Raw genomic sequence first — 57367 nt, 5'->3', positions numbered from 1 at the left:
GAAGGTGTTCCTGGCCGTCCCCGCAGGCGGTCCTCGCACGACGATCGCGGGCACGCGCGACGCGGCGTGGATCGTCGGCACACCCGGCACGCTCTGCCACACCGTGGCGATGAGGGTCTGCCAGGCGGCCGGTTTCACCGCTCGGGTGCGCCACCACGCCGACGACTTCACCGCCGTGCTCGCGCTCGTCGCCGCGGGCCAGGGCGTCGCGCTGGTCCCGGAACTCGGTGCGACGCACCCGCCGGCGGACGTCCGGCTGGTCCCGCTCGACGTCCACCGCCGCACCCGCATCGCCTACCGCCGTGGCGCGGCCGACCACCCCGTGATCGCCGCGTGCGTCACCGCGCTGGAGTCCTCGGTCGAGCGGAAGGGGTGGGGCGCACCGAGGTGAGCCCCACCCCGTCACGTCACGGGTTGACGATCTCGATCTCGCGGTCGTCGCGCACCTGTCCCGAGCCGTTGCTGATCACGGCGGTGGCGAAGGCCGTGCCCGCCCGGAACGCGTGCTGGTTCGCGTGCACCGTGAGGTCGAGCGTCTGGAGCCCACCGGTGCAGGTGAACTGCGTGTACCCGCTGCCGGAGGCGATGCCCGGGCCGACCCGCTGGGTGATCTGGACGTTGACGTAGTTGGACCAGCCGGCCGGGCAGGCGACCAGGACCTCGACGCCGAGGGCCGCACCGCGGGCGAGCCGCTCGGCCGGTGACTGCACGCGGACGCCCGACTGGGACGGCGACTGGGCGCTCACGTCGGCGCTGGACGGCAGCACGGACGCGAAGATCGCGCCCGCGACCACGGCCAGCACCGCGGCGGCCTTGGCCGGGCGCACGCTCCGGATGGATGAGATCTTCATGTGTTCTCCTCTGCGGTGGGGACTGACTCCGCGACCGTGGCGGCGGCGGGTTCGGGTGCGGGTGGCGACGCCAGGCCGACGAGCAGCCCGGCGGTCACCACGATCACGGGCAGGTGCCACAGGAAGTCGAACCCGCTGTGCACGAGCAGCACGACCAGCGCGGCGGCGGCACCGGCCCACAGCGACCCCGCGCGACCACGCCGGACGGCCACTGCCACCGCGACCAGGACCAGCAGCACCAGGCCGAGGCCGATCGCGCCGAGTTCGACCAGGACCTGCAAGTACTCGTTGTGCACGTACCGCATGACGCGGTGCTCGCCGGTGGGCGCGGTGAACACGAACCAGCCGCGGCCCGGTCCCACCCCGGCCAGTGGCCGGGCGGCGACCTGCTCCAGCGCCGCACCCGTGGCGCCCGTGCGGTCCGGCGAACTGGTCGAGATCCGGCCTTCCAGCAGCCTGCCGACGTCGAGCACGAGGAGCGGCACGAGGACGGTGACGGCGAACGCGATCAGCCGGAACACCGGCTTCACCCGGTGCAGCACCAGCGTGACCGCGAGGCCGACCACGAGCCCGGCGACCGCGAGCACCGGCTGCGCCGGTTCGGCGGTCGGGAACGACGGCGCCAGCGTGCCCAGGGCGATCAGCGCGCCGACCACGGGTGGACCGGCTTGCCTCAGGGTGCGGCGGACGCCGTTGAGCACGGACAACGCCACCAGGCCCACGAGCAGCGCCAGCAGACCGGCCCGGCTCAGCGTCGCGCCCAGCCCGACCAGCAGCGCGTATGACGCGCCTGCGTGCGGCAGCGAGCCCTGGTGCAGGGCCAAGGCCAGCGCGGCGAGCGCGGCGAGCAGCGCGGCGGCGGCGTTCGGGTAGGTGAGGGTGGACGCGGCGCGGGCCAGGCCGTCGGCGACCACCGACCACGACGGGATGCGCCACACCACGGCCGCCCAGCCGGTCAGCGCGACCAGCACGCCCACGCCGACCAGCGCGGACGCGGCCAGTTCACGTTGCCGGGCGTCCGCACGCCGTGCCGCGAACGCCGTCGCGGCCAGGCAGCCGATGGCCGCGACCGTGGGCAGCGACTCGGCGACCGCGCCGTCCAGGGCGGCGCGCAGGACCGCCCACGCGGCGAGCGCGGCGCACGTCACCGACAGCGGTTCGAGAGCGGGCCGGTCGCGCAGTGCCAGGACCAGGGCCGCGGCGACGAGCACGCCGGCCAAGAGGCGTCCGGGCAGGTAGTAGCCGCCTTGGGCGACGACGGCGGCGGCGATCGCGGCGAGCAGCAACAGCACGGCGTGCGGGAGCGCGACCCCGTCCCGTGGCACGACGCGGTCCAGCGAAGTTCCCCCCATGCAGGCCTCCCCAAGCCTCCCCCCGCCGAGCGGGGGTGCGCGGAGCCTAACCGCGGACGACGCGGTGGCGGGCGGGAATGGTGATGTTGCCGATCCGGCGCGGGTGGTCGTGGCGGACGGGTTGGGGCAGGCTGGCCGCATGGAGTACACCCAGTTGGGCCGTTCCGGCCTGTCCGTGTCCCGCCTGTGCCTCGGCACGATGAACTTCGGCCCGGAGACGTCGGAGGCCGACAGCCACGCGATCATGGACCGCGCCCACGAGCACGGCGTCAACTTCTTCGACACCGCCGACGTCTACGGGTGGCAGCGGGGCGAGGGCATCACCGAGAACATCATCGGCCGGTGGTTCGCCCAGGGCGGCGGGCGGCGGGAGAAGACCGTGCTCGCCACCAAGCTGTACGGCGACATGGGCGACTGGCCGAACGAGAAGCGGCTGTCCGCCCTGCACATCCGGCGGGCCGCGGACGCGTCGCTGCGGCGGTTGCGGACCGACTACATCGACCTGTACCAGATGCACCACGTGGACCGGGCCACGCCGTGGGACGAGGTCTGGGAAGCCTTCACCGTGCTGCGGCAGCAGGGGAAGGTGATCTACTTCGGGTCGTCCAACTTCGCCGGGTGGCACCTCGCGCAGGCGCAGGAGGCGGCCCGCCAACGCCACTTCCTCGGGCTGGTCAGCGAGCAGTCGATCTACAACCTGGTGAACCGGTTCGTGGAGCTGGAGGTGCTGCCCGCGGCGCGGCACTACGGCATCGGCGTGATCCCGTGGTCACCGCTGGGCGGTGGGTTGCTGGGCGGCGTGCTGCGCAAGCAGCGCGAGGGCGGCGGGTCGCGCGGCACGAACGAGCGCAGCCTGGCGGCGCTGGAGAAGCACCGTGAGGCGATCGAGGCGTACGAGAAGCTGTCGGCCGACCTGGGCGAGGACCCGGCCAACCTGGGCCTGGCGTGGCTGCTGCACCAGGAGGGCGTGACGGCGCCGATCATCGGCCCACGCACCGCGGAGCAGTTGGACGGATCACTGCGCGCCACCGAGATCAAGCTGGACACCGACACCCTGGCCAAGCTGGACGACCTCTTCCCCGCACCCGGCCCGAACGGCCCCAAGCCCGCACCGGAGGCCTACGCCTGGTAGGCGGAGGGGCGGGCCGTGGTCGGTGATGGCCGCGGCCCGCCTTGGTGCGTCAGGCGCCGACGTTGGCCGCCACGCCCTCGTAGGCGTAGCCCGAGTTGATGGCCGAGCTCACCTCGGCCGGGTTGGTCATCAGCACGTGGTCGCCGTTGCCCGGGTGGCGCAGCCGGTGGAACTGCACGCCCACTCCGGAATTGGGCGGGTAGACGTAAGCGCCGACCCCTTCGTAGGTGTAGCCCTGGGTGGTGGTCGCGGAGACGACTTCATCCCAGCTGACGGTGTGGTAGCGGTCGCGCCGTTGCGGGCTGTAGATCCGGTAGAAAGGAATCAGACCGGCCTGCGGTGAACTCGACACGAATGCGTCGAACCCGCTGTAGCTGTAACCCTTGCTCTGCGCGTTGATGACCTCGCTCTGGCTGGTCGTGTTGTAGTTGTCGCCGGTGCTCGGGCTGTACAGCCGGTAGAAGGCCTCGTTCAGCGAGGCGGTGGTGGTCACGGTGGCGGTGGCGGTCGGCGTGACCGTGGCGACCGCGGCCACGGCGACCAGGGCGGCGATGACGGCCCGGGACACCAGGGCGCGCCCGGTGACCAAGCGATGCGATAACACGCAATTCCTCCGGGGGATCAGGCGAACGGAAACACCGGAACGGGACGACCGCAATTGGCGGAATTCGTCGTCCGGCCCGTTTTCGGGTATGCCAAGAATCGTTCGTGCCCGCACCGCCTGCCATCCTCCGTTCGGAGGTGCCCGGCGGGTGTGGAGTTACCCGGAGGGAATAACTCGACTGTCCGGCGTATCGAACTGGGATGAGCGTTGTACGCGGGGCCGTGCGACGCCCGCCGCGCGCGCCGGGAACACTTCGGGCGTCCGCACGGCGACGTCCGACGCGCCCGGTCCGGCGCCCGCGTCAGTCCTCGAAGTCCTCGTCGTCACGTGCCAGGTAGGTGGCCAGCCGCTCGACGGCCGTCTCGAAGTCCGGGTTGAGGTCCACGAACGCCCGGAGCTTGTCGGCCAGCCAGGCGAACGTCACCTCCTCCTCACCCCGCCGGCTCTCCAGCTCCTCGATGCCACGATCGGTGAAGTACACGGGCCTTTCCTCCAACGAAACGGCCGAGCCGCCGAAACCCCGGGAGGTCTCGACGGCTCGGCGCGAACCAACGGGTGTTACTCGAACGCCTTCGCGATCAGCTCGCGCTGCTCGACCTCGTGCACCTTGGACGACCCCGCCGACGGCGCGGCCATCGGGCGGCGCGACACGCGCTTGACCGAGAACCGCTCGGGCAGCAGCTCCGGCAGCGCCAGCCCGAAGAACGGCCACGCGCCCTGGTTCGCGGGCTCCTCCTGGACCCAGCGGACCTCGGTGGCGTTCGGGTAGCGGTCCAGGGCGGCGGTCAGCTTGCGCGCCGGCACCGGGTACAGCTGCTCGACCCGCACGACCGCGACGTCCTTGTCGCCGCGCTTCTCCTGCTCGGCCAGCAGCTCGTAGTAGATCTTGCCGCTGCACAGCAGGACCTTGCGCACCGCGCTCGGGTCGACGCCGGTCGGGTCGTCGATCACCGACTGGAACTTGTCCTCCACGAACGCCTCGACCGGGCTGACCGCGGCCTTCAGGCGGAGCATGGACTTCGGCGTGAACACCACCAGCGGCCGGTTCACGCCGTCCAGCGCGTGCCGGCGCAGCAGGTGGAAGTAGTTCGCCGGCGTGGACGGCACCGCGATCGTCATCGAGCCCTCCGCGCACAGCTGGAGGAACCGCTCGATCCGGCCGGACGTGTGGTCCGGGCCCTGGCCCTCGTGGCCGTGCGGCAGCAGCAGCACGACATCGGACACCTGGCCCCACTTCGCCTCACCGGACGAGATGAACTCGTCGATGATCGGCTGCGCGCCGTTGACGAAGTCGCCGAACTGCGCCTCCCACAGCACCAGCGCGTCGGGGTTGGCCACCGAGTACCCGTACTCGAAGCCCAGCGCCGCGAACTCCGACAGCACCGAGTCGTACACCATGAACTTGCCCTGGTTCTCGGCCAGGTTCTGCAGCGGGGTGTACTCCTCGGATTTCTTGCGGTCCACCAGCGTGGCGTGCCGCTGCACGAACGTGCCGCGCCGCGAGTCCTGGCCGGCCAGGCGGACCGTGCGGCCCTCGAGCACCAGCGACCCGAACGCCAGCAGCTCGGCGAACGCCCAGTCGATGCCGCCCTCGCGGGCCATCTTGGCGCGGCGCTCCAGCACCGGCTTGACCCGCGGGTGCGGGGTGAAGCCCTCGGGCAGGTCCACGTGCGCGTCGGCGATCTTCTCGATCACCGAGCGGTCGACGCCGGTGGGCAGCTTGGTCGGGACCTGCTGCTCCTGCTCGATCGACGGCGAGGTCTTGATCGGGTGCTTCTCCAGCTCCCTGACCTCGTTGAACACGTGCTCCAGCTGCGAGGAGAAGTCCTGCAGCGCCTTCTCGGCCTCTTCGACGGAGATGTCGCCGCGGCCGATCAGGGACTCGGTGTAGGTCTTGCGCACCGAGCGCTTGGTGTCGATCACGTCGTACATCGCCGGCTGCGTCATCGAGGGGTCGTCGCCCTCGTTGTGGCCGCGGCGGCGGTAGCAGACCATGTCGATCACGACGTCCTTGTTGAACGCCTGCCGGTAGTCCACCGCGAGCTTGGCGACCCAGTAGCAGGCCTCCGGGTCGTCGCCGTTGACGTGGAACACCGGCGCGCCGATCATCTTCGCCACGTCGGTCGAGTACTTCGACGAGCGCGAGTGCTCGGGCGCGGTGGTGAAGCCGACCTGGTTGTTCACGACCACGTGGACCGTGCCGCCGGTGCGGTAGCCGCGCACGAGCGCCAGGTTCAGCGTCTCGGCGACCACGCCCTGGCCCGCGAACGCCGCGTCGCCGTGCAGCGCGACCGGCAGCACGGTGAAGCCCTCGCCGCCCTTGTCGAGCATGTCCTGCTTGGCCCGGACGATGCCCTCCAGCACCGGGTCCACGGCCTCCAGGTGCGACGGGTTCGCGGTCAGCGACACCTTGGTCTCGCCGTCGCCGAACATCCGGAAGTACTTGCCCTCGGCGCCCAGGTGGTACTTCACGTCACCGGAGCCGTGCGCCTGGCCGGGGTCGAGGTTGCCCTCGAACTCGCGGAAGATCTGCGAGATCGGCTTGCCGACGATGTTCGCCAGCACGTTCAGCCGGCCGCGGTGCGGCATGCCGATGACGACCTCGTCGATCTCGTGCTCGGCGGCCTTGTCCAGCACGGCGTCCAGCAGCGGGATGACCGTCTCGCCGCCTTCGAGCGAGAACCGCTTCTGGCCGACGTACTTGGTCTGCAGGAACGTCTCGAACGCCTCGGCGGCGTTGAGCTTGGACAGGATGTACTTCTGCACGGTGGCCGGCGGCTTCTCGTGCGGCACCTCGACGCGCTCCTGGATCCAGAGGCGCTCCTCCGGGTCGAGGATGTGCATGTACTCGACGCCGACCGTGCGGCAGTACGAGTTGCGCAGCACGCCCAGGATGTCGCGCAGCCTCATCCGCTCCTGGCCCGCGAACCCGCCGACCGGGAACTCCCGGTCCAGGTCCCACAGGGTCAGGCCGTGCGACAGGACGTCGAGGTCCTGGTGGCTGCGCTGGCGGTAGTTCAGCGGGTCCGTGTCGGCCATCAGGTGGCCGCGGGTGCGGAACGCGTCGATCAGCTCGATCACCCGGGCGGTCTTGTCGACCGCGCCCTCGGGGATGTCGGCGACCCAGCGGATCGGCTCGTACGGCAGCCGCAGCGACGTGAAGACGTCGTCGTAGAAGCCGTCCTCGCCCAGCAGCAGCTGGTGGATGCGGCGCAGGAACTCACCCGACTCCGCGCCCTGGATGACGCGGTGGTCGTAGGTGGAGGTCAGCGTGATGACCTTGCTGACGCCCATGTCGGTCAGGGCCTGCTCGCTGGTGCCCTGGAAGTGCGCCGGGTACTCCATCGCGCCGACGCCGATGATCGTGCCCTGGCCCGCCTGCAGCCGCGGCACCGAGTGGTTGGTGCCGATGGTGCCGGGGTTGGTCAGCGAGATGGTGGTGCCGGAGAAGTCCTCGGCGGTCAGCGAGCCCGTCCGCGCCTTGCGGATCAGGTCCTCGTAGGCCTGCCAGAACTGCGTGAACGTCATGTTCTCGCAGCCCTTGATCGAGGCCACGACCAGCGTGCGGGCGCCGTCCTTGCCGGGCAGGTCGATCGCCAGGCCGAAGTTCACGTGCTCGGGCGTGACCACGAACGGCTTGCCGTCGACCTCGGCGAAGTGCCGGTTCATGTTCGGGTACGCCTTGAGCGCCCGCACCACCGCGTACCCGATCAGGTGGGTGAAGGAGACCTTCCCACCGCGGGTGCGCTTGAGGTGGTTGTTGATCACGATGCGGTTGTCGGCCAGCAGCTTGGCGGGCACGGCGCGCACGCTCGTCGCGGTCGGAACGGTGAGCGAGAGCTCCATGTTCTTCGCGATGGCGGCGGCGGCGCCGCGCAGCTGCTTCTGCTCCTCGCCCTGGGCGGGCTTCACCGGCGCGGCCTTGGCGGCCAGGGCGGGCGCGGGCTTGGCCGCGGGCTTCTGGGCCGGTGCCGGCTGGCTCTTCGGCTGCTGCGTCGGTGTCGGCGCGGGCGTCGCCGGCGCGGCCTGCGCGGACGCGGGTGCGGCGGTCGGCGCGGACTGGGCCGGAGCGGTCTTGGTGGCGGTCGTGGTGCCGTTCTCCGCGGCCGTCGCCGCCCCGTTGCCCGACCGCTGCGTCGACTTGTAGTCGGCGAAGAAGTCGTGCCAGGCCGGGTCTACCGACGACGGGTCGGCGAGGAACTGCTCGTACATCTCTTCGACCAGCCACTCATTGGGGCCGAACTGAGAAGCAGGACTGCTGCTGGACACGGCTGGCGCTCGCCTCTATCCATCTCGCTCTTGGTAATGACTCACTCATGGTCAGGCTAGTCCCCCGTCCGGTGCAGTTCACACACAGGAGGGGCAGCGCACCGAGTGTTCTCTCACAGAATCGGTCAGGGCATCGGGTCGTGTTATGGGTGCTTGAGCATCACTTGAGGTTATGCCCGTCACACGTCCGGTGGTGCTTCGACTCGGAGTAGTTGTGCGCACGGTGGCGGTCAGTGGGTTGTGAGGTGTTCAGCAGGCTGAACGGTGGCGCGCGCTGGCTGTCTGACCTGCGTGTTCAACTTTCTGGTTGACATAGCGGGGTGGGCTTCGTACTGTGTGTTCAACCGAGAGGTTGAGTAAGGAGATGGCGGTGGACGACCAGTTGTCGCGGGTCTTCTCGGCCCTGGCCGACCCGATCCGGCGCGACATGGTGGCGCGGCTGGCGGTGGGCGACGCGACGGTGAACGAGTTGGCCGAGCCGTACTCCGTGACCGTGCAGGCCGTGTCGAAGCACCTCAAGGTGCTGGAGGACGCCGGGCTCGTCAGCCGCAGCAAGCAGGCGCAGCGGCGGCCCGTCCACCTCGAGGCGGAGGTGTTCGACCTGATGACGAAGTGGATCGAGCGCTACCGGCAGGAGGCGGAGCAGCGCTACCAGCGGCTGGACGCCGTGCTCGCCGAGATGGCACAGCAGACCGAAGAGACCCGAGTCGAAGGAGAAGCATCATGACCACGACCACGCACCCCCAGACCACGATCAGCGCCGACCCGGCCTTGCCGACCATCCACATCACCCGCGAGTTCAACGCTCCGGTGGACGCCGTGTTCCACGCCCACGTCGACCCGGACCTCGTGTCGAAGTGGCTGGGCCCGCGGTCGGTGACCATGCGGGTGGACCGGTGGGACGCGACGACCGGCGGTGCCTACCGGTACGTGCACGCCCGCGGTGACGAGGAGTACCGGTTCTACGGCTCGTTCCACGAGGTGCGCGCCGGCGAGCGGATCGTGCAGACGTTCACCTACGAGGGGTTCCCGGACGGGGTGGCCCTGGAGACGCTGACGTTCGAGGACCTCGGCGGCGGGCGGACGCGGCTGCACATCGTGAGCGTGTTCGAGACGACCGAGGGCCGGGACGCCGCGATGGCCAGCGGCATGGAGACCGGTGTGGTCGAGGGCTACGAGCAGCTCGACGACCTGCTCGCCGAGGCCTGAGCGCCAGCTCCTCGCCCCGCAGACCGTCACCGGCTGCGGGGCTGCCCCCTGCTTTACGACCTCGCGCGCCCGGTCAGTGGGTGGACGTCAGCTCCGTCGCGTCCGGTGCGACGTCCGTGCCGTGGGCCCAGAGCCGGGCGTAGTGGCCGTTCGACGCGACCAGCTCGGCGTGCGTGCCCTGCTCGACGATCCGGCCCTCGGACAGCACCACGATCCGGTCCGCCCGCGCCGCCGTGGCCAGCCGGTGGGCCACCACGAACGTGGTCCTCGCGCCGGCCAGGTGGTCGCTCGCGGCCAGCACCGCCGCCTCCGTCGCCGGGTCCAGGGCCGCGGTGGCCTCGTCCAGCAGCAGGATCGTCGGCTGGACCAGCTCGGCACGGGCCAGCGCGACGAGCTGCCGCTGCCCGGCGGACAGCCCCTGGCCGCGCTCGCCGACCTGCTGGTGGAATGCGTTGGGCAGGGACGCCACCACGGGCAGGGCGCCCACGGCGCGGACCGCCGCCTCGATCTCGGCACGGGTGGCGTCCGGCTTGCCGTAGGAGACGTTCTCCGCGATGTCGCCGCCGAACAGGTGCGCTTCCTGCGGCACGATCCCCAGCCGTTGGCGCAGCGCCGACAGGTCGTAGTCGCGCAGGTCGACCCCGTCGATCAGCACCGCGCCACCGGTGGCGTCGTAGAACCGCGCCACGAGCTTGACCAGCGTGGACTTGCCCGCGCCGGTCGCGCCGACCAGGGCGACGGTCTCGCCGGGCGCGACGCGCAGGGAGATGCCCTCCACGGCCGGCCTCGTGGTGCCCTGGTAGGCGAAGGTCACGTCGCGCAGCTCCACCTCGCCGCGGAGCTCGGTCACCGGCACCGGGTCCTCGGCCGGCGGCACGGTCGTCGGCGTGCGCAGCAGGTCGCTGATGCGCCTCAGACCGACCCTGGCCTGCTGGTAGCCGTCGAACACGCCGGACAGCTGGTACAGCGGCGAGAAGAACAGGCCCAGGTAGAGGACGAACGCCAGCAGCACGCCGGGCGACAGGGAGCCGTCCGCCACCCGGTACGCGCCGACCACCAGGATCCCGGCCTGGGCCACGCCCGAGAGCAGGGACAGGAACGGGAAGTAGGTGGCGATGTACCGCTGCGCCCGGATCCGGGACCGGCGGTAGGCGTCGCTGCGCTCGGCGAACGCCTCGGCCGACCGCGCCTCCCGCGTGTACGCCTGCGACACGCGCAGGCCCGACACGTTCTCCTGGAGGTCGGCGTTGACCGCGCTGACGCGTTCCCGCGCCTCCGCGTACGCCGCCGACGACAGGCGCTGGAAGATCACCGTGGCGATCAGCAGGATCGGCAGGACGCTCAACGCCACCAGGGCCAGCCCGGGGTCGGTGACGACCAGCGCGACCGCGATGCCGACCACCGTCAGCACGCTGATCACGAACGTGGTCAGGCCCGTCTGCAGGAAGCTGGACAGGGCGTCCACGTCGGTGGTCATCCGGGTCATGATCCGGCCGGCCATCTCGCGCTCGTAGTAGTCCAGCCCCAGTCGTTGCAGGTGGGCGTAGCTGCGCACGCGCAGCAGGTAGAGCAGGCGCTCGCCGACCCGGGACGTCACCACCGTGCCCACCGCCGAGGACGTCCAGCCCAGCAGCACCAGGGTGAAGCTGATCGCCACCGCGGTCCAGAGCCAGCCGACCTGACCGCCCACCACGCCCCGGTCGATGCCCAGCCGCACCAGGTTCGGCGAGGCCACGGCCAGGGCCGTGTCGACCAGCAGCAGGCAGGCCACGCCCAGCATCGCCCAGCGGACCGGGCGGAGCAGGGTGCGCAGGCGGAAGCCGGGGTCGGGTGCGCGAGGGTCCTCGCCGTGCAGGACCGGCACGTCCAGGGCGGGCGGCAGGGCGTGCACGCGCGCCATCAGGTCCGGCGTCGGCGGTGTGCCGCCCAGCAGCGCGGACGTGCCGCCGCCGCCGCGGGACGGCTTGGCCGCGCCCACCGCCCGGTTCGCCGCGCGCACGGCCAGGTCGTCGTCGGCGTCGTCGGGCTCGGGCCACAGGTCGGGGGTCGTGCCGTCCGGGCCCGGTTCCAGCCGCGCGTCGGCACGCGGGTCGACCTGTTCGATCGCCTCACCGGGACCGGCGAGCAGCTCGCGGTAGAGGCGGCAGCGCCCGTGCAGCTCGGCGTGGGTGCCGATGTCGACCAGCCGGCCCGCGTCCAGCACGGCGATGCGGTCGGCCAGCGCCAACGACGACCGCCGGTGCGCGATCAGCAGGGTGGTGCGCTCGGCGGTCACGGCGGCCAGCGTGCGGTGGATCGCGGCCTCGGTCGCGTTGTCCACCGCCGACGTGGCGTCGTCCAGGACCAGCACGCGCGGGTCGGAGAGCAGGGCGCGGGCGAGGGCCACGCGCTGGCGCTGGCCGCCGGACAGCGTCAGGCCGCGCTCGCCCACGACGGTGTCGTAGCCGTTGGGCAGCGCCTCGATGAACTCGTGCGCCTCGGCCGCCCGCGCCGCGGCCAGGACCTGCTCGTCGGAGGCGTCCGGCAGGCCGTAGGCGATGTTCGCGCGGACCGTGTCGGAGAAGAGGAAGGCCTCCTCGAACACGGTGCCGACGGTCTGCCGCAAGGACGACAGGCGCAGGTCGCGGACGTCCACACTGCCCACCGTCACCGCGCCCTCGTGCACGTCGTAGAACCGGGGCAGCAGGAGCGACACGGTCGACTTGCCCGAGCCGGCCGTGCCGACGATCGCCAGCGTCTCGCCCGGCTCGACGCGCAGCGACACCCCGGACAGCACCGGCTCGCTGCGCGTGTACCCGAACGTCACGTCCCGCAGCTCCACCGCGACCGGACCGGCGGGCACGTCCCGGTCGCCGTCCACGACGGTCGGCTGCGAGTCGATCAGCTCGTACACCCGCTCCACGCCCGCGCGGGCCAGCTGGGCGGTCACCATCAGGCTCGCCAGCAGGCGGGTCGGGCCGACCAGGGTGGCCACGTAGGTCGCGAACGCCAGGAACGTGCCCAGCGTCACCTCGCCGCGCAGCGCGAGCCAGCCGCCCAGCGCCAGCACCGCCACCTGGCCCAGGTACGGCAGCGAGTTCAACGTCGCGGACGGGCGGGCGGTCAGCCGGGCGGCGCGCATCCGTTCGGCGAACAGCAGCCCGGCCCGCGACTCCAGCCGGGACACCTCACGCGCCTCCTGGCCGAAGCCCTTGACCACGCGCACGCCGGTCACGGTCTCCTCGACCTGCTGCGCCACGTCCGCCGCGCGCTGCTGGGCCGACCACGTCGCCGGGAACAGCGTCAGCCTGCTGCGGGCCGCGACCACGCCGACCGCGGGCACGATCACCAGCGCGATCACGGTCAGCAGCGGCGACAGCCAGAACATCGCCACGATCGCCGCCACCGCGAACACGACCGTGCCGAACGCCAGGGGCGTCATCGACAGCAGGCTGTTGACCAGCTGCAGGTCGGTGATCGAGCGGGACACCACCTGGCCGGTGCGCAGCGCGTCCTGCTTCGGCCCGTCCAGCCGCTGCACCGCGCCGAACACGGCTTGGCGCAGGTCGTGCTGCACGTCGACGGCCAGCCGCCCGCCGAGGTACCGGCGCACGAACGCGGTGCCGAAGGTCAGCAGCTCCAGGCCGACCAGGACGATCGCCAGCCAGGCCAGGCGGTCGGTGCGGCCGACCATCGCGTCGTCCACCGCGACCTTGATCAGCAACGGGCCGACTGCCTGCAACCCGACGCCCACGACGGCGGCGAGCACCGACAGCACCACGAGCGCGCGGTGCTGCCAGCACGCCCTGGCGAGCCTGCGGATCCAGCCGTCGGGAGGAGTCACGAGGTCCAACATAGGTCGGACCACCGACAGCGTTCACGGCCGCTGCCCCGCCGAGGGCGGCCCGGTGGGCCGGAAATCAGCCGTTCGTGCCGATCCCACGACGACCGGTCGTGTGACGAAGGCCGCCCCGAACCTTCGGGACGGCCTTCGTCAGTCGGACGAGATCAGGCGATCAGGTGATGTCCTTGCGCTGGGTGGCGGCCCAGCCGCCGAGGAAGAACAACGCCGTCCAGACCAGGAAGATCAACCCGCTCAGCCACCAGTCGAACGCGCCCAGCGCGCCCGCGATGGCCCGCAGCACCTCCACCATCTCGTCCGGCACGACGCCCGCGTTCGCCAGGAACAGCGACGACGCCACCGAGCCGGTCAGCCCGTTCACCGCGCCGTTGGGCAGGAAGCCGATGATCTCCGGCACGCCCTGCGACGACAGCACCAGCTGCAGGCCGTTCTCCACGATCAGCATGTAGAGCAGCAGCACCACGGTGGTGCCGACGACGCTGGTCATCAGCGCGCCGACACCGACGCCGAACATGGTCATCAGGATCGACGACAGGATGCCGACACCGGCCAGCGCGAGCCACCCGCCCGCGTCCGGCAGCGAGCCGGAGTTCGAGGTCAGCGCGATGCCGATGCTCACCGACGCCACGATCGCGACGCCGAAGATCGCACCCCACAGGACGTAGACGACCATCTTGGCGCCCAGCGCGGAGACCCGGTTCGGGGCGGTCAGGAACGTGGTGGTGATCGTCTTGCGGTTGATCTCGTTCGCGATCGCCAGGCCGCCGAAGATCATCGGGAAGATCGTGGCCACGTTGATGCTTCGGGCGATGCCGAACACCGACATCTGCCACTGCGACGGGTCCACGTTGAGCAGCGTGGCCAGTTCCTCGGCGTCGCTGCTGCCCATGAAGTCGGAGACGGTCTTGAAGATCGCGCCGGTGCCCAGCGCCCAGCCGAACGCGAGCAGCACGGTCGGGATCATCAGGCCCCACCACAGGCCCGTGGTGGTGGTCTTGCGGAACTCGGCCTTGATCAGGTTGCCCATCACGCACCGCCCCCGAGGCCGCCCTGGCCGTGTTGCCGACCGTATGGATTGTCCTGCTGCGGCTGCTGCGGCGAGCCGTGCGGGTTGTCCTGCTGCGGCTGGCCGTAGGGGTTGTCCTGCGGCGGCTGCGGTGCCAACGGGTAACCGTGCGGCTGCTGCTGGTAGCCCTGCGGTGGTTGTTGGTACTGCTCGTAGCCCGGTGGCGGCTGCTGGTAGCCGGACGGGGGAGTCTGGTACTGCTGCGGCTGCTGCTGGTAGCCCGGCGGCGGCGCCTGGAACTGCTGGTAGCCGGGCTGCGGCTGCTGGTACGCGACCGGTGCCGCGTACTGGCTCTGCCCCGGTGCCGCGTACTGGCCGTTGGTGAGCTGGAAGAACAGCCGCTCCAGGTCGACCTTCTCCTCCTGCAGGCCGTAGATCGACACGCCCGCCTTCAACGCGGTGTCGGCGACCTCCTTGGCCTCCACGCCGCTGACCGCGATGCGGCCGTCCGGCACCTGCTCGATCCCGGTGATCCCGTCCTCGCGCAGCGCCGCGACCAGCGCGCCGACGTCCGAGGGCTGCACCAGCACGCGGGCCTGCTGCTGGTCGCGCAGCTGGTCGAGCGACCCGTAGTACATGGTCTGGCCGCGGCTGATGATCACCACCTGGTCGACGGTCTGCTCGACCTCGGCCAACAGGTGGCTGGAGATCAGCACGGTCCGCCCGCTGCGCGCGTAGGACTGCAGGAACGTCCGCAGCCACGCGATGCCCTCCGGGTCCAGCCCGTTGGCCGGTTCGTCGAGCACCAGGATCTGCGGGTCGCCCAGCAGCGCGGTGGCCAGGGCCAGCCGCTGCTTCATGCCCAGCGAGAACCCGCCCGCCTTGCGGTCGCCCGCCGCGCCGAGCCCGACGAGCTGGAGCACCTGGTCGGCCCGCGAGTCCGGCACGCCGATCGCGGCGGCGTAGACCCGCAGGTGGTTGCGGGCGGTGCGCTTGGGGTGGAAGCCCTGGGCCTCCAGCACCGCGCCGACCACCCGCGCCGGGTTGCCGAGCTGGCTGAACGGCCTGCCGTTGATCAGTCCGATGCCCGCGGTCGGGGTCACCAGGCCGAGCAGCATGCGCAGCGTCGTCGTCTTGCCGGCCCCGTTGGGGCCGAGGAAGCCGGTCACCGAACCGGGTTCCACTGTGAAGCTGAGGTTCTGCACCGCTGCGACCGGACCGAACTGCTTGGTCAAGTTCTGCACCACGATGCGGCCTGTGCCGTCGTGCACGCGTCCCTCCCGAGTACTCCTACCGGGCGTCATCCTGCCTTAGGAGGGTCACTCGGGGAGGGCGTGCCGCGGTTTCGACGCGACCCTCGGTATTTCCGCGGTCGTCTCGACGTCCTTCGAATGGCGCAGCGTCCGCAGCGGTCGGCGGCGTTCCCGGTGCGGCAGGCCGTCGCCTATGAGGTGCTGGTGCGCCATCGTCCACACCTGGCACGGCCACTTCTTGTGCCGCAGGATGCCGGGGCACGCGCCGCAGCGACCGTCCGGATCGGGCTGGTGCACGGTCAGCAGCAGCCGCCACCCGTCTGCCAGGCGGTGGATCTCGGACCGCGCGAGCGGCACGAGGGCCTCCGCCTCCCCGGTCTCGGCGGCTTCGTCCAGCAACGCCAGCCGGCGCAGCACGGCGGCCCTCAGTGCCTCGTCCACGCCCCTCACATCCTGTCGGCGACTTGGTCGAGCAGGCGGTGCAACCTGCGCGTCTGCGTGACGGACATCACAGCCGACTCGCCCGGCGGCGCGACCAGCAGAACTCGGTCGTTCTCGACGAGAACGGTCATCGACCGGTCCCGCCCGAAGGGGTCGTGGCAGTCGATCCAGCCCTCAGGTTCAGCCATCTGCACTCCGATCGGAGGTGGCGCGGCAGAACGCCGCGCGAGCGGACGACCCCGCTGCGTAGCTGCGGAGTTCCCGCCCTGTGCATCGGTCGCGAGGCCGTCGTGACTTACCCGTTATCACCCAAGTTCACTCGATTGCTTGAGCGCGTACACAGCGTGTCGCCACCGCCGGGGTAACTCTTCGACCGGATCGGTGGGGCCGCTGGGCACGGAGCCCTGTTCCCGGCTAAGATTGGTCACGCGGCCCGCTCCCAGTGACCCCCAGGCTGGTTGAGCGGGCCGTCTTACGTAGGCAAGGGCCCCGCTCACGTGCTGTGAGCGGGGCCCTTCGCGGTTCGTGCCTCAGAGGTCGATCGGCGTGTGGGTCATCCCGTGCGCCTGCGCGACCGGCAGGTTGGTCAGCAGGCCCTCGTGGGCGTTCAGGCCGAGCGCCAGCGACGCGTCCGCGCGCAGCGCCGCTTCCCAGCCGTTGTCGGCCAGGGCGACGGCGTGGGGCAGCGTCACGTTGGTCAGCGCGTAGGTCGACGTGCGCGGCACGGCGCCGGGCATGTTCGCCACGCAGTAGAAGACCGCGTCGTGCACCTGGTAGGTCGGGTCGGCGTGCGTGGTCGGCCGCGAGTCGGCGAAGCAGCCGCCCTGGTCGATCGCGATGTCCACCAGCACCGCGCCGGGCTTCATGTCGGCCACCAGCTCGTTGCTCACCAGCTTGGGCGCCTTCGCACCGGGCACCAGCACCGCGCCGATGACCAGGTCGGCCTCGCGCACGGCCTGCTCCACGGCGTACCGGTTGGACGTCACGGTGCGCAGGCGGCCCTGGTAGAGCGCGTCGATGTGGCGCAGCCGGTCCACGTTGGTGTCCAGGACCTGCACGTCCGCGCCCATGCCGACGGCGATCGCGGCCGCATTCAGGCCCGCCACGCCGCCGCCGATCACGACCACGCGCGCCGGGTGCACGCCGGGCACGCCGCCGGGCAGCACGCCGCGCCCGCCGGACGGCTTCATCAGCGAGAACGCGCCCACCTGCGGCGCCAGCCTGCCCGCCACCTCGGACATCGGCGCCAGCAGCGGCAGCGCGCCGTTCGCGGTCTGCACGGTCTCGTAGGCGATGGCGGTGGTGCCGGAGTCCAGCAGGGCCTGCGTCAGCGGCCGGTCGGCGGCCAGGTGCAGGTAGGTGAACAGGACCTGGCCCTCGCGCAGCCGCGGGTACTCCTCGGCGATCGGCTCCTTGACCTTGAGCACCAGGTCGCCCTCGGCCCACACGTCGTCCGCGGTGGCCAGCACCTTCGCGCCGGCGGCCAGGTACTCCTCGTCGGTGATGGCCGAACCGAGGCCCGCGCCGGTCTCGACGACCACGTCGTGACCGCGCTGGGTCAGCTCGTGCGCGCCCGCCGGGGTCAGCGCGACGCGGTACTCGTGGTTCTTGATCTCGCGAGGGACTGCGATCCGCACGGTGGGCTCCTTCGGCCGTTGTTACACCAAAGGTCCGTTAACGGGTTTTCGGTGTCATCGTGCTGAACGCACCAACGCGGCCCGTCGCCGTTGTGCGGACCGAACAAGCCTTCGGGCGCGTTGACACCCGTCCGCGCCGCACCTAGCGTTCGGGCCAACCAACTGAACATCGGCCGCGGCGCGTCGTGAGCGCCGGAACCCGCGCGGGAGAGACCTCGGTGAACGTGCCGGGGCGCCGAAGGAGCAAGTACCCCGCACACTCTCAGGCAGCGAGAACCGCTCGGGTGAGGCGACTCTGGAAAGCGTGCTCACGCGCGCACCCACGGTGCAAGCCGTCGTTGACGGTGAAGCTCTCAGGTCCCAGGACAGAGTGGGGCTGGAGGACCTTGCCGTGAGGGAGCGCTGTCGTGACTTTTCCGGACAACCTGCTGTACACGCCCGAGCACGAGTGGGTGGACTGGGCGCCGGGTACCCAGGAACCCGTGGCGATCGGCATCACGTCGTACGCGGCGGAGTCGTTGGGTGACATCGTGTTCGTGGAGCTGCCCGAGGTCGGCGCCGCGGTGACGTCCGGCGAGGTGTGCGGCGAGCTGGAGTCGACCAAGTCGGTCAGCGACCTGTACGCGCCGGTCAGCGGCGAGGTCGTGGAGGTCAACACCGCGGCCGTCGCCGACCCGTCGTTGATCAACAACGACCCGTACGGCGGTGGTTGGCTGTTCAAGGTGGCGGTGACCGACGCGACGGGGTTGCTGACCGCGGCGAAGTACGCGGAACTGACCGGGGACTGACGTCATGGCGATCAGCGTGTTCGACCTGTTCTCGGTGGGGATCGGGCCGTCGAGCTCGCACACCGTGGGCCCGATGCGCGCGGCGATGATGTTCGCGGACCGGCTGCGGCCCGCGCTGGACTCGGTCGACCGGGTGCGCGCGGAGCTGTTCGGGTCGCTCGGCGCGACCGGGCACGGGCACGGCAGCCCGAAGGCGGTCCTGCTCGGGTTGGAGGGCCACCGGCCGGAGGACGTCGACCCGGAGGAGGCCGAACGGCGGCTGGCGGAGATCCGCGCCACCGGGCGGCTGCGGCTGGCCGGCGTGCGGGAGATCGCGTTCACCGAGGCCACCGACCTGGTGATGCACCGGCGGAAGTCGTTGCCGTTGCACCCCAACGGCATGAGCTTCACCGCCCACTCGGGTGACGACGTGGTCGACTCGGCGGTGTACTACTCGGTCGGCGGCGGGTTCGTGGTGGACGACACGGCCACCGGCACGGACCGCATCAAGGCCGACGAGACACCGGTCGCGCACCCGTTCCGCACGGGTGACGAGCTGCTGGCGCGGTGCCGGGAGACCGGGCTGTCGATCAGCGAGGTCATGCTGGCCAACGAGCTGTCGTGGCGGGACGAGGCGTCGGTCCGGTCGGGGCTGCTGCACATCTGGGACGTGATGCAGGCGTGCGTCGAGCGCGGCTGCACGATCGACGGCGTGCTGCCCGGTGGGCTCAAGGTGCGTCGCCGTGCGGCCGAGATGCGCCAGCGGATGGCGGCCGAGCACTACGCCACCGACCCGTTGCGGGTGATGGACTGGGTGACGCTGTTCGCGCTGGCGGTGAACGAGGAGAACGCCGCGGGCGGGCGCGTGGTGACCGCGCCGACCAACGGTGCGGCCGGCATCGTGCCCGCGGTGCTGCACTACTACACCCGCTTCGTGCCGGGCGCGTCCGACGACGGCGTGGTGCGGTTCCTGCTGACGGCGGGCGCGGTCGGCGTGCTGTTCAAGGAGAACGCGTCGATCTCCGGCGCCGAGGTCGGGTGTCAGGGCGAGGTCGGCTCGGCCTGCTCGATGGCGGCCGGCGGGTTGGCCGAGGTGCTCGGCGGCACGCCGGAGCAGGTGGAGAACGCGGCCGAGATCGCCATGGAGCACAACCTGGGCCTGACGTGCGACCCGATCGGCGGCCTGGTGCAGATCCCGTGCATCGAGCGCAACGCCCTGGCGTCGATCAAAGCCATCACCGCCGCGCGGATGGCCCTGCGCGGCGACGGCTCGCACTTCGTGTCCCTGGACAAGGTCATCAAGACCATGCGTGAGACGGGCAAGGACATGAAGGTCAAGTACAAGGAAACCGCCCGCGGCGGCCTCGCCGTGAATGTCATCGAGTGCTGACGCGGGGCGCGGGAGGTGGCTTGTCGGGCACCTCCCGCGCCTCCGGCTAGGGCAGCACCGACTCGATCGCCTTCACCACGGCCTCGTCCTCCGGCTCGGTGGCCGGGCGGAAGCGGGCGACGACCTCGCCGGAGGGTGCGACCAGGAACTTCTCGAAGTTCCACTGGACGTCGCCCGCCGCGCCGTCGGCGTCCGCGGACGCGGTCAGCTCGGCGTACAGCGGGTGCCGGGAGGGGCCGTTCACGTCGATCTTCTCGAACAGCGGGAACGTCACGCCGTAGGTGGTGGAGCAGAACGTCGCGATCTCCTCCGCCGTGCCCGGCTCCTGGCCGGCGAACTGGTTGCACGGGAACCCGACCACCGAGAACCCCTGCTCCGCGTACCGCTCCTGCAGCCGCTCCAGGCCCCGGTACTGCGGCGTGAGGCCGCACTTCGAGGCGACGTTCACCACCAGCAACGCCTTGCCCCCCAACGCGCCCAGGCTCGACGGCTCACCGGACAGCGTGCGCAGCGGGATGTCGTGGATGCTCATGGCTGCGAGGCTACGTGCCGCTCCACCAGCGCGCGCAGCGCCGTCATCTCCGCCGCCAACGCGGCCAGCCCGGCCGGCGTCACGCTGACCCACGTCCGCGGCCGCCTGGCCTCGTAGCCCTTCTCCACCGCCACCAACCCGGCCTGCTCCAGCACGGCGATGTGCCGCGACAGGTTGCCGGCCGTCAACTCCAAAGTGGACCGCAGGTAGCCGAACTCGACCCGCTTCGCCTCGGCCGCCACGGTGAGGATGCCCAGCCGGTGCTTCTGGTGCACCACGTCGTCCAGCGATGCGGTCGGGTGCTCACTCACGCCGCAACCCGGCCAGACCGCCGATGACGAGCACCGACGCGGGCAGCAGCACCACGCTGCCCATCGACCAGGTGGTGGGCGGCGAGACCTCCAGCGGTGTGAAACCGGCCGACACGCACAGCACCACGAGGTAGGCCGCGGTGATGGTGGTGAACCGGGTGCTGCGCTCCAACGCCGCCAGCACCACCAGGCCGAGGCCGATGGCGATGAACTGCGCGATCACCGGCTGGTCGTGCTGGAGCACCGCCGTGCCGAGCACCGCCGCCGTCAACGTCACCACCCGCGGCGCGCGCCGCCGCCACAGCACGGTCGCCGCCGCCAGCACGATCAACCCGGCTGCCGTGCCCGAGTAGAACCGGAACGGCAGGTTGTCCAGCGCCCACCCGACGACCGGACCGCTCAGGCCGATCGCCAACGCGCCGAGGTAGCCCCGCGTGGACGTCTCGATGCCCACCCGCGCCCCACGCCTGCGGTACCACCACACCGTCGCCAGGCCACCCGCCACCAGCACGACCGGCCAGTACACGCCGAGCAGCACGGGATGGCGCACGTCCAGCCCCCGTGACGGCGCCTCGGCGGGCGCGTACAGCGGCAGCGCCAGGAACGACGCGACGCCGAAGAACAGCAGCGGGAACGGGTAGGCGTGCCGGTCCGCGCGCGCCCGCCGGCGCAGGTCGGCGAGGTCGCCCAGCAGGTCTGCCACCCAATCAGGTTTGCACCGCAAACCAAGCACGTCAACCAGGCACGTCAACCGAGCGTGTCAACCGCGTGGCCGGAAGATGGTCACCACCACCCGCAACCCGAGCAGCACGCTGATGACCAGCAGGTTGTAGCCGAACACGTGGAACAGCGACACGTCCGGGCCCACCTCCGGGCCGCCCTCCGCGCCCAGCAGCAGCACGGCCATCACGCCCGCCGTCGCGCCCAGCACGGTCAGCATCACCTGGTGCAGCAGCGAGACGATGAACTGCCGGTCCCGCTCGTCCGCGAACAACCGCATGCTCAACCCCAGCCGCCCCTGCTCCAACGCGCTGGAGATCCGGTCCGCCCGCCGGGGCAGGCGCCGCAGCATCGGCAGCATCGCGTGCAGCTCCTCGGTCACCGTGCGCCGCAGCGACTCGGGCGTGAGGTGCGCGCTGAACTGCTTGTCCGCGAACGACCGCGACTCGACCACGATGTTGAACCCCGGCGACAGCGCGCCCAGCGTGCCCTCCACCGTGGCCAGCGCCCGGAACACCGCCGCGATCTCCGGCGGGATGCTCAACCCATACCGGTAGACCAGCTTGAACAGGTCGCCGAACATCTCCACGTCCGGCCGCATGCCGGTGCTCAGGTGCCGTGCCATGAACTGCCCGAGCGCGCGCTCCAACTGCTGCTCGTCGATCTCGTCCGGCCTGGCCACCAGCTCCAGCAACGCGTCGCGCAGGCCCGCCGGGTCGCCGTGGTCGATGGACAGCAGCAGCTTCCCCAGCGCGGACCGCAGCTGCGCGTCGATCCGGCCCACCGAGCCGAAGTCGAGCATGCCGAGCCTGCCGTCACCCAGCAGCATGATGTTGCCGGGGTGCGGGTCGGCGTGGAAGACGCCGTTGACCATCACCTGCCGCAGCAGCACGTCCAGCAGGGTGCGGGCCAGCGCGTCCCGGTCCACCGACTCCAACGACGCCGACCGCACGGGCACGCCGTCCAGCCGCTGCATCACCAGCACGCGTGACGTGCAGAGGTCTTCGTGCACGGCGGGCAGCACCACGTCGGCACCGTCGGACGCCGCCCGCACGGCCGCCAGGTTGCGCGCCTCGACCCGGAAGTCCAGCTCCTCGCGCAACGCGGCGGAGAACCCGGCGGCCAGGTCGCGCACGCCGATCGCCTTGCCCCAGCGCGTCTTGTCGTGCAACGTCGACGCGAGCCGGTTCACGATGTCCAGGTCGCCCTCCGCGACCCGCCGCACGGCCGGCCGCTGCACCTTCACCACCACGTCCTCGCCGGACTTCAGCCGCGCCCGGTGCACCTGGGCGACGGACGCGGCGGCGATCGGCCGCTCGTCGAACTCGGCGAACACGTCCTCCGGCGCCTGGCCCAGCTCGTCCACCAGCACCTGGCGCACCTGCGGCCACGGCGCGGCGGGCACCTTGTCCTGCAGCAGCGTCAGCTCGTCCACCACGTCCGGCGGCAGCAGGTCCGGCCGCGTGGACAGCACCTGGCCGAGCTTGACGAACGTGACACCGCCCTCCTCCAGCGCCAACCGCAGCGACCTCGCCAGGCGGGTGTCGGTGCGCTCCCGCCCGCGCAGGTACGGGCCGAGGCCGTGGCGGAACGCGATCGCGGTGATGCGGGAGTAGCGGCGGGCGCGCGAGATCCGCCCGCGCAGGGCGCGCCACCACTCGGTGGGCGGCGGGATCGAGCCGGTCGGCACCACGATCTCGGCGAACGTCAGCAGGCCGATCATCAACAGCAGCGCGATGCCGATCTGCACGGTCGCCAGCGCCGGCGTCGTTTCCGGGCCCGGCATGGCGCTCAGCGCGGCTTCGCTGGACGACAGGCCGACCATGCACGCGAGCGTGGTGCGGATGAGCCCGACGTGCAGGCCGAGGATGCGTCGCGCGGCCAGCGCCATGCCGAGCACCAGGGACAGGAACGTCAGCGGAACGCCGACCGTGTACAGCAGGACATCACCCATACGTCTTCCCCCAAGCGGTTCGCGCGGAGGATAGAACGGTCTACCTGAGACGGTGCGTGTCCTGGGCAGAGATCCGATCACTCGGATGGCTGATGCCGGGTGGTTCACCCGGTGACGGTCTCGGTGGAGGTGGCCGGTTACCCCGATTCATGGATGTGAAGAGTGTTGACGATCAGGTCGTCGACTCCCTACGGTCGCCCAAGAGGTCCGAGGACCTCCGCACGATCCCCGTGGAGGGGCCACGACTTCGGCGGCGGTGTCGCGGGCCCTCCACGGGCGTGCTGCCGCTCGCGTCGCCGCGTCAGAAGTCGAACACCGGGCCGGTTTCGGCCCGCATCACGCACGGGTTCGGGAACTCGGCCTCGAACGCGCGGGTCTCGCCGCGCCACGTGCCGGACGCCGTGACCCGCACCGGGTCGTACTCCAGCGTGCACAGGGCCTCGCCGGTCGACAGCCCCTCGATCTGTCCGTCCACATCGGACAAAGCGAGGCAGGCCTGTTGGGCTCTCGGGTGCAGTCCACCGGCGGGTTCGCAGGTCAGGTTGGAGAACTGGACGGATTCGCCGCGCTGCACGCTGAGCACGAAGTTCGACTCGGAAGCGGCGAAGCTGGGAATCAGGGCGGCGATCGCCGCGATGAAGGGGAGTGGTGCCATGCTCTCCAGACTGGCCGCCGGTTGCCGCTCAACTCCAGGCATCTCACCGGATCGTGTGGTTTCGACAAGATCAGCCGGGGCGTGTCGCGCTACTCGCCGGTAAGCGCGCGGTGGTGTGAGGTGGATCACTGTCGAGGTCGGCGGCGTGCCCGCGCGGGCCAGGGTGGGTGAATGGCTTCCGAGGTGCGCAGGGTGGCGCTGGCCAGCAGCGCGGGCAACGCCGTGGAGTTGTACGACTTCCTGCTCTACGGCACCGCGGCGGCGCTGGTGTTCGACAAGCTGTTCTTCCCGTCCTTCGACCCGCGCATCGGCACGCTGCTGGCGTTCGCCACGTTCGGCGCGGGGTTCCTGGCCCGGCCGCTGGGCGGGGTGGTGATCGGCCACTTCGGCGACCGGATCGGGCGGCGGCCGATGCTGGTGCTGACGCTGACCGCGACCGGCTTGTGCACGGCGGCGATCGGGCTGCTGCCGACGTACTCCTCGATCGGGTTGGCCGCGCCGTTGCTGCTGGTGCTGCTGCGGGTGGTGCAGGGGTTCTTCCTGGGCGGCGAGCAGGGTGGCGCGACGTTGATGGCGGTCGAGCACGCGCCGGTCGGGCGGACCGGGTGGTACGGCAGCTGGACGTTCCTCGGATCGCCCCTCGGGCTGCTGCTGGCCAACGGTGCGATGGCGGCGTCGACCGCGGTGTCCGGTGACGCGTTCCTGACCTGGGGCTGGCGGGTGCCGTTCCTGTTCAGCCTGGTGCTGGTGGGTGTCGGGCTGTACGTGCGGCTGTCGGTGGAGGAGAGCCCGGCGTTCCGCGACGCGCGGTCGGCTGTCGGGACGGTGCGCCTGCCGGTGGCGGTCGTGCTGCGGCAGTCGTGGCGGAAGGTGGTGCTGGGCGCGGGGGTGAACCTCGGGTTCAACATGTTCATCTTCGTGGTGGCGACGTTCGCGGTGTCGTACGGGACGCGTGAGCTCGGGATGGCGCGGGGCACGTTGTTGAACGCGGGGTTGATCGGGGCGTTCGCGCAGGCGGTGGCGATCCTGGTGTTCGCGCGGCTGTCCGACCGGGTGGGACGGTTGCCGGTGATGCTCGGCGGTGCGGCGTTCCTGGGCGTGTTCGCGTTCCCGTTGTTCTGGCTGCTGGAGACGCGGTCGCCGGGGCTGGTGGTGCTGGCGATGGTGCTGGCGTTCGCCGGGTCGGCGGCGGTGTTCGGGCCGATGCCCGCCTACTACGCCGAGCTGTTCGGCACCCGCGTCCGCTACAGCGGCGTCTCCCTGAGCTACCAGCTCGGCGCCGTGCTGGGCGGCGGCCTGTCCCCGGTGGTCGCGACGTGGCTGCTGACCGCCACCCCGACCCACGACTCGTGGCCGATCTCCCTCTACCTGATCGTGGGCGCCCTGATCAGCGCCCTCTCCCTGCTCGCCATCGGCGAAACCCTCCGCCGCCACCCCTGACCGCGAGTCGAACCTCCAGGTCCCGCGTGTCCCACGTTCGGAACGCGCGTGTCCTACGTTCCGGTACCCCGAGTTGAACACTCGGGACGGCGGGCCGTGTTCTGAGTGTTCAACTCGGGTGTTCTGAACGTAGGACACGGTGGACGCGAACGTGGGACACGCGGGACCTGAGTGTTCGACTCGCGCGGGGTCAGAGGGATTTCAGGGCGGGGAGGGGGATGGTGGAGGTGGGGGTCGGGGAGGTGGTGGTGCGCCAGGCGATGACGCCGTCTGGGCGGACCAGGGTGGCGCCGGTCGGGCCGATGCCGTAACGCTTGGCCAGGGTGTCGGTCGGGTCGGTGATGGTGGGGATGTCGAGGCCCGGGGTGGGGACGCGCCACGCCGGGTTGAGGGTCAGCAGGGTCCAGGTGGTGAACAGGTCCAAAGTGGACTTTTGGGTGCCGTCGTGGTCCACCACGACGTGCGGCGCGCGGAAGCCCGGACGGCCGGTCGGGTCGGCCGGGTTCTCCATCGGCGCCGGGTCGGTGTCCTCGATCAGCACCGCGCTCGAACGGCAGCGGTAGCCCAGGGTCAGGTGCAGGTGGTCGACCTCGTCGGGCACGTCGGGGCCCGCCAGGTGCGGTGCGAACCGCTGCACGTAGTTGGCGTAAGACCCGTCCACCACGAGCTGTGCGTACGGCCGGCGTTCGGCCTCGTAGCTGTCCAGCAGCCCCTCACCCGCCTCGCCCTTGAGCACCTCGGCCAGCTTCCACGCGAGGTCGAACCCGTCACCGATCGCCGTGTTGCCGCCGAGGCCCCCGGTCGGCGGCGTCACCTTCGCCGCGTCACCGGCCAGGAACACCCGCCCGGCCCGGAACCGGTCGCTCAGCCACGCGCCCATCTCCCACGCCGTGACCTCCACGATCTCCGGCTCCAGGTCCGGCGCGTCCGTCGCGATCCGCACCAACTCCGCGCACCGCCGGAGCGGGTAGTCCGCCACCGACTCGCGCGCCGGGTCGTACTCGATCGTGAGCACGTTGCGCCGCTCGGTGTTCGTCGCCACGAAAGCGCCCGTGAACGCCGGGTTCCGCAGGTAGAACAACGTCAGCTTGTCGGACGCGATGCGTGCCGACAGGTCCGCGTCGAACACCACCCCGACGTGGTGCGACAACGGCCCGTGGCCCCGCCGCCCGATCCCCGCGAACGACCGCACCACGCCCCGGTGCCCGTCCGCCCCGATCACGTACTCGGCCCGAACGGTCCGCTCACCGCCCGCTGACCGGAGCCGGGCCGTCACCCCGTCGTCGTCCTGCGCCAACGACACGAGCTCGGTCTCGAACACCACCTGCGCGCCCAGTTCACGCGCCCTCCGCAGCAGCACCGGCTCGACGTGGTCCTGGCTCGCCATCCCGGGTCGCTCGGGGCTCAGCGACGCGTCCCACTCGTGGTCCTCTTGCACGATCGTGTGAAACACCCGTCCGCGCAGGCTCTCCGCGATCTTGATCACCAGGCCGCCGTCGAGCCCCGCACCGCCTGCCAGCACCTCGTCCGCGACCCCGGCCCGGCGCAGCAGTTCCATCGTCCGGTGCGTCTGCCCGGTCGCCTTGGGGTGCGGCGACGTCCCCCGGTGCTTCGAGACGGCGAGCACCTCGATGCCCTGCTGCGCCAGGAACAACGCCGCGGACAACCCGGCGAGTCCCGCCCCCACCACCAGTACCTGCACGTGTTCGTCTGCCATGGCAAATATCTTAGGCAGTAAGAGATACGTCTGGCAAGAAATTATCCCAGAGAGACAACCGTGCCGGTCCGCGCGGACGTGAAAGCCGCCTCGACCACCTCCAGCCCGGTCACCGCGTCAGCCACCGGAACGGGCGCCTGACCTGCGGCGACGGCCGCGTAGAAGTCCTGGTACGCGCCCGGCGACGTGCGCACGGGCTCGGTGCCCAGCACGCCCCACTGCTCGGGCGGCTCCTCTCCCCACCCGGAGCCACCCGGCACCACGCCCGCCTTCAACGCCTCCTCCTGCGGGTCCATCCCGTGCTTCACGTACGCCGACCGGTCGCCCAGCACCCGGAACCGCGGCCCCAGCGACGCCACCAACGCCGACGCCCACAGGTGCGACACCGCACCGGAAGGGTGGGTCAGCGCGAGGAACGCGTCGTCGTGCGCCCGGGCACCCTCCCGCAACGTCCGCACCTCCGCGAACACGCTCGTCGGACGCCCGAACAACGCCACCGCCTGGTCGACCAGGTGCGTGCCCAGGTCGAACACGATGCTGCCCAGGTCGGCCGGGTCGCCGGACTCCTTCCACCCCTCCTTCACCTCCGGCCGCCACCGCTCGAACCGCGACTCGAACCGGTGCACCCGCCCCAGCGCGCCCTCGCCGACCAGCCGCGCCACGGTGCGGAAGTCGCCGTCCCAGCGCCGGTTGTGGAACGGCGCCAGCAGCAGCCCGCGTGCCGCCGCCAGCTCCGCCAACTCGCGCGCCTGCGCCGCCGACGACGCGAACGGCTTGTCCACCACGGCGTTCAGCCCGTGCTCCAACGCGGCACGGGCGTGCGCGGCGTGCAACCGGTTCGGCGTGGTCACCACGACCAGGTCGAACTCGTCGGCCCGCCGCCACACCTCGTCGACCGACGAGATCAACTCCGCGGACGGGTACCGGGACGCCACCGCGGCCTGCCGCTCCGGGTTCCCGGTGACGACCGCGGTCAGCGCCAAGCCGGGCGTAGTGGACAGGAACGGTGCGTGGAAGGCGGCTCCGCCGAGCCCGTAGCCGATCAGTGCGGTGCGCATGACCGGAACCCTAAGCGTCCCACGACATGGACGCCCTGTCGCGGACCGTCACGCAGCGCTAGCTTCGGCGGCATGATCCCGCTCGTGACCCGTCGGCACGTGGACTACGTGCGCGTCACCAGCATGGCCTGTCGCCGCTCCTGACCCACCTCGCCGACCGCCGCACGCCCGGTCTTCTTCGGCGTGCCCGAAAACCCCCGCGAGCCGCACAGGAGCCTCAACATGTCCTGGTCCTTCGACACCTTGCAGGTCCACTCCGGCGCCGCGCCCGACCCGGCGACCGGCGCGCGTGCCACCCCGATCTACCAGACCACCTCGTTCGTGTTCCGCGACTCCGCGCACGGCGAGGCGCTGTTCAGCCTGGCCGAGCCGGGCAACATCTACACCCGCATCAACAACCCCACCCAGGACGTGCTGGAGCAGCGGGTCGCCGCGCTGGAGGGCGGCGTGGCCGCGGTGGCGTTCGCCTCGGGACAGGCCGCCGAGACCGCCACCGTGCTCAACCTCGCCCGTGCGGGTGACCACCTGGTGTCCAGCGCGTCGCTCTACGGCGGCACGTACAACCTGTTCCACTACACGTTGCCCAAGCTCGGCATCGAGGTGTCCTTCGTGGACGACCCGGACGACCTGGACGCGTGGCGGGCCGCGGTCCGGCCGAACACCAAGCTGTTCTTCGCCGAGTCGCTGGCCAACCCGCGCAGCAACGTGCTCGACGTCGCGGCGGTCGCCGAGGTGGCGCACGCGGCGGGCGTGCCGCTGGTGGTGGACAACACCGTACCCACGCCGTACCTGCTGCGGCCGATCGAGCACGGCGCGGACATCGTGGTCCACTCGGCCACGAAGTACCTGGGCGGGCACGGCACCGCGGTCGCGGGCGTGGTCGTGGACGGCGGCACGTTCGAGTTCTCCGACGCGGTGAAGTTCCCGGACTTCACCGAGCCCGACCCCAGCTACCACGGTCTCCGGTACTGGCCCGCGCTCGGGCACGGCGCGTTCGCCGCGAAGCTGCGGGTGCAGGGCCTGCGCGACACCGGAGCCGCCATCGCGCCGCTGACCAGCTTCCTGGTGCTGCAGGGCATCGAGACGCTGTCGCTGCGCATCGACAAGCACTCGGCGAACGCGCTGGAGCTGGCCCGGTGGCTGGAGGCGCGCGACGAGGTCGAGAAGGTGCACTACGCGGGCCTGCCGTCGAGCCCGTGGCACGGCCTGGCGCGCAAGTACCTGCCCAAGGGTGCGGGTGGCGTGGTGTCGTTCGAGCTGCGCGGCGGGGTGGCGGCGGGCCGTGCGTTCGTGGACGGCGTGGAGCTGTTCAGCCAGCTGGTGAACATCGGTGACGTGCGCAGCCTCATCGTGCACCCGGCCAGCACCACGCACAGCCAGCTCACGCCCGAGCAGCAGCTCGTCTCCGGCGTCGCGCCCGGCCTGGTGCGGCTGTCGGTGGGCATCGAGGGCGTGGAGGACCTCGTAGCCGACCTCGAGGCGGGCTTCCGCGCCGCCAAGTCGGTGCTGTGAGCCGCGAGTCCACCTCCGGGAAGACCCCTCCCGCCGCCGGCGGGTGGCGGGAGGGGGACCCGAACGGGCGACGCCGGTGGGTCCGCGGCGCGCTGCCGGGTCTGCCGGGGCTGTCGATCGCCTACGAGACGTGGGGTGAGCCGAACGCCGACCGGTCGAACGCGGTGCTGGTGCTGCACGCGCTGACCGGCGACAGCCACGTGGCGGGCCCGGCCGAGCCGGGGCACCCGACGCCGGGCTGGTGGGACGGGCTGGTCGGGCCGGGACGCGCGTTGGACCCGGCGCGCTGGTTCGTGGTCGCGCCGAACGTGCTGGGCGGCTGCCAGGGCACCACGGGGCCGTGGGCGACCGCGCCGGACGGCGAGCCGTGGGGCGCGCGGTTCCCGAAGATCACGGTGCGCATGCAGGTGGCGGCCGAGGTGCTGCTGGCCGACGCGCTCGGCATCGACGCGTGGGCCGCCGTGCTGGGCGGCTCGATGGGCGGGATGCGGGCGCTGGAGTGGGCGGTGTCCGTGCCGGACCGCGTGCGCGCCCTGCTCGTGCTGGCCACGCCCGCGGCGTCCACGGCCGACCACATCGCGTCGGCGTCCGCCCAGCTGCACGCCATCCGGCTCGACCCGGTCGGCGGCCTCGGGGTGGCACGCCGGATCGCGCAGATCGGCTACCGCGGCGAGGCCGAGCTGGCCGCCCGGTTCGGCCGCGAGGTGCGCGAGGACGGCCGGTACCAGGTGGAGTCCTACCTCGACCACCACGCGGCCAAGCTGGTCCGCCGGTTCGACCCGGCCAGCTACGTCACCCTGACCGAGGCGATGAACGGCCACGACGTGGGACGCGGCCGGGGCGGTGTGCGGGCCGCGCTGCGCCGCGTCACGGCCCGCACCGTCGTGGCCGGGATCGACACCGACCGGATGTACCCGCTGCGGCAGCAGGCCGAGATCGCCGACGCCGTGCCCGGCGCCGGCGACCTGCGCGTGGTGACCTCGCCCTACGGCCACGACGCGTTCCTCATCGAGGTCGACCAGGTGTCGAAGCTGGTGACCGAGCTGCTCGACTAGAAACCGGCGGTGATGCGGGTGAACTACCAGTCGGCCTGCGGGATGCCGCTGCACGTGGACGACACCTGGCCGTCGCACCCGCCGCGGTGACGATCTTCAGGGCCTCCAGGATCCGGTCCCGCACGGCGACGTTCTCGAACTCGTCGGTGTAATGACCACCCGTTCGGGTGACAAGTGCGTCCCGGTACGACCCGAGCGAGGTGCCCGCGGGCAGGTCGAACCCGATGCGCCACGAGGTGATGGCGGCCGGGCCGCCGTTGGCGACGGTGGACTTGGCCTCGAAGCCGCTGCCCCATCGCGCCCACCTCGGAGCGTGGTCTAGACCAAATCAGAGGCAAGGGTCTTCACGGTTCGCCCGGCACGACGGCGCGGGGAAACGGGCGAACGGGACTATTCGTCCAGGGCGGTGGCGATCCACGGCGACACGGGCAGGTCGCGCATCGCGCACTCGACGGCCAGCTTCACCGTCCACCGCAGTGCTTGCAGCACCACCGTGGCCAGCTCCTGCGGCTGCCCGTTGGCCAGCGCGATCTCGATCTGCTCGGCCGCGGCCTCCTCGTCGCCGTGCACCTCGGCGAGCAGCGTGCGGATCGCGGTGCGCACGGGCGGGTCGGCGTCGTCGATCGGCACCTCCTGCCCGTCCTCGTCGAAGACCTGCATCTTGACCGGTGTCGCACCGCCCGAGCCGAGGGCGGCGACCATGGCGCTGCACTCGGAGAACAGCAGGAGGACCAGCTCCCGGATCTCCTCGTTGCCCTCGGGCGAGCCGCTGAGGTACCCGGTGACCAGGTCGACCGCGACAGCGTCCTCCCCGACCTTGGCTGCGGTCAGGGCCTCACCGGCCACGGCCTGGAGCCGCGACCAGCGATCCGGATCTTGCTGCGGGTGCATTCAGCCATCTTCCAACACGGAGTAGGGGCGCACAGCTCTGCATATTGCCTACCCGGTGGTGTTCGCCCGCCGCAACGGCTTGTCCGGGGCGTGGCCAGTCGGGTATGGGCGTGGTTTCGCGCGCGTAGTACCGGGGTATGACAGCCCTCGGGCTCATGTGCGGCGCGGGCCCGCCGCCTAGCATCGGGGTCGTGATCCGCACCCTGCTCCAGGTCGTGCTGTTCCGCGACCGCTCGCGGATCTTCGACGGTGTCCGCTTCCGCCGCCCGCTGCTGGGGTTGGTGCTGCTCCACGGCCTGATCATGGCCCTCGGGGTGAGCTCGGACTACGTCTCGCGGGAGGAGCCGGACGGCTGGTGGCCGCTGCTGTTCGCCATCGTCGCCGGCAGCACCGCCCTGACGTTGCGCTCCACGCTCGTCGCCTGGCGGCTGGCCACGGCCGGGCTGGTGGCCATGCGGCTGCTGGTGCCCTCCGAACCCTCGCCCCTGGGCAGCTGGCAGTGGTGGTGGTACCCGGTGGTGCTGCTGGCGGTCGCGGCCGTGCACCGCGGCCGGGTCGTGCTGCTCGTGGCGTTGATCACGTCCGGGGTGCTGTCCGCGCTGGCCGAGCCGGCCGCCACCCTGCCCGCCGTCGGCTTCCTGCTCCTGGTGCTCCTCGTCGGGTACGCGTTCGGCGCGCGCGGGCGGGCCGAGCAGCGGTTCCACGCCGAGCGGGACGAGAAGGCGGCGCTGCTCGAACGCGCCCGGATCGCCCGCGAGATGCACGACGTGGTCGCGCACCACATGTCGCTGGTGGTGGTCCGGTGCGAGACCGCGCCCTACCGGATCACCGACCTGCCCGAGGCGGGCAAGCGGGAGTTCGCCGAGCTGGGCGCGGCGGCCCGGGCCGCGATCACGGACATGCAGCAGCTGCTCGGCGTGCTGCGGGCGTCGGGCCAGCGCGCCGACCGGGCGCCGCAGCCGGGGCTGGCCGACATCCGGTCGCTGCACGCGGACGCGTCCGTCAGCGAGGCCGAGGTGCCGGAGGCGGTCGGGCTGACCGCGTACCGGATCGTGCAGGAGGCGTTGACCAACGCGGGCCGCCACGCGCCGGGCTCGACCACGTCGGTGACCGTCGAGCTGGTGGACGAGCGGCTGCGGGTCGTCGTGCGGAACACAGCCGGTGGGCCGTCGCTGGGTGGTGGTGGCGGGCACGGGCTCGCGGGCATGCGGGAACGGGTGGCGGTGCACGGCGGTTCGCTGACCGCCGCGCCGACCGCGGACGGGGGGTTCGAGGTGCGCGCCGAGATCCCGGTGGCGCAGTGACGGGGGTGTGGCGGTGATCCGGGTGCTGGTGGCGGACGACCAGGAGATGGTGCGCGAGGGGTTCTCCGCGCTGCTGGACGCCCAGCCGGACATCAGCGTGGTCGGGTCGGCCGGTGACGGCGTGGCCGCGGTCGGCGAGGTGCGCCGGTTGCGGCCGGACGTGGTGCTGATGGACGTGCGGATGCCCGAGATGGACGGGCTGACCGCGACCCGGCTGCTGGCCGCCGACCCGGTCAAGGTGCTCGTGCTGACCACGTTCGACCTGGACGACTACGTCTACGAGGCGTTGCGGGCCGGTGCGAGCGGGTTCCTGCTCAAGCACGCGCCCGCGAGCGAGCTGCTGGCCGCCGTTCGGGTGGTCGCGCGCGGTGACGCGTTGCTGGCGCCGTCGGTGACCAAGCGGCTCATCGAGGACTTCGTGAAGGCGCAGCCGGTGCGGGTGGTCAAACCCGCCGCGCTGGGCGCGTTGACCGAGCGGGAGACCGAAGTGCTGAGGCTGATCGCGCAGGGCCTGTCGAACGGCGAGATCGCCGCGCACCTGGTGCTGGCCGAGCAGACGGTGAAGACGCACGTGAGCCGGGTGCTGATGAAGCTCGGCCTGAGAGACCGGGCGCAGGCCGTGATCGCGGCCTACGAGTCCGGTCTCGTGGTACCGGGGTAGGGCCTTCGGATCGGCACCGCGGTGTGACGATCCGAGGGGCGTGGTCTTCCTAGCTTCGACGGCATGCAGAAGATCGCAATGGTGGCCGCGCTGCTGGTGCTGGCCACGCCGGGTGGTGGCGACCCGCCCCCGTTCACGCCCCGGGTCGAGGTGCACGGCGACCTGGCCCGTGCCGCGCACGTCGCGGTCGTCGTGCCGGGGTCCGATGTGGACGGTCCGCGGTTCGGTGCCACGGTCGGGCGGATGGCGCGCCACCTGCACGCGTCGGTCGGGCGGGACGACGTGGCGGTGGTCGCCTGGCTGGGCTACCGGACGCCGTCCGGGCTCGGGGTGGACGCGGCGGGCGGTCGGCTGGCGCGGGCGGGCGCGGTCGCGCTGGACGAGTACGTGCGCACGTTGCCGGGGCACGTGCACCTGCTGTGCCACAGCTACGGGTCGGTGGTGTGCGCGCTGGCCCAGCCGCGCGTGGACGACGTGGTGTTCCTCGGGTCGCCCGGCGTGCGGGTGGACGCGGTGACGTCCGGCGCGCGGGTGTGGGCGGCGCGCGGTGGCCGCGACTGGACGCGGTGGGTGCCGTCGGTGCGGCTCGGCGACCTGGGGCACGGGGTGGACCCGGTCGACCCGGCGTTCGGGGCGCGGGTGTTCGACGCGGGCGACGTCGAGCACGACGAGTACTTCCGGGAGGGCACGCCGTCGCTGCGCGCCCTGGCCCGGATCGCGGTGGGGGAGGCACCGTGACGCACCGGGACCCGGTGATCGACGCGACGCGGGCGATCGCCGTCGTCGGGGTGGTGCTGGGGCACTGGCTGGTGACGGCCGTGGTGCTGACGGGTGACGGGTTGGTGGTGGACAGCCCGTTGCGGTGGATGCCGGAGCTGGCCCCGGTGAGCTGGGTGCTGCAGACGCTGGGGCTGTTCTTCTTCACCGGCGGGTTCGGCGCGGCGCGGTCGGGCACGCCGTGGTGGTCGCGGGCGCGAAAGCTCGTGCTCCCGGTGGCGGTGCTGCTCGGTGCGTGGGCTGCGGTCCTCCTTGGACTGTCACTGCGTGGGTTGCCGCAGCAGACGGTGTGGACGGTCGGTTACCTCGTGGTCACGCCGTTGTGGTTCCTGGGCGTGTACGTCGTGCTGTTGGCGTGCACGCCGGTGCTGCGGCGGTTGGGCTGGTGGGGTGTGGTGATCCCGGTCGTGCTGGTGGCGTCGGACCTCGGCTGGGTGAACGTGGTCGCGGTGTGGTGGGTGCCGTGGCAGGTGGGCGTGCTCGTGGCCCGGCACGGGCACGCCCGAATCGGACAGCACCGTTCGTGGGGTGCGGTGCTGCTGGTGACCGGCGGGGTGGTGTTCGCGCTGCTGCTGCACGCCGGTTACCCGGCCAGCGCGGTGGGCGTCCCGGGCGCGGCGGAGTCGAACCTGTCGCCGCCGTCGCCGGCCGCCTTGGCGTTGGCGGTGGCGCAGGTGGGGCTGGTGCTGCTGGTCCGGCCGTCGTTCCGGGCCCGTGCGCTGAACGCGCGGGCGTTGCCGATCTTCCTGGTGCACCAGAGCGCGTTGCTGGTGGTGACGTTGGTCGGTGCGGTGTTCGGCCCGTTGCGGGGCCTGCACACGCCGCCTTCGGACGCGCTATGGGTGCTGGAGCGCGGGACGTGGCTGCCGGTGTTCACCGGGGTGTGCCTGGTGCTGCTTCGGTACCGCCGCGAGCAGGGCCGCGGCGATCGTCCCGCCGTGCAGGACGACCATCGCGACGGTCGGCTCCAGCGCGAGCAGCGGCGGGACGCAGGCCAGCGCGGTGAGCAGCCAGGGACGGCGGCCGTGGCACGTGCCGGCGTGCGCGGTGTGCAGCAGGTACCAGCCGAGCAGCAGGTGGATGAGGTTCTGCAGCGGGTCGACCTGGAACACGACCAGGGTGCCCGCGGCACCCGCGAACCCGGTCACCACGAACCCGAGGACGCCCAGCACGCCGTAACCGGCGCCGAGCGTGACGGCGAGCCGGGTGCGGTGGGTCTCCCGGGTGCGGCTGGGGCTGAGCGCGGCGTTGCGCTCGAAGCGGTGGAACAGCAGCACGAGCGGCAGGAGCAGCAGCACCAGCACGGCCAGCCAGCGCGGTTTGGTGGCGACCCAGTCGAACGCGGCCGGTGAGTCCAGCAGGCCCAGGACGCCGACCACGGCCGCGAGCACGGTCAGGTAGCCGAGGTAGACCGTCATCGGCGCGGTGCGGGCGAACTCGACGACCCGCCACGGGTACCCGTCCGCGAGCCAGGCCGTGACGCGGGGCTTGAGCAGCAGCACCAGGCAGATCTGGGCCAGGCCGAGCACGAGCAGGCACACGGTGGGCGGGCTGAGGTTCGAGCTGCCCTCGCCGGGCAGCGGCATCATCGTGCGCGGGTACCCGCCGAACGTGATCAGCGCGAGCAACGCGGGCACGGCGGCCAGACCGAGGGCGCCGAGCACCTTGCGCGAGACGCGGTGCAGGCTGCCGTCGGCGTAGTAGAAGCCCAGCTGCTGCAACAGCAGCGCGCCGAGCACCAGGTTCAGGTAGCCGCCGGTGCGCCAGGCGAAGCCGATGCGGGCCAGGTCGACCAGGATCATGGCGGCGACCAGCGCCACCGGCGTGACCAGCCGGGCGTGGCGGTGCAGCCAGGCCATGACCGGGGTGGCGGCGACCGCGACCACGTACAGGCCGAGGAACCACAGCGGGTGCGCGATGAGCCTGCCGAACATCTCCACCCGGGACTTGTCCACGTCGAGCAGTTCGAGCGGCAGCGGGAGGACCAGCCAGGCCAGCACGAACGCCAGCACGGGGCGCAGCAGCCAGGAGATGCGGGCGGCCAGGTAGCGGCCGTAGCCGCCGTGGTCGGCCTGGACGGCGTGCCAGCCGGCGAGGTTGGCGTGGCCGCCCGCGAAGTAGAAGACGGGGATCGCCTGCAACACCCAGGTGAGCAGCCACAGCCAGTTCGCGCTCACGCCCGCCCAGTGCAGGACGGTGATCAAGGACTGGCCGATGACCACCAACGCGAGCGCGCTCAGCCGCAGGAACGTGGCGTAACGGTCGTCGGTGGCCCGCGGCAGCGGGGCGTCGACGGGGTCGTCGGGTTCCTTCTTGCGGGGCAGGCGGGCGAGCAGCAGGAACACCACGACGGCGCTGCCGAAGCCCCAGGCGAGCACGGGCTCGTGCCCGGGCGGTCCCCAGCGCTGCCGCCACGAGTTGAACTCCAGGCCCGCCGCGTAGAGCTGCGCGGTGGCGTGGCAGCGGATGGCGTGCCCGCGCGGGTTGACGTCGCACTGGGCGTGCATGTCGCGGGCGAGGCGGGCGTCGAGGGACTTGCGGGCGTCCTGGCCGAGCGGGCGGCCCTTGTGCTCGGCGTAGCGGAGCAGGTCGTAGCCGAGGTCGTGCGCCTTGCAGCCGGTGCCGAAGTCCCACTCGGTGTCGCCCGCGGGCCCGGAACACCCGCCGTTGGGGTCGATGGCCCGCGTGGTGCCGTCCGCCGCCGTGACGACCACGGGCCTGCGGTTCACCACCTCGTTGAAGTCCGCCGGGAACTCGACCAGCGGGTTCGCCGTCGACGGGTGGGCCATGGCCTCGACCGCCTTGGCCGCCGTCGCGATGTCGCCACTCAGCGGCGAGGTGTCCGTCGCACCGGCCGGCCTGGAGGCGATCACACCGCACGCGAACACGGCGAGCGCCACCAGCACGAACCTGAACCAGGCGGGCAGGCGGGCGAGCAACCGGAGCCCCGGCCACCCCCCGGTGGTGTTCACCGCCACGTCACCCATTGGCAGCTCAGCGTACGCGAGAGTCCAACGTTCAGGACGCGAGAGTCCAACCTTCACACCACACGTGTCCTACGTTCAGAACGCGCGTGTCCTACGTTCGCGTCGCGCGTGTCCTACGTTCGGAGCACCCGAGTTCAACGCTCAGGACACCCGACCCGGCACGGGCAGCGCCCCCGACAGCGACGCCAGCGCCATCTGCGAGAGCAACGCCGCCATCTGGTCGCGGTCCAGGTGGGCGCTGTGCGGCGTGGAGTTGATCAGCCCGAACACGGCGTGCGCCGCGGCACGGGCGGTGGGCTCGTCCACTTCCGGTGACGTCTTGCGGATCGTCTCCACCCACACCTCGACGTAACGCCGCTGGAGCGCTCGCACCCGCCGCCGGTCCGGGTCGGTCAGGTTCGCCAGGTTGCGGATCTGCACGGTGATCAACGCCGGGTCGTCCAACGCGAAGTCGACGTGCCAGCGGATCAATTCCCGAAGTGCCCGCGCCGGATCGCCCGAAGCGGCCACCCGGTTGAGCCCGCCGTCCAGCAGGCGCTCGCTGATGGACGTCAGCATCTCGCCCAGCATCGCGTCCTTGCTGCGGAAGTGCCGGTACAGCGCCGGCCCGGAAATCCCCACCGCAGCACCGATGTCGTCGATGCCGACGCCGTGGAAGCCGTGCCGGGCGAACAGTTCGGCGGCGGCGGCCAGGATCTGGTCCCGGCGGGTTTGCTTCGCTGGCTCGGCTGACACGCCGCCCATCTTAAACGCCCAGCCCAGTCCACGTAAACGGGCGTTAACCTGACCGTCGGGAAACGATCACCGACCGGCGGCCGAAACGCGTAGTTAACTCTTGACCCACTCTTTTTATATAGGACTACTTGCTGGTAACTCTTGTTGTGCTCCGCATCACACCCTGCGTTGTTTCCCTCCGGGAGGCTCCGATGCGCCTTGTCCGAACCCTGTCCAGCGCGGCGCTGGCACTCGTCGCCACGCTGGCGCTCGTCGTGCCGGCCCAAGCCGCCGGCGCCAACTACGTCGCGCTCGGCGACTCTTACTCGTCCGGAACGGGCACCGGCTCGTACTACAGCGACTCCGGCAGCTGCAAGCGCAGCCAGTACAGCTACCCGGCCCTCTGGGCGGCCTCGCACGCGCCCGCGTCGTTCAAGTTCGTGGCCTGCTCCGGCGCCAAGACCGGTGACGTGCTGGCCAACCAGATCAGCGCCGTGACCGCGACGACCTCCCTGGTCAGCATCTCGATCGGTGGGAACGACGCCGGCTTCACGGACGTGATCACCACCTGCACGTTCGGCTCCGACTCGACCTGCGTCAACCGGGTCAACCAGGCCAAGGCCTACGCCACCGGCACCCTGCCCGGCCTGCTGGACAACGTCTACACCCAGATCCGCACCCGTGCGCCGTCCGCCACGGTCGTCGTCCTCGGCTACCCGCGCCTCTACAAGGTGCCGGGCAGCTGCTCGGTCGGCCTGAGCGACACCAAGCGCGCCGCGATCAACTCCGCCGCCGACACCCTGCACCAGGTCATCTCCGCCCGGGCGGGCGCGAAGGCGTTCGCCTACCGCGACCTGCGCACGGCGTTCACCGGGCACGAGATCTGCTCGGCGGACTGGTGGCTGAACAGCCTGTCCTGGCCGGTGGAGGAGTCCTACCACCCCAACCGCAACGGCCAGCGCCTCGGCTACCTGCCGCAGCTCACGGCCGTCACCGGCTGAGCTCGTCACCGAACCACTCCGGAGGGGGTCGCGGCCGCGGCCCCCTCCGGCTTGTGAACCGGCGTTAACAAGCGCTAACATCTCCTCAGGTTAACGACGGCTAACCGCGAGGAGCCCGATGGACGCCCCGGTGCTGCGCAGCACGGCCGACAAGTCGGCCGACGCCTTCCGGCGCTACCACGACGAACACGCGCGACTCGTGCACGACCTGCGCGCCAAGCTCCGCCAAGCCGCCCTCGGCGGTCCGGAGAAGGCCCGCACGCGGCACGTCGAGCGCGGCAAGCTGCTGCCCCGCGACCGGGTCGACGCGCTGCTCGACCCCGGATCGCCGTTCCTCGAACTCTCGCCGCTCGCCGCGAACGGCATGTACGGCGACGAAGCACCCGCCGCGGGCGTCATCACGGGTGTCGGCCGCGTATCCGGCCGCGAGGTCGTGGTCGTCGCCAACGACGCCACCGTCAAGGGCGGCACCTACTACCCGCTGACGGTGAAGAAGCACCTGCGCGCCCAAGAGGTGGCGTTGCAGAACAACCTGCCGTGCGTCTACCTGGTGGACTCCGGCGGCGCGTTCCTGCCCCGGCAGGACGAGGTCTTCCCGGACCGCGAGCACTTCGGCCGGATCTTCTTCAACCAGGCCACCATGTCCGCCCGCGGCATCCCGCAGATCGCCGCCGTGCTCGGCTCGTGCACGGCCGGCGGCGCGTACGTGCCCGCGATGTCCGACGAGGCGGTGATCGTGCGCGGCCAGGGCACGATCTTCCTCGGCGGCCCGCCGCTGGTGAAGGCCGCGACCGGTGAGGTCGTCACGGCCGAGGAGCTGGGCGGCGGCGAGCTGCACTCGCGCACGTCCGGCGTCACCGACCACCTGGCCGAGGACGACGCGCACGCGTTGCGGATCGTGCGCTCGATCGTCGGCACGCTGGGTCCGCGCACGCCCCGGCCGTGGCAGGTGGAGCCGACCGTCGAGCCCGCCGTCGACCCCGCCGAGCTGTACGGCGTGGTGCCCACGGACAGCCGCACGCCCTACGACGTGCGCGAGGTCATCGCCCGGATCGTGGACGGCAGCCGGTTCCAGGAGTTCAAGAAGGAGTACGGCGCCACGCTGGTGACGGGGTTCGCCCGCATCCACGGCCACCCGGTCGGCATCGTCGCCAACAACGGCGTGCTGTTCGGCGAGTCGGCGTTGAAGGGCGCGCACTTCATCCAGCTGTGCGACCAGCGGTCCGTGCCGCTGGTGTTCCTGCAGAACATCAGCGGGTTCATGGTGGGCCGCGAGTACGAGGCGGCGGGCATCGCCAAGCACGGCGCCAAGATGGTGACGGCGGTGGCGTGCGCGCGGGTGCCGAAGTTCACCGTGGTCATCGGCGGGTCGTTCGGCGCGGGCAACTACTCGATGTGCGGGCGGGCCTACTCGCCCCGGTTCCTGTGGATGTGGCCCAACGCGCGGATCTCGGTGATGGGCGGCGAGCAGGCGGCGTCCGTGCTGGCGACGGTGCGGCGCGACCAGCTCGGCGACGCGTGGTCGGCCGAAGAGGAAGAGGCGTTCAAGGCGCCGATCCGACAGCAGTACGAGGACCAGGGCAACCCGTACTACTCCACGGCACGGCTGTGGGACGACGGCGTGATCGACCCCCTCGACACGCGGATGGTGCTGGGCCTTGCGTTGTCCACGGCGGCCAACGCCCCGATCGAGCCGGTTTCCTACGGCGTCTTCAGGATGTGATGGGCATGTTCGACGTGGTCCTGATCGCCAACCGGGGCGAGATCGCGGTACGGGTCATCCGCGCGTTGCGGCGGTTCGGGATCCGGTCGGTGGCTGTCTACAGCGACGCGGACGCCGACGCGCTGCACGTGCGACTGGCCGACGAGGCGGTGCGGATCGGGCCCGCGTCGGCGCGCGAGAGCTACCTGTCGGTGGAGCGCATCATCGAGGCCGCGCTGGCTTCGGGCGCGCAGGCCGTGCACCCCGGGTACGGGTTCCTCGCCGAGAACGCGGAGTTCGCGCGGGCGTGCGAGAAGGCCGGGCTGGTGTTCATCGGGCCGCCCGCCGACGCGATCGAGGCGATGGGCGACAAGATCCGCGCCAAGCTGACCGTGGCGGCGGCGGGCGTGCCGGTGGTGCCGGGGCGGACCGAGGTCGGGATGACCGACGACGACCTGGTCGCCGCGGCGGCCGAGATCGGGTTCCCGGTGCTGCTCAAGCCGTCCGCCGGTGGTGGTGGCAAGGGCATGCGGCTGGTGGAGTCCGAGGGCGGGCTGCGTGAGGCGATCGAGTCGGCCCGGCGCGAGGCGCGCGGGTCGTTCGGCGACGACGCGTTGCTGATCGAGCGGTTCATCGGCAACCCGCGGCACATCGAGATCCAGGTGCTGGCCGACGCGCACGGCGGGGTGGTGCACCTCGGCGAACGCGAGTGCAGCCTGCAGCGGCGGCACCAGAAGATCATCGAGGAGGCGCCGTCACCGCTGGTCACGCCGGAGATGCGGGACGCCATGGGCACGGCGGCGGTGGAGGCGGCCCGGTCGGTCGGGTACGTCGGCGCGGGCACGGTCGAGTTCATCGTGGACGGCGCGTCCGGCGACTACTTCTTCATGGAGATGAACACCCGGCTCCAGGTCGAGCACCCGGTCACGGAGCTCGTGACCGGCGTCGACCTGGTGGAGTGGCAGTTGCGGGTGGCTTCGGGGGAGCCCCTGGGGTTCGCCTCGGTGGAGCTGACCGGGCACGCCGTGGAGGCCCGGGTGTACGCGGAGGACCCGGCACGCGGGTTCCTGCCGACCGGCGGCACGGTGCTGGCGCTGCACGAGCCGTCGGACGTGCGGGTGGACTCGGCGTTGCGGGTCGGGTTGACGGTCGGCAGCGACTACGACCCGATGCTGGCCAAGGTGATCGCGCACGGTGCCACGCGCGAGGAGGCGTTGCGGCGGCTGGACGCCGCGTTGGGTCGGATGGTGCTGCTGGGCGTGACCACGAACATCCCGTTCCTGCGGGCGTTGCTGGTCGACCCGGACGTGCGGGCGGGTGCGCTGGACACCGGGTTGGTGGAGCGCAAGCTGGAGTCGTTGGTGCGCCACGACGTGCCGGACGAGGTGCTGGCCGCGGCGGCGTTGGAGCGGCAGCTCTCGCTGGGTGGCGGTGACGACCCGTGGGCGGGGTCCGGTGGCTGGCGGGTCGGTGAGCACGCGTGGACGCGGTGGCTGATCGACGGCGTCGAGGTGCGGGTGCGCGGCGACGAAGTGGCTATTGCAGACAATGAACCATTTCGGCTCGCCGTCGCACGGGTCGGTGACCGGCTGATTGTAGGCGGTCGATCGTATGCGATCTACCGCGACGGGGACGTGCTCTGGCTGGGCCGGGACGGTCGCGCGTGGGCGCTCACCGAGACCCGGCCGTCCGAGGTCGCCGCGTCGGGCGTCGTCGCGGGCGGTGGGCCGGTGACCAGCCCGATGCCCGGCACGGTGCTGGTGGCGCGGGTTCCGCAGGGCTCGCACGTGACCGCCGGGCAGGCGTTGTTCGTGGTCGAAGCGATGAAGATGGAGCACACCGTCACGTCACCCGTGGCCGGCGTGCTCACCGAAGTGCACGTCCAGGCGGGCCAACAGGTCGCGCTGGACCAACCCCTGGCCGTCGTCGTGCCCCACGAGGAGTGAGCGATGTTGGACTTCCGCCTTGACGAGGACTACGAGGCGTTGCGCAAGACCGTCGAGGAGTTCGCCCGCGACGAGGTCGCGCCGGTCATCGGCGGGTTCTACGAGCGCGAGGAGTTCCCGTACGAGATCGTCGCCAAGATGGGGCGGATGGGCCTGTTCGGGCTGCCGTTCCCGGAGGAGTTCGGCGGGATGGGCGGCGACTACTTCGCGTTGTGCCTGGCGTTGGAGGAGTTGGCGCGGGTCGACTCGTCGGTGGCGATCACGCTGGAGGCGGGCGTGTCGCTGGGCGCCATGCCGCTGTTCCGGTTCGGTTCGGCCGAGCAGAAGGCCGCTTGGCTGCCCCAGCTGTGCGCGGGGTCCGTGCTGGGTGCGTTCGGGCTGACGGAGCCGGGTGGCGGGTCGGACGCGGGCGCTTTGCGGACCACCGCGCGGATCGACGGTGACGAGTGGGTGATCAACGGCACCAAGGCGTTCATCACCAACTCGGGCACGGACATCACGGGCCTGGTCACGGTCGCCGCCGTGACCGGTCGGCGGGAGAACGGCAAGCCGGAGATCTCGGCGATCATCGTGCCGTCCGGGACGCCGGGGTTCTCGGTGTCGCGCAAGTACTCCAAGGTCGGGTGGAACGCCTCCGACACGCGTGAGCTGTCGTTCCAGGACTGCCGCGTGCCGTTGGGGAACCTGGTCGGCGAGCGCGGGCGGGGGTACGCGCAGTTCCTGCAGACGTTGGACGAGGGCCGGGTGGCGATCGCGGCGATCGGCGTCGGGTTGGCGCAGGGGTGCGTGGACGAGTGCCTGCGGTACGTGGGCGAGCGGGAGGCGTTCGGGCACCGGATCGGCGAGTACCAGGCGATCCAGTTCAAGATCGCCGAGATGGAGGCGCGCACGCACACCTCGCGGCTGGCGTACTACCAGGCGGCGGCGAAGATGCTGCGCGGCGAGCCGTTCAAGCGGGAGGCGGCGATCGCCAAGCTGGTCTCCTCGGAGGCCGCGATGGACAACGCCCGTGAAGCGACCCAGATCTTCGGCGGCTACGGCTTCATGAACGAGTACCCGGTGGGCCGCTTCTACCGCGACGCCAAGATCCTCGAGATCGGCGAGGGCACCAGCGAGGTCCAGAAAATCCTGATCGCCCGCGACCTGGGCCTCCCCACCACCTAACCCCCGCGAGAGTCCAACGCTCACGCCGCGAGAGTCGTACGTTCAGAGCACCTGAATTCAACGTTCGGCCGACCGACCGGTATGCCCGAGTGTTGAACTCAGTGTGCGTGAGCGTTGGACTCTCGCGCGCTGAGCGTTGGACTCTCGCGGGGTCAGAAGTGGCCGTGGCGGCCTTCGCCCGAGTGGAAGCGGCGGAGGCCTTTTTCCACCTCGGTCAGGGAGACCAGGCCGTGGTCCAGTTCGTTGGCCAGGGCGTCCTGCTCGGGCAGGGCTTCCTGTTCCAGCAGGGACAGGCGGTCGTGGCGCAGGCACACCTGGGGGAACGAGGCCAGTTCCAGGGCCAGGTCCTCCGCCGCGGCACGGGAGGTGCCGGGCGGGACCACGCGGTTGACCAGGCCGATGGCCAGGGCTTCGTCGGCGAGGACCGGGCGGCCCGTCAGCACCAGGTCCATGGCACGGGACGCGCCGATCAACCGCGGCAGCCGCACGGTGCCGCCGTCGATCAGCGGCACGCCCCACCGGCGCGAGAAGACGCCGAACACCGCGTCCGAGTCGGCCACCCGCAGGTCGCACCACAGGGCCAGCTCCAGGCCACCCGCCACCGCGTGACCGGACACGGCGGCGATCACGGGCTTCGACAGCCGCAGTCGCGTCGGACCCATCGGCCCGGACGGTGACGACGGGTCGTTGCCGCGGGCAGTCCCCAACGCCTTCAGGTCCGCACCCGAGCAGAACGTGCCACCCTCACCGTGCAGCACGGCCACCGCCGCCGAAGGGTCCTCGTCGAACTCCCGGAACACCTCGGTCAACGTGTGCGCGGTCGGACCGTCCACCGCGTTGCGCACGGCGGGCCGGTTCAGCAGCACGGTGAACACCGGCCCGGACCGCTCCACCCGAACGGCGCTCACGGCTTCGGCAACCCCCGTTCCACGATCGCACCGAAGTCGACACCGCGCGGCAGCGTGCCGAACGCCACGCCCCAGTCGCCGGACAGCCGCGACGCGCAGAACGCGTCCGCCACCGCCGGGTGCCCGTACCGCACCAGCAACGCGCCCTGCAACGCCAACGCCATCCGCTCCACCAGCCTGCGCGCCCGCACCTCGAGGTCGGCCACATCGGTCAGCTCATCCTTGATCCCGTCGACCGCCGCGTCCAGCCGCCGATCGGCACCGCGCGCCGCGTCCAACTCGCCGAAGAACTCCTCCACGGCCTCCGGCGAACGCCCCAGAGCGCGCAACGCGTCCAACGCCGCCACGTTCCCCGAACCTTCCCAGATGGACATCAGCGGCGACTCGCGGAACAGCCGCGGCATCCCCGAGTCCTCGATGTAACCGTTGCCGCCCAGGCACTCCAACGCCTCGGCGGCGTGCGCGGGTGCCCGCTTGCACACCCAGTACTTGCTCACCGCGAGCCCCAGCCTGCTCCGGGTGCCCGCCAGCCACAACGCCACCGTGGTCGCCGCCTCCGACTCCACCGCGAGGTCCGCCAGCACGTTGCGCATCGCGGGCTGGTCGACCAGGTACGCGCCGAACGCCTTGCGGTGCGCCGCGTGGTGCGTGGCCTGGGTCAACCCCAGCCGCATCCCGGACGCCGAGCCGAGCACGCAGTCCAGCCGGGTCATGTTGACCATCTCGATGATGGTCCGCACGCCCTGCCCCTCCTCGCCGACCAGCCACCCGACCGCGCCGTCGTACTCCAGCTCCGCGGACGCGTTGGACTTGTTGCCGAGCTTGTCCTTGAGCCGTTGCAGGAACATGGCGTTGCGCGTGCCGTCCGGCAGCACGCGCGGCAGCACGAAGCACGACAGGCCGCCGGGCGCCTGCGCCAGGGTCAGGAACAGGTCCGACATCGGCGCGGACGTGAACCACTTGTGCCCGGTCAGCACGTAGTGGTCGGCCACGGGCACGGCACGCGTGGTGTTCGCCCGAACGTCCGAGCCGCCCTGCTTCTCGGTCATCGACATGCCCGCGATCAACCCGCGCTTGGACGACGGCGCACGCAGCCCGAAGTCGTACTCGCGCGAGGCGAGCAGCGGTTCGTACCGCGCGGCCAAAGCGGGCGTTCGGCGCAAAGCGGGCACGGCCGCGTACGTCATCGAGATCGGGCACCCGTGCCCCGCCTCGGCCTGGCTCCACACGTAGAACTTGGCCGCGCGGGCGACGTGCGCACCCGGCCGGTCGTCCTGCCACGGCGCTGCGTGCAGTCCGTTGGAGACCGCAGTGGTCATCAGCTCGTGCCACGCCGGGTGGAACTCGACCTCGTCGACCCGGTGCCCGTACCGGTCGTGGGTGTGCAGCACGGGCGGGTGGGCGTTGGCGAGCCTGCCCAGGTCTTGGACGTGCGGCGTGCCCGCGAGCACGCCCAGGGCGCGTACCTCGGGTTCGGCCCACTCCGCCCCGCCGCGCCGCAGCCCGTCCAGCAACGCCGGGTCGGCGGAGACGTCGTGGCCCTCCAGCGGCGGGACCTGGTTGGTCACCTCATGAGTGGCGTGCGTCATAACCACCTAGCGTACTACCCGTCGGTAACTTGAAGCGTCGTGGAATTTTGGGGGTGCTGATCAAGCCTCGGCGGCCTAACGTCGGTGCCGTGAGGGATCACCCACGGCTGAGCCGGGAGTCTGAGCACGAGCGGGCGGTGGCCGCGTTGCGCGGCCAGTACGGGGCCATCCCGGCCGGTGCGCCGGTGCGCCTGGCCAAGTCGACGTCGAACCTCTTCCGGTTCCGCGCCGACCAGACCGGCGGGCTGGACGTGGCCCGCTTCAACCGGGTCCTGTCCGTCGACGCCGCCGCGCGGACGGCGCAGGTCCAGGGCATGACGACCTACGAGCACCTGGTCGACGCCACCCTGCCGCACGGTCTCATGCCGCTGGTCGTCCCGCAGCTCAAGACGATCACGCTGGGCGGCGCGGTGGCCGGCCTGGGCATCGAGTCCAGCTCGTTCCGCAACGGCCTGCCGCACGAGTCCGTGCGCGAGCTGGAGGTGATGACCGGCGACGGCGAGGTCGTCGTCGTGGGTCCGGGCGACGACCTGTTCCGCGGTTTCCCGAACTCCTACGGCACGCTCGGCTACGCGCTCCGGCTGGAGATCGAACTGGAACCGGTCAAGCCGTACGTGCGGCTGCGGCACGTGCCGTTCGCGGACGCGGCCGAGTGCGCCGAGGTGATCTCCGCGGTCTGCGCGGAGGGCTCCTACCAGGGCGAACCGGTCGACTTCGTGGACGGGACGGTCTTCGGCGGTCGCGAGCAGTACCTGACGCTGGCGAACTGGACCGACACCGCGCCGTTCACCTCGGACTACACCGGCAACGGCATCTACTACCGGTCCGTCCGGCGGCGCAGCGTCGACTACCTGACCGTGCGCGACTACCTGTGGCGGTGGGACACCGACTGGTTCTGGTGCTCGCGGGCGTTCGGCGTGCAGCACCCGGTCGTGCGGCGGCTCGTGCCCAAGCGGTACCTGCGGTCCGACGTGTACCGCAGGATCGTGGCCCTCGACCGGCGGTACAAGGTGACCTCCCGGCTGAGCAAGGCGGTGCAGGAGCCGGTGATCCAGGACGTGGAGATCCCGGTGGACCGGCTCGCCGAGTTCCTCGACTTCTTCCACCGCGAGATCGGCGTCAGCCCCGTGTGGTTGTGCCCGGTGCGGTTGAGGAGCCGAGAGGACGGGCAGAGGACGGGTTGGCCGCTGTACCCGATGGACCCCGACGAGCTGTACGTCAACGTCGGCTTCTGGTCGGTGGTGTCGTTGCGGCCCGACGAGGAGCTGGGCAGCCGGAACCGGCTGATCGAGGCCAAGGTCACCGAGCTGGGCGGGCACAAGTCCCTGTACTCCGACTCCTACTACGGCGAGGAGGAGTTCTGGGACAACTACAACGGTTCGACGTACCAGGACCTGAAGAAGCGGTACGACCCGGCGGGCAGGTTGCCCGATTTGTACGCCAAGTGTGTTCTCCGTAGGTGAAGGGAGCCGGGGCCATGCGGTTGGCGGAGGTGTTCCAGCGGGCGGTCGGAGGCGGCGCGTCCGTGCGGTTCAGCGCGTACGACGGCAGCCACGCGGGGCCGGCCGACGCGGGGGTGAGCATCGAGGTGCGCACCCCGGAGGCGTTGTCGTACCTGGCGTCCGCGCCGGGTGAGCTGGGGTTGGCGCGCGCGTACGTGACCGGGCACCTGGAGATCATCGGTGACGTGTACGGCGCGTTGAAGCAGCTGTCCGAGATCTCGCTGCGGGAGCTGCCCTGGGGCGAGCGGGTGGAACTGCTGGCCACGCTCGGGCGGACCAGGCTCGGCACGAAGATCGAGGTGCCGCCGCAGGAGCGCCGGTTGCGCGGTCTGCGGCACTCCAAGGCGCGTGACCGCGAGGCGATCGCGCACCACTACGACGTGTCGAACACGTTCTACGAGTGGGTCCTCGGGCCGTCCATGGCGTACACGTGCGCCGTGTACCCGACCGCGGAGTCCACCCTGGAGGAGGCGCAGTTCGCCAAGCACGACCTGGTGGCGCGCAAGCTCGGCCTCAAGCCGGGGATGCGGCTGCTGGACGTCGGCTGCGGCTGGGGCGGGATGGTCATGCACGCCGCGCGCGAGTACGGCGTGAAGGCGCTCGGCGTGACCTTGTCGCGCAACCAGGCGGAGTGGGCGCAGAAGGCCATCGTGGAGGCCGGGCTGTCCGACCTGGCCGAGGTGCGCTACCTCGACTACCGGGACGTGCGGGAGACCGGGTTCGACGCGGTCAGCTCGATCGGCCTGACCGAGCACATCGGCAAGGCGAAGCTGCCCGCGTACTTCCGGTCGCTGTACGGCAAGCTCAAGCCCGGCGGGCGGATGCTCAACCACTGCATCACCCGGCCGGACAACAAGCAGCCCGCGCGGACCGGCGGTTTCATCGACCGGTACGTGTTCCCGGACGGTGAGCTGGTCGGGCCGGGGCACCTCGTGTCGCTGATGCACGACACCGGGTTCGAGGTGCGGCACGAGGAGAACCTGCGCGAGCACTACGCGATGACGTTGGCGGCGTGGTGCGAGAACCTGGAGAAGCACTGGGACGACGCGGTGAGCGAGGTGGGGCTGGGCCGGGCGCGGGTGTGGCGGCTGTACCTGGCCGCGTCCCGGCTGGGCTTCGAGCGCAACAACATCCAGCTGCACCAGGTGCTGGGCGTGAAGCTGGACGGGACCACGTCGCACATGCCGCTGCGACCGGACTGGCTCGGCTGAGGGCGTGGCGGCGTGCGGTACCCCCTGCCGCACGCCGCCCCGCGCTCAGTACCGGTCGAGACGGGCCGGGGTCACCCCAGCCGGTCGATGATCTGCCGCACCTGGTTCGAGGGGATGGCGAACCCGATGCCCACGCTGCCCGCCTCGCCGCTGTCCGCCGCGGGCGAGTAGATCGCCGAGTTGATGCCGACGACCCGACCCGCCGAGTCGACCAGCGGCCCGCCCGAGTTGCCCGGGTTGATCGACGCGTCGGTCTGGATCGCCTGGTAGCTGACCGACGACGACCCGCGCCGCCCGGTCGACGTCCCCGGCACGGTGACCGTGCGGTCCAGCGCGCTGACGATGCCCGACGTCACGGTGCCCTGGAGGCCTTCCGGCGAGCCGATCGCCACGACCTGGTCACCGATCTTCACCTGGTCGGAGTCACCGAACGTCGCCGGTGTCAGCCCGCTCACCCCCGACGCCTGCAAGATCGCCAGGTCGCTCGACGGATCCGTACCCACCACGGTGGCGTCCACGGTCTTCCCGTCGCTCAACGTCACCGTCACCTGCTGCGCGCCCGCCACCACGTGGTTGTTGGTCAGGATCCGCCCATCGGCCGTCAGCACGACCCCGGAGCCGAGGCCCTGCCCCTGCGCCGACGCCACGTTCACCTGCACCACGCTCGGCAGCACCCGTGCCGCGACCGTCGAGACGTCGAACGTGGACGAGGCGTTCGCCGCCACCGGGCCGCTGCTCACCGGCGCCACCTCGGCGGACGACGCGTTCAGCGCGCCCACCACCCCGCCGGTGACCCCGCCGAACACCGCGGCGACCAGCGCCGCGGAGGTCACCACCACACCGGTCCGCCGCCGCCAGAACGGCGCCCGCTCCTCCAACGACCCGCGCAGCGCGGGGAAGTCCTCTGTCGTCATGAGCCCAGCGTCGACCCGGACCCTATGAGCAGGCTGAGCGTCCCATCAGGACTTGCCAAGAATCGCGCGGACCTCGTCGAACGTCAGCAGCGCCGACCCGAACAGCGGCCCCTGCGCCCCCGTGACGCCCAGTTCCGCCAGCCGCCGCGCCTCGAACTCCGTGCGCACCCCCGCCGCGTACAGGGGCAGGCCCAACGTCCCCGACCAGGTGAGCAGGCCCACGGCCGCGCTCTCCACCAGCGGGTCCGCGCCCTCCGCCAGCCCGTACACCGGCGATCCCTGGAACTTCACCGCCGTCAGCGGTATCCGCCGCAACCGGTCGATCGGCACGTTGCCGCCACCCACCTGGTCGAGCAGCAGCCCCACGCCGTGCTCCGCCAGGTACGTCAGCTCTTCCAGCTGGTCTTCGTTGACCAACGCGGGTAACTGCTCGCTCAGCTCGAACCGCAGCAGGCGCGCCGGCAGCCCGCTGTCCCGCAACGCCTGCCGCACGGTCGCCACCAGCTCCGGCTCCTGGCACTGCCGCGCGGTCAGGTCCATGCTCAGCACGGGCGCCGCGTCGCCGAACTCCGCGTGCCACCGGCCCGCGTCCGCGCACGCCTGCGCGATGGCCCACTTGCCCAGCCGCGCCGCCATCCCGGTGCACGTCGACAGCGACACCAGCTCCCGCGGGTCGAGCACGCCCTCCGTGGGGTGGTCCCACCGCAACCGCGCCTCGACGGCCACCAGCGCGCCATCGGCCAGCGCGTGCACCGGCTCGTAGTCGACCCGGAACTCGCCCTGCTCCAGCCCGCCGGAGATCGACGCCGCCAACCGCATCCGGGCGCGTTCCCGCTGGTCACGTCCCTTGTCGTAGAGGGCCCACTGCGCCTTGCCGTCGTCCTTGGCCCACCGCACGGTCAGGTCGACGCAGCGCAGCAGCTCGGCGGCGTCCGCGCCGCGTGCCGGCTGCACCACGATGCCGACGCTCGCGGTCACGCCGATGCCGTCGTCACCCACCCAGACGGGTTCGGCGAGCAGTTCGACGGTCGACTCGGCCAGCGACACCACCGTGGCCACGTCCCGCGGGTCGTGGATCAGCACGGCGAACTCGTCCGGCCCGATCCTGGCCAGCCGCCCGATCCCGTCGAACACCGACCGCAGGTGCCCGGCGACGGCGGTGAGGATCCGGTTGCCGACGTCGTGCCCGAACGCGTCGTTGACCACCCGGAACCCGTCCAGGTCGAACACGACCAGCGCGAGCGTGTCGGGTCCGCGGGTGCCGACCGCGCCCTCCAGCCAGCCGACGAACTGCGCCCGGTTCGCCAGGCCCGTCTGCACGTCGTGCAGGCTCTGCCGGACCAGCTGCTTCTGCAGCGCGCGGACCTCGTCCAGGCTCTCGATCATGGTCACGTAGAACGCGGGCTCGCCGTCGTCGTCGCGCAGCAGGGCGAGGGCGATGAGCACGCTGACGGGTTCGCCGTCCGCGCGGACCAGCCGGGTCTCCGCGCGCACGTGCTCGTGACCGGTGTGCAGCAGCTGGGCGAGCTCGGAGATCACGTCGCGCTCGTCCGGGTGGAGCAGGTCCCGGCCGAGCGACCCGACCAGTTCCTCGGGCACGTAGTCCAGCAGGGCGAGCATGGCGTCGTTGCAGTCGAGGATCACGCCGTCCGCGTCGGAGACCGCGATGCCCAGCGCCGAGGTCTGGAACACGGCGCGGAACTTCGCTTCACCCGCCCGTACCGCGGATTCGGTCGATCGGGTGGATCTCAGCTCGTGGTGGCGTTCCTGCTCGTCCAGCGTGCGGCGGCGCAGCGCGTCGGTGAACCCGGCGGCGAGCGCGCCCAGCACGGTCATCAGGCGCGGCATCGCGATCGGCACGTCGACGGGCAGGTGTTCGCCGACGAACGCGAGCGTGCGTTCCAGCGCCTCGGGTGCGACCAGGCCGTGCTCGACCAGGCCGCGGCCGACCTCGCGCGCCCGTGCCGCCGAACCGTCGTCGCGGACGGCGGCGCACAGGGTGTCGGTGAAGCCGGCGAGCAGGTCGGCCAGGCTGTCGTCGGGCGCGGCGTCCGGGGTGATGGCGGTGGCCCAGCGGCGTGCGAACGCGTACCGGGCTCTGCCGGGCCCGTCACCGGATCTCGCTGCGCCTGCCATCGTCATCCAGCTCTGCCGGCCAATCGTTCGCGGAGGGTCCACGTGCGCATTTTCCGACCATTCTTCACTCGATCGGTGTAATGCGGACCACTGGTCCCGGACAGCTTACTTGGCACCGGCCGCACCGGGACAAGACGATCAACACCGGTCTTCAGCGACCCGTGATCTTGCCCTCCCTTGACCTCCAGTAAACCTGAGGTTTTAGCGTCACGGTCGTGTCTGTGACTGTGTTGGGTTTGGGAGAGATGGGGAGCGCGCTCGCAGGGGCGTTCCTCGACGGCGGTCAGCGGACCACGGTGTGGAACCGCACGCCGGGCAAGGCCGACCCGCTCGTCGCGAGGGGTGCGGTGGTCGCGGCATCGGCGGAGGAGGCGGTCGCGAACAGCGACCTCGTGGTGGTGAACGTCAAGGGCAACGAGGCGGCGCGCTCGATCCTGGCGTCGGCCGGGTCGTTGGCCGGGCGGGTGGTGGTGAACCTGTCGGACGGGACCTCGGGCGAGGCGCGCGAGGTGGCTACTCGGGTCGCGGAACGGGGTGCGGAGTACGTCCACGGGCAGATCATGACCATCGCGCCGGCTATCGGACACGCCGATTCGGTCGTGTTCTACGGGGGTGATGAAGGCGCTTTTAACCGCCATAGGGCGGAGTTGTTGTTGTTGGGTGGGCGAGGGACGTTTCTGGGGGACGACGCGGGTGCGCCGGCGCTGTTCGGGCTGGCGATGAACGGCACGATGTGGGGCACGCTCAACGGGTTCCTGCACGCGGCGGCGTTGCTGTCGAGCCAGGGCGTGGAGGTGAAGCGGTTCGTGGAGGCGGCGTCGGCGTCGCTGACCGGGCTGCTCGGCTACCTGCCGTCGTTGGCGGAGGAGGTGGACCGGGGTGAGTACGCGGTGCCGTTCGGCGCGTTGAAGCACCACCTGCCGGCCGCGGACGACCTGGTGCGCGAGAGCCGGGAGCGGGGGATCGACGTCGAGTTCCCGTCGTACACGCTGGGGCTGCTGCGGGCGGTGGTCGAGGCCGGGCACGGCGACGACAGCTACTCGCGGGTGGTCGAGGTGTTCCGCTCGGGGTCGACCGCGTCCTGAGCGTTCAACTCGGGTGTTCCGAACGTAGGACACGCGCGTTCTGGACGTAGGACACACGCGGGGGGCGTGTGTCCTACGTCCGGAGGTCTAGGAGATGGAGGCGAGGACCGAGGCGATCCGGGTGGCGATGCGGTCGTTGTCGGTGGGGGCGAGGCTCAGCCAGCCGTCCTCGTGCACCATCAGGTACCGGCCCTGGTTGGTGTCGAACCAGGTGATCAGCGCGCCGGCCCGGTCACGGCGGTAGCCGCCGCCCACGGTGACCCCGAACTGACCCCCGGCGACCCGGCTCGCGGCCAGCTCGCTGACCACGGTCGCGTCCTCGCGCGAGAGGCCCGCCTTCTGCAACGCCTCCCGCTCGTCCAGCTCGCCGCCGCCACCCCACGGGTCGTCGTCATCGTCGTCCTGCTGCTCGTTCTGCAGCGCCACGGCGGTGTTCAACGTCTCCAGCCGCAGGGACAACGCGCTGCCCGGACCCGCCGCACCGTCCGGCAGCACCTCCACGATCGACCTGGCCAAGGACGTCGGCCGGATCTCCAGCACGCCGATCGAGCCGCTGTCGACCACCGCCAACGCGGCCCGGCCACCGTTGGACACGGCCACCGCCCGCACCGCCCGGTCCACGTGCGCGACCGCGTCGACGGCCACCTCGTGGTCGCCGAGCAGCCGGAGCAGCGCGACCAGCCGGGGGTCGGGCTCGCCGTAGGCGGCGAGCACCTCCTCCCGCAACCGCTTGCGCTCCTCTTCGGTGTCGCCCAGGCTCGGCACGTCCAGCGGGTAGGGCAGTCGGCCGAGGTCGAGGTGGTCCCACAGCACGTCCAGCTCGCGCGGCGTGAGCACGAAGTCGGGCTCGATCACGACTGGTCGCCCTTCTTCTTCGGCTTCGCGCCGCCGATCACCGACGGGGGCAGGTTCTCGCCCGGCACCTCGAAGATGTCCTCACCGCGGATGTACGCCGCGGCCCGGTGCTCCTTGTCCTCGCCCTGCTGGCCACCGGCCGGTGCGCCGCCCATCGGCGCGCCACCCGCCATCGGGGCACCCGCCGCCGCCGCGCCACCGGGGCCGAAGCCGCCGACCGGCATCGGGCCACGAGCGGGCTGACCGCCGAGCGCGCCCGTCGAACCACCCGCGGCCATCGAGCCGGCGCCACCACCACCGGCGCCACCGGACCCGGTCGGGCCGAAGCCGCCCGCGCCACCGCCGAAGCCGCCGGCACCGCCACCGCCGAAGCCACCCGGCGGCATGCCGGGGATCCGGCCCGCGCCACCGCCGCCACCGCCGCCGCCGGGCGTGCCCTGGACCGGAGGCGTGCCGGGGCTGCCGGCCGGGATGTAGTTCGGCGGCTTCACGCCGGGTGGCAGCGTGCCGCCGCCCTGGCGGGGCGCCACGTTCGGGTTCGCCGGCTGGTACGGCGGCACGTAACCGCTGCCGCCGGGCTGGTTGTAGCCGCCACCGGGCGGCGGGGTGTAGCCGTAGCCACCGCCGGTCGGCGGCGTGTACGGGTTCGCCACCGGCACCTGGGCCGCCGCCGCGGCGGCCGTCGTGCCCTCCGGCCGGTACATCTGCTGCGGCGGAGCCGCCGGCGCCGCACCGGCCGCGTACGTGCCGCTGCCGGACGACCCGGGAGCGCCCGGGTACGACGCGGCGGCACCGGGCGCGTACCCGGCGTGCTGCGCCGAGGCCGCGGTCTGCGCCGGCTGGTACGCCTGCGCCGGCTCCATCGGCCGCACCGCCTGCATCTGCTGCGCCGGCTGGGTGGCCGTGGCGCTCGAAGTCGCCGTCGAACCGCCGGCACCGCCGCTCAGGCCGTCCACGCCCGCGCCCGCCAACGTCGTCGACGTCATGGCGCGCATCAGCATGGCCGGCTCTTCGGTGCGGCCGGTGACCGGGTTGAACGGCGCGCTGAACCGCGGCGTGGTCTGGTCGACCGCCTGCGACTCGCGCTCCATCGTGGTCATGACCGTCACGGCGTGCTCGTGCAGCGCCCGCGCGTGGTCGTTGGCCGCCTGCACGTCCGCGGCGGAACTGGCCAGGCCCTGGATGCCGCCCGCGGTGAACGCGCCGGTGGCCTGGTCCCAGTTGAACTCGACCGGCTCGGGCATGCTGGCCCGGGCGTTCTCCATGATCTGGCTCTCGTCCTGCACCCGCTTGCCGACCTCGACCGCGGTCTCGGCGGTGTGCGTGACCCAGTCGGCCAGGCCCTTGATCGCGAGCCGCGCCGCGTCCGCCGCGTCGCCCGTCCAGCCGGACTCGCTGACCGCGACCCGCTCGTTGATCAGCCGCGCGGCCTCGGTCAGCTCGGTGCCGAACTGGCCCCACTCCGCGCCGATCTCGCCCGTCTGACCGGGGTCGTTGTTGTTGTGCACCGCCTCGTACAGCTCGCGGTGCGACCGGGACGCCCAGTTCTGGGTCTCGGTCAGCACCAGGTCCGGCTCGTCCTCGTCCCGCGACCGCCTCGCCTGCCCGACGAGCAGGTCCCGCTCCACGCGCTCCGTCGCCATCGTCGCCAGCCCTTCAGTTCCCGCTCAGCTTGCGCAGCTCGACGCTGCTGTCGTCGTCGACCTGGGTGAAGTTGCGGATCGCGTTCTCCACCGAGTCGTGCGTTTGCTGGAGCACCTCGCGGTAGGCCGTCATCACGGCCACGAACGACCGCGGGTCGCCGTCGGCGCGGGTCTCGAACTTCTGCGCCAGCCGGTCGCCGACGGGGTTGCGGCCGATGGGCGCGGGACGGGCGAGCCGACCGGCGCGCTCCAGCCACGAGTCGACCTGGTCCATCTGCTCCAGGAGCATCTTGCGCAGTTCCTCGCCGGTGGCGGGATCGAGCGACACCCGGCCGGAGTTCACGGTCTCCTGGAGCGCCACGACCTGGCCGTTGACGGTCGGAACCTCCTGGGGCGGGGCCACTTCACCCCCGGTTTCGGCGATGTACATCGGTATCCCTCGCGGAAGGCAGCCTGCTGGACGCAACCCAACGTCCACGGGTCCTCCAACGCCCGGCCAACGCGCGCCCAACGTGGCCCGCCGGAGTGCGGTGACAACTGTGGGAAACTCTTCGACTACACGGTGACAATGCCGAAAGGGCTGGCGGATGCGGGTGAACCTGCTTGGCCCCGTCGAGCTGGTTTCCGCAGGTGGGGAAGCCGTTCGGCTGGGCGCTGCCAAGCGGCGGACGGTGCTGGCGGCGCTCGCGCTGGAGCTGAACCGCGTGGTGTCCGGTGACCGGCTGCTGGAGCTGGTGTGGGACGGATCACCGCCGCCGCAGGCGAAAGCCGCCCTTCAAGGACACATCGCCCAACTGCGCAAGGTCCTCGCCGGTGGTGTCGCGCTCGTCACCCGTGCTCCTGGTTACGTGCTGACCGGCGAACGCGCGGCCGTCGACGTGCTCCGGTTCGAGGACCTGCTGGTGAGCGCCCGCGAGGCGGCGGACGAGGACGCGGTGCGGCTGCTGCGGGACGCGTTGGCGCTGTGGCGCGGCCCGGTGCTGGCCGACGTGCCGGGTGACCAGTTGCGCGAGGCGGTGTCGGCGCGGCTGGAGGAGCTGCGGCTGGTCGCCGTGCAGGAGCTGGCGACCCGGCTGTCGCGGCTGGACCGGGCGGCCGAGGCGGTGGCCGGGCTGCGTGACGCGGTGGACGCCAACCCGTTGCGCGAGGCGCTGGTGTCGCGGCTGGTGCTGGCGCTGCACTGGAGCGGGCGGCAGGCCGAGGCGCTGGCGCTGTTCCACCGGACGCGGGAGCGGCTGGTCGACGAGCTGGGCGTGGACCCCGGGCCGGAGCTGCGCGAGGCCTACCAGACCGTGCTGGCGGGTGACACGGCGCCGACGACGCCGGTGGAGCGCACCTCCGACCGGTCACCGGCCCAGTTGCCGCGCGAGCACCGCGGGTTCGTCGGGCGCGAGGAGGAGCTGTCGGACCTCGGCGCGGCGCTGACCGGGCAGGACTCGGCGATCGGGCTGCTGGTCGGCCCGGCCGGGGTGGGCAAGACGGCGTTGGCGCTGCGGTGGGCGCACGGCGTGGCGGGTGACTTCCCGGACGGGCAGCTGTTCGTGAACCTGCGCGGGTTCGACGAGACCGAGCCGCTGGACCCGCGCACGGCGTTGGTGGGTTTCCTGCGGGCGTTGGGGCTGACCGACTCGCAGATCGCGGTGGACCTGGAGGACCAGGCCGCGCAGTACC

48 protein-coding genes, 2 pseudogenes and 1 riboswitch (2 of these 51 running past the window's edge) are annotated in these 57367 nt (G+C 71.6%); of the genes and pseudogenes, 21 read left to right on the top strand and 29 right to left on the bottom strand.

Annotation, left to right across the window (positions count from 1 at the left end; all coding sequences use genetic code 11):
• Positions 1 to 391: the 3' portion of a LysR family transcriptional regulator gene (locus B0I31_RS04065; RefSeq protein ID WP_106613877.1), read on the top strand. Its footprint begins 506 nt before the window's first position; 391 of the gene's 897 nt are visible here — the last part of the coding sequence; its start codon lies beyond the left edge, outside the window; its stop codon occupies positions 389 to 391.
• 16 nt (positions 392 to 407) lie between these two features.
• Here the strand turns inward: B0I31_RS04065 and B0I31_RS04060 are convergent, their stop codons facing one another.
• The gene (locus B0I31_RS04060; protein WP_106613876.1) at positions 408 to 851 is read right to left on the bottom strand and encodes a hypothetical protein; all 444 of its coding nucleotides are present in this window, start codon (positions 849 to 851) and stop codon (positions 408 to 410) included.
• Positions 848 to 2203 carry an O-antigen ligase family protein gene (locus tag B0I31_RS04055; RefSeq protein WP_146173718.1) on the bottom strand — a complete coding sequence of 452 codons (1356 nt, stop codon included), beginning with the start codon at positions 2201 to 2203 and terminating at the stop codon, positions 848 to 850. Before B0I31_RS04055 ends, B0I31_RS04060 begins: the two co-directional genes overlap by 4 nt.
• A gap of 139 nt (positions 2204 to 2342) precedes the next feature.
• On the opposite strand from B0I31_RS04055, the gene B0I31_RS04050 reads away from it, so the two are divergent.
• A complete protein-coding gene (locus tag B0I31_RS04050) occupies positions 2343 to 3335 on the top strand; it encodes an aldo/keto reductase (RefSeq protein ID WP_106613874.1) in 993 nt (330 codons plus the stop codon).
• 49 nt (positions 3336 to 3384) lie between these two features.
• Here the strand turns inward: B0I31_RS04050 and B0I31_RS04045 are convergent, their stop codons facing one another.
• From B0I31_RS04045 to B0I31_RS04035, 3 genes are all read right to left on the bottom strand, one after another.
• Positions 3385 to 3924 (bottom strand): hypothetical protein, encoded by a 540-nt coding sequence (locus B0I31_RS04045; RefSeq protein WP_106613873.1) that lies wholly within the window; start codon positions 3922 to 3924, stop codon positions 3385 to 3387.
• A 316-nt stretch (positions 3925 to 4240) separates the two neighbouring features.
• Positions 4241 to 4420, bottom strand: coding sequence for a DUF6104 family protein (locus B0I31_RS04040; protein WP_073891432.1), 180 nt, complete (start codon positions 4418 to 4420; stop codon positions 4241 to 4243).
• A 77-nt stretch (positions 4421 to 4497) separates the two neighbouring features.
• A complete protein-coding gene (locus B0I31_RS04035) occupies positions 4498 to 8208 on the bottom strand; it encodes a multifunctional oxoglutarate decarboxylase/oxoglutarate dehydrogenase thiamine pyrophosphate-binding subunit/dihydrolipoyllysine-residue succinyltransferase subunit (RefSeq protein ID WP_106613872.1) in 3711 nt (1236 codons plus the stop codon).
• Positions 8209 to 8578: 370 nt separating this feature from the next.
• Here B0I31_RS04035 and B0I31_RS04030 point away from each other — a divergent pair, with 370 nt between their 5' ends.
• Together B0I31_RS04030 and B0I31_RS04025 are read left to right on the top strand one after the other, a co-directional pair.
• Positions 8579 to 8935, top strand: coding sequence for an ArsR/SmtB family transcription factor (locus tag B0I31_RS04030; RefSeq protein ID WP_106614038.1), 357 nt, complete (start codon positions 8579 to 8581; stop codon positions 8933 to 8935).
• On the top strand, positions 8932 to 9417 hold the full coding sequence (locus B0I31_RS04025; RefSeq protein ID WP_106613871.1) for an SRPBCC family protein: 486 nt from the start codon (positions 8932 to 8934) through the stop codon (positions 9415 to 9417). The genes B0I31_RS04030 and B0I31_RS04025 overlap by 4 nt, the downstream gene beginning before the upstream one ends.
• A gap of 73 nt (positions 9418 to 9490) precedes the next feature.
• Here the strand turns inward: B0I31_RS04025 and B0I31_RS04020 are convergent, their stop codons facing one another.
• The 6 genes from B0I31_RS04020 to ald form a co-directional block, all read right to left on the bottom strand.
• A complete protein-coding gene (locus tag B0I31_RS04020) occupies positions 9491 to 13252 on the bottom strand; it encodes an ABC transporter ATP-binding protein (RefSeq protein WP_106613870.1) in 3762 nt (1253 codons plus the stop codon).
• Positions 13253 to 13412: 160 nt separating this feature from the next.
• Positions 13413 to 14285 carry an ABC-2 transporter permease gene (locus B0I31_RS04015; RefSeq protein ID WP_106613869.1) on the bottom strand — a complete coding sequence of 291 codons (873 nt, stop codon included), beginning with the start codon at positions 14283 to 14285 and terminating at the stop codon, positions 13413 to 13415.
• Entirely contained in the window at positions 14285 to 15535 is a 1251-nt protein-coding gene (locus B0I31_RS04010) for an ABC transporter ATP-binding protein (RefSeq protein WP_106613868.1), read from the bottom strand. The genes B0I31_RS04015 and B0I31_RS04010 overlap by 1 nt, the downstream gene beginning before the upstream one ends.
• A 48-nt stretch (positions 15536 to 15583) precedes the next feature.
• The gene (locus B0I31_RS04005; RefSeq protein ID WP_106613867.1) at positions 15584 to 15958 is read right to left on the bottom strand and encodes a hypothetical protein; all 375 of its coding nucleotides are present in this window, start codon (positions 15956 to 15958) and stop codon (positions 15584 to 15586) included.
• 5 nt (positions 15959 to 15963) lie between these two features.
• Positions 15964 to 16146: a hypothetical protein gene (locus B0I31_RS04000; protein ID WP_053719587.1), complete on the bottom strand. Its 183-nt coding sequence runs from the start codon at positions 16144 to 16146 to the stop codon at positions 15964 to 15966.
• Positions 16147 to 16488: 342 nt separating this feature from the next.
• Positions 16489 to 17595, bottom strand: coding sequence for an alanine dehydrogenase (ald, locus tag B0I31_RS03995; RefSeq protein WP_106613866.1), 1107 nt, complete (start codon positions 17593 to 17595; stop codon positions 16489 to 16491).
• 194 nt (positions 17596 to 17789) lie between these two features.
• Positions 17790 to 17884, top strand: a riboswitch (glycine riboswitch).
• A gap of 118 nt (positions 17885 to 18002) precedes the next feature.
• Between ald and gcvH the strand changes: the two genes are divergently transcribed.
• Positions 18003 to 18383 carry a glycine cleavage system protein GcvH gene (gene gcvH / locus B0I31_RS03990; protein ID WP_106613865.1) on the top strand — a complete coding sequence of 127 codons (381 nt, stop codon included), beginning with the start codon at positions 18003 to 18005 and terminating at the stop codon, positions 18381 to 18383.
• 4 nt (positions 18384 to 18387) lie between these two features.
• Positions 18388 to 19752, top strand: coding sequence for an L-serine ammonia-lyase (locus B0I31_RS03985; RefSeq protein WP_106613864.1), 1365 nt, complete (start codon positions 18388 to 18390; stop codon positions 19750 to 19752).
• A gap of 46 nt (positions 19753 to 19798) precedes the next feature.
• Here the strand turns inward: B0I31_RS03985 and B0I31_RS03980 are convergent, their stop codons facing one another.
• The 5 genes from B0I31_RS03980 to B0I31_RS03960 all read right to left on the bottom strand — a co-directional run bounded on the left by B0I31_RS03980 (position 19799) and on the right by B0I31_RS03960 (position 23924).
• Positions 19799 to 20284, bottom strand: a complete 486-nt coding sequence (locus B0I31_RS03980) for a glutathione peroxidase (protein WP_106613863.1) — start codon at positions 20282 to 20284, stop codon at positions 19799 to 19801.
• A complete protein-coding gene (locus tag B0I31_RS03975) occupies positions 20281 to 20595 on the bottom strand; it encodes a winged helix-turn-helix domain-containing protein (RefSeq protein ID WP_106613862.1) in 315 nt (104 codons plus the stop codon). Before B0I31_RS03975 ends, B0I31_RS03980 begins: the two co-directional genes overlap by 4 nt.
• Entirely contained in the window at positions 20588 to 21298 is a 711-nt protein-coding gene (locus tag B0I31_RS03970) for a hypothetical protein (RefSeq protein WP_106613861.1), read from the bottom strand. Before B0I31_RS03970 ends, B0I31_RS03975 begins: the two co-directional genes overlap by 8 nt.
• A 57-nt stretch (positions 21299 to 21355) precedes the next feature.
• Positions 21356 to 23269: an ABC1 kinase family protein gene (locus B0I31_RS03965; protein WP_106613860.1), complete on the bottom strand. Its 1914-nt coding sequence runs from the start codon at positions 23267 to 23269 to the stop codon at positions 21356 to 21358.
• Between the two features lie 301 nt (positions 23270 to 23570).
• Entirely contained in the window at positions 23571 to 23924 is a 354-nt protein-coding gene (locus tag B0I31_RS03960) for an SSI family serine proteinase inhibitor (RefSeq protein WP_181319968.1), read from the bottom strand.
• 171 nt (positions 23925 to 24095) lie between these two features.
• Between B0I31_RS03960 and B0I31_RS03955 the strand changes: the two genes are divergently transcribed.
• Positions 24096 to 25364 (top strand): MFS transporter, encoded by a 1269-nt coding sequence (locus tag B0I31_RS03955; RefSeq protein WP_106613858.1) that lies wholly within the window; start codon positions 24096 to 24098, stop codon positions 25362 to 25364.
• A 190-nt stretch (positions 25365 to 25554) separates the two neighbouring features.
• On the opposite strand, the gene rdmE is transcribed toward B0I31_RS03955, so the two are convergent.
• Both rdmE and B0I31_RS03945 read right to left on the bottom strand, forming a co-directional pair.
• Complete coding sequence (rdmE, locus tag B0I31_RS03950; protein WP_106613857.1) at positions 25555 to 27081, bottom strand: aklavinone 12-hydroxylase RdmE; 1527 nt, start codon at positions 27079 to 27081, stop codon at positions 25555 to 25557.
• Positions 27082 to 27122: 41 nt separating this feature from the next.
• Entirely contained in the window at positions 27123 to 28139 is a 1017-nt protein-coding gene (locus B0I31_RS03945; RefSeq protein ID WP_106613856.1) for a Gfo/Idh/MocA family protein, read from the bottom strand.
• 222 nt (positions 28140 to 28361) lie between these two features.
• Between B0I31_RS03945 and B0I31_RS03940 the strand changes: the two genes are divergently transcribed.
• Positions 28362 to 29651: a bifunctional o-acetylhomoserine/o-acetylserine sulfhydrylase gene (locus B0I31_RS03940; protein ID WP_106613855.1), complete on the top strand. Its 1290-nt coding sequence runs from the start codon at positions 28362 to 28364 to the stop codon at positions 29649 to 29651.
• Entirely contained in the window at positions 29648 to 30706 is a 1059-nt protein-coding gene (metX, locus tag B0I31_RS03935; protein WP_106613854.1) for a homoserine O-acetyltransferase MetX, read from the top strand. The genes B0I31_RS03940 and metX overlap by 4 nt, the downstream gene beginning before the upstream one ends.
• Here the strand turns inward: metX and B0I31_RS03930 are convergent.
• A pseudogene (locus B0I31_RS03930) lies at positions 30657 to 30992 on the bottom strand (cellulose binding domain-containing protein); the annotation flags it as partial. The gene metX and the pseudogene B0I31_RS03930 sit on opposite strands and share 50 nt — an antisense overlap.
• A gap of 104 nt (positions 30993 to 31096) precedes the next feature.
• On the bottom strand, positions 31097 to 31597 hold the full coding sequence (locus B0I31_RS03925) for a hypothetical protein (protein WP_073891469.1): 501 nt from the start codon (positions 31595 to 31597) through the stop codon (positions 31097 to 31099).
• Between the two features lie 191 nt (positions 31598 to 31788).
• Here B0I31_RS03925 and B0I31_RS03920 point away from each other — a divergent pair, with 191 nt between their 5' ends.
• The 4 genes and pseudogenes from B0I31_RS03920 to B0I31_RS43035 all read left to right on the top strand — a co-directional run.
• A complete protein-coding gene (locus B0I31_RS03920; RefSeq protein ID WP_106613853.1) occupies positions 31789 to 32901 on the top strand; it encodes a sensor histidine kinase in 1113 nt (370 codons plus the stop codon).
• A 13-nt stretch (positions 32902 to 32914) separates the two neighbouring features.
• A complete protein-coding gene (locus B0I31_RS03915; protein WP_106614037.1) occupies positions 32915 to 33562 on the top strand; it encodes a response regulator transcription factor in 648 nt (215 codons plus the stop codon).
• A gap of 63 nt (positions 33563 to 33625) precedes the next feature.
• Entirely contained in the window at positions 33626 to 34300 is a 675-nt protein-coding gene (locus tag B0I31_RS03910) for an alpha/beta hydrolase (protein WP_106613852.1), read from the top strand.
• Positions 34297 to 35172 (top strand): annotated as a pseudogene (locus B0I31_RS43035) (acyltransferase family protein); the annotation flags it as partial. The gene B0I31_RS03910 and the pseudogene B0I31_RS43035, both read left to right, overlap by 4 nt.
• A gap of 3 nt (positions 35173 to 35175) precedes the next feature.
• Here B0I31_RS43035 and B0I31_RS03900 read toward each other — a convergent pair.
• Complete coding sequence (locus B0I31_RS03900; protein WP_106613850.1) at positions 35176 to 37326, bottom strand: phospholipase A2; 2151 nt, start codon at positions 37324 to 37326, stop codon at positions 35176 to 35178.
• Between the two features lie 141 nt (positions 37327 to 37467).
• Entirely contained in the window at positions 37468 to 38070 is a 603-nt protein-coding gene (locus tag B0I31_RS03895) for an SACE_7040 family transcriptional regulator (RefSeq protein ID WP_106613849.1), read from the bottom strand.
• A 182-nt stretch (positions 38071 to 38252) separates the two neighbouring features.
• Here B0I31_RS03895 and B0I31_RS03890 point away from each other — a divergent pair, with 182 nt between their 5' ends.
• From B0I31_RS03890 to B0I31_RS03875, 4 genes are all read left to right on the top strand, one after another.
• A complete protein-coding gene (locus B0I31_RS03890) occupies positions 38253 to 39041 on the top strand; it encodes an SGNH/GDSL hydrolase family protein (RefSeq protein ID WP_106613848.1) in 789 nt (262 codons plus the stop codon).
• A gap of 118 nt (positions 39042 to 39159) precedes the next feature.
• Entirely contained in the window at positions 39160 to 40764 is a 1605-nt protein-coding gene (locus B0I31_RS03885; RefSeq protein WP_106613847.1) for a carboxyl transferase domain-containing protein, read from the top strand.
• A 5-nt stretch (positions 40765 to 40769) separates the two neighbouring features.
• Positions 40770 to 42689, top strand: coding sequence for an acetyl/propionyl/methylcrotonyl-CoA carboxylase subunit alpha (locus B0I31_RS03880; RefSeq protein ID WP_106614036.1), 1920 nt, complete (start codon positions 40770 to 40772; stop codon positions 42687 to 42689).
• 3 nt (positions 42690 to 42692) lie between these two features.
• Positions 42693 to 43853: an acyl-CoA dehydrogenase family protein gene (locus B0I31_RS03875; protein WP_106613846.1), complete on the top strand. Its 1161-nt coding sequence runs from the start codon at positions 42693 to 42695 to the stop codon at positions 43851 to 43853.
• Between the two features lie 152 nt (positions 43854 to 44005).
• On the opposite strand, the gene B0I31_RS03870 is transcribed toward B0I31_RS03875, so the two are convergent.
• Positions 44006 to 44761 (bottom strand): crotonase/enoyl-CoA hydratase family protein, encoded by a 756-nt coding sequence (locus B0I31_RS03870; protein ID WP_106613845.1) that lies wholly within the window; start codon positions 44759 to 44761, stop codon positions 44006 to 44008.
• The gene (locus B0I31_RS03865) at positions 44758 to 46350 is read right to left on the bottom strand and encodes an acyl-CoA dehydrogenase family protein (RefSeq protein WP_106613844.1); all 1593 of its coding nucleotides are present in this window, start codon (positions 46348 to 46350) and stop codon (positions 44758 to 44760) included. Before B0I31_RS03865 ends, B0I31_RS03870 begins: the two co-directional genes overlap by 4 nt.
• 89 nt (positions 46351 to 46439) lie before the next feature.
• Between B0I31_RS03865 and B0I31_RS03860 the strand changes: the two genes are divergently transcribed.
• Positions 46440 to 47813 carry an FAD-binding oxidoreductase gene (locus B0I31_RS03860; protein WP_245949643.1) on the top strand — a complete coding sequence of 458 codons (1374 nt, stop codon included), beginning with the start codon at positions 46440 to 46442 and terminating at the stop codon, positions 47811 to 47813.
• Between the two features lie 14 nt (positions 47814 to 47827).
• Complete coding sequence (locus tag B0I31_RS03855) at positions 47828 to 49063, top strand: SAM-dependent methyltransferase (RefSeq protein ID WP_106613843.1); 1236 nt, start codon at positions 47828 to 47830, stop codon at positions 49061 to 49063.
• A 71-nt stretch (positions 49064 to 49134) separates the two neighbouring features.
• Here B0I31_RS03855 and B0I31_RS03850 read toward each other — a convergent pair whose 3' ends face one another.
• Together B0I31_RS03850 and B0I31_RS03845 are read right to left on the bottom strand one after the other, a co-directional pair.
• Positions 49135 to 49977, bottom strand: coding sequence for a S1C family serine protease (locus B0I31_RS03850; protein ID WP_106613842.1), 843 nt, complete (start codon positions 49975 to 49977; stop codon positions 49135 to 49137).
• A 45-nt stretch (positions 49978 to 50022) separates the two neighbouring features.
• Entirely contained in the window at positions 50023 to 52113 is a 2091-nt protein-coding gene (locus tag B0I31_RS03845; RefSeq protein ID WP_146173717.1) for a putative bifunctional diguanylate cyclase/phosphodiesterase, read from the bottom strand.
• A 215-nt stretch (positions 52114 to 52328) separates the two neighbouring features.
• On the opposite strand from B0I31_RS03845, the gene B0I31_RS03840 reads away from it, so the two are divergent.
• Positions 52329 to 53198 (top strand): NAD(P)-dependent oxidoreductase, encoded by an 870-nt coding sequence (locus tag B0I31_RS03840; protein ID WP_342751452.1) that lies wholly within the window; start codon positions 52329 to 52331, stop codon positions 53196 to 53198.
• A gap of 87 nt (positions 53199 to 53285) precedes the next feature.
• Here the strand turns inward: B0I31_RS03840 and B0I31_RS03835 are convergent, their stop codons facing one another.
• From B0I31_RS03835 to B0I31_RS03825, 3 genes are read right to left on the bottom strand one after another with little or no spacing between them, the layout of a single operon-like run.
• Positions 53286 to 54053: an ESX secretion-associated protein EspG gene (locus B0I31_RS03835; RefSeq protein WP_106613839.1), complete on the bottom strand. Its 768-nt coding sequence runs from the start codon at positions 54051 to 54053 to the stop codon at positions 53286 to 53288.
• On the bottom strand, positions 54050 to 55696 hold the full coding sequence (locus B0I31_RS42455; RefSeq protein ID WP_106613838.1) for a PPE domain-containing protein: 1647 nt from the start codon (positions 55694 to 55696) through the stop codon (positions 54050 to 54052). The genes B0I31_RS03835 and B0I31_RS42455 overlap by 4 nt, the downstream gene beginning before the upstream one ends.
• 13 nt (positions 55697 to 55709) lie before the next feature.
• A complete protein-coding gene (locus B0I31_RS03825) occupies positions 55710 to 56126 on the bottom strand; it encodes a hypothetical protein (RefSeq protein WP_073891496.1) in 417 nt (138 codons plus the stop codon).
• Positions 56127 to 56283: 157 nt separating this feature from the next.
• Between B0I31_RS03825 and B0I31_RS03820 the strand changes: the two genes are divergently transcribed.
• Positions 56284 to 57367: the start of an AfsR/SARP family transcriptional regulator gene (locus B0I31_RS03820; protein ID WP_106613837.1), read on the top strand. Its footprint extends 1658 nt past the window's final position; 1084 of the gene's 2742 nt are visible here — the first part of the coding sequence; its start codon is at positions 56284 to 56286; its stop codon lies off the right edge, out of view.

It is taken from the genome of Saccharothrix carnea, assembly GCF_003014735.1.
Taxonomy (GTDB): domain Bacteria; phylum Actinomycetota; class Actinomycetes; order Mycobacteriales; family Pseudonocardiaceae; genus Actinosynnema; species Actinosynnema carneum.
This window is presented reverse-complemented; position numbering and strand designations above follow the sequence as displayed.

Excerpts from the sequence above, each read along its gene's own strand:
- B0I31_RS04060 (WP_106613876.1), bottom strand. The coding sequence starts at position 851 with ATGAAGATCTCATCCATCCGGAGCGTGCGCCCGGCCAAGGCCGCCGCG.
- B0I31_RS03925 (WP_073891469.1), bottom strand. The coding sequence starts at position 31,597 with ATGCACCCGCAGCAAGATCCGGATCGCTGGTCGCGGCTCCAGGCCGTG.
- B0I31_RS03960 (WP_181319968.1), bottom strand. The coding sequence starts at position 23,924 with ATGGCACCACTCCCCTTCATCGCGGCGATCGCCGCCCTGATTCCCAGC.
- B0I31_RS03845 (WP_146173717.1), bottom strand. The coding sequence starts at position 52,113 with ATGGCAGGCGCAGCGAGATCCGGTGACGGGCCCGGCAGAGCCCGGTAC.
- B0I31_RS03890 (WP_106613848.1), top strand. The coding sequence starts at position 38,253 with ATGCGCCTTGTCCGAACCCTGTCCAGCGCGGCGCTGGCACTCGTCGCC.
- B0I31_RS03875 (WP_106613846.1), top strand. The coding sequence starts at position 42,693 with ATGTTGGACTTCCGCCTTGACGAGGACTACGAGGCGTTGCGCAAGACC.
- B0I31_RS03885 (WP_106613847.1), top strand. The coding sequence starts at position 39,160 with ATGGACGCCCCGGTGCTGCGCAGCACGGCCGACAAGTCGGCCGACGCC.
- B0I31_RS03825 (WP_073891496.1), bottom strand. The coding sequence starts at position 56,126 with ATGTACATCGCCGAAACCGGGGGTGAAGTGGCCCCGCCCCAGGAGGTT.
- B0I31_RS03910 (WP_106613852.1), top strand. The coding sequence starts at position 33,626 with ATGCAGAAGATCGCAATGGTGGCCGCGCTGCTGGTGCTGGCCACGCCG.
- B0I31_RS03945 (WP_106613856.1), bottom strand. The coding sequence starts at position 28,139 with ATGCGCACCGCACTGATCGGCTACGGGCTCGGCGGAGCCGCCTTCCAC.
- B0I31_RS42455 (WP_106613838.1), bottom strand. The coding sequence starts at position 55,696 with ATGGCGACGGAGCGCGTGGAGCGGGACCTGCTCGTCGGGCAGGCGAGG.
- B0I31_RS03855 (WP_106613843.1), top strand. The coding sequence starts at position 47,828 with ATGCGGTTGGCGGAGGTGTTCCAGCGGGCGGTCGGAGGCGGCGCGTCC.
- B0I31_RS04025 (WP_106613871.1), top strand. The coding sequence starts at position 8,932 with ATGACCACGACCACGCACCCCCAGACCACGATCAGCGCCGACCCGGCC.
- B0I31_RS04055 (WP_146173718.1), bottom strand. The coding sequence starts at position 2,203 with ATGGGGGGAACTTCGCTGGACCGCGTCGTGCCACGGGACGGGGTCGCG.
- B0I31_RS03940 (WP_106613855.1), top strand. The coding sequence starts at position 28,362 with ATGTCCTGGTCCTTCGACACCTTGCAGGTCCACTCCGGCGCCGCGCCC.
- B0I31_RS03965 (WP_106613860.1), bottom strand. The coding sequence starts at position 23,269 with ATGGGTGATGTCCTGCTGTACACGGTCGGCGTTCCGCTGACGTTCCTG.
- B0I31_RS03985 (WP_106613864.1), top strand. The coding sequence starts at position 18,388 with ATGGCGATCAGCGTGTTCGACCTGTTCTCGGTGGGGATCGGGCCGTCG.
- B0I31_RS04015 (WP_106613869.1), bottom strand. The coding sequence starts at position 14,285 with ATGGGCAACCTGATCAAGGCCGAGTTCCGCAAGACCACCACCACGGGC.
- B0I31_RS03980 (WP_106613863.1), bottom strand. The coding sequence starts at position 20,284 with ATGAGCATCCACGACATCCCGCTGCGCACGCTGTCCGGTGAGCCGTCG.
- B0I31_RS03955 (WP_106613858.1), top strand. The coding sequence starts at position 24,096 with ATGGCTTCCGAGGTGCGCAGGGTGGCGCTGGCCAGCAGCGCGGGCAAC.
- B0I31_RS03900 (WP_106613850.1), bottom strand. The coding sequence starts at position 37,326 with ATGGGTGACGTGGCGGTGAACACCACCGGGGGGTGGCCGGGGCTCCGG.
- B0I31_RS03850 (WP_106613842.1), bottom strand. The coding sequence starts at position 49,977 with ATGACGACAGAGGACTTCCCCGCGCTGCGCGGGTCGTTGGAGGAGCGG.
- rdmE (WP_106613857.1), bottom strand. The coding sequence starts at position 27,081 with ATGGCAGACGAACACGTGCAGGTACTGGTGGTGGGGGCGGGACTCGCC.
- B0I31_RS03895 (WP_106613849.1), bottom strand. The coding sequence starts at position 38,070 with ATGGGCGGCGTGTCAGCCGAGCCAGCGAAGCAAACCCGCCGGGACCAG.
- B0I31_RS04000 (WP_053719587.1), bottom strand. The coding sequence starts at position 16,146 with ATGGCTGAACCTGAGGGCTGGATCGACTGCCACGACCCCTTCGGGCGG.
- B0I31_RS03880 (WP_106614036.1), top strand. The coding sequence starts at position 40,770 with ATGTTCGACGTGGTCCTGATCGCCAACCGGGGCGAGATCGCGGTACGG.
- B0I31_RS04050 (WP_106613874.1), top strand. The coding sequence starts at position 2,343 with ATGGAGTACACCCAGTTGGGCCGTTCCGGCCTGTCCGTGTCCCGCCTG.
- B0I31_RS04020 (WP_106613870.1), bottom strand. The coding sequence starts at position 13,252 with ATGTTGGACCTCGTGACTCCTCCCGACGGCTGGATCCGCAGGCTCGCC.
- B0I31_RS03865 (WP_106613844.1), bottom strand. The coding sequence starts at position 46,350 with ATGACGCACGCCACTCATGAGGTGACCAACCAGGTCCCGCCGCTGGAG.